General features: G+C 38.4%; 55 protein-coding genes, 1 other RNA gene and 1 other annotated feature (2 of these 57 cut by a window edge). Of the genes, 7 read left to right on the forward strand and 49 right to left on the reverse strand.

Features of this window, described 5'->3' with window-relative positions:
* The 18 genes from greA to hpaB form a co-directional block, all read right to left on the reverse strand.
* On the reverse strand, positions 1-101 hold the 5' end (the start) of the coding sequence (greA, locus tag MKY08_RS14675; RefSeq protein WP_024363102.1) for a transcription elongation factor GreA. It extends 388 nt beyond the left edge of the window; the window shows 101 of its 489 coding nt (coding positions 1-101); its start codon is at positions 99-101; its stop codon lies beyond the left edge, outside the window.
* 185 nt (positions 102-286) lie between these two features.
* Positions 287-925, reverse strand: coding sequence for a uridine kinase (gene udk / locus MKY08_RS14680; RefSeq protein WP_024363103.1), 639 nt, complete (start codon positions 923-925; stop codon positions 287-289).
* Positions 925-2,205: a U32 family peptidase gene (locus MKY08_RS14685; RefSeq protein ID WP_029747273.1), complete on the reverse strand. Its 1,281-nt coding sequence runs from the start codon at positions 2,203-2,205 to the stop codon at positions 925-927. Before MKY08_RS14685 ends, udk begins: the two co-directional genes overlap by 1 nt.
* 14 nt (positions 2,206-2,219) lie before the next feature.
* Positions 2,220-3,152: a peptidase U32 family protein gene (locus MKY08_RS14690; RefSeq protein WP_069513398.1), complete on the reverse strand. Its 933-nt coding sequence runs from the start codon at positions 3,150-3,152 to the stop codon at positions 2,220-2,222.
* A 5-nt stretch (positions 3,153-3,157) separates the two neighbouring features.
* Positions 3,158-3,790 (reverse strand): O-methyltransferase, encoded by a 633-nt coding sequence (locus tag MKY08_RS14695; RefSeq protein WP_069513396.1) that lies wholly within the window; start codon positions 3,788-3,790, stop codon positions 3,158-3,160.
* Positions 3,791-4,062: 272 nt separating this feature from the next.
* Positions 4,063-5,190, reverse strand: coding sequence for an endolytic transglycosylase MltG (mltG, locus tag MKY08_RS14700; protein ID WP_069513394.1), 1,128 nt, complete (start codon positions 5,188-5,190; stop codon positions 4,063-4,065).
* A 129-nt stretch (positions 5,191-5,319) separates the two neighbouring features.
* On the reverse strand, positions 5,320-6,510 hold the full coding sequence (locus tag MKY08_RS14705) for an acyl-CoA dehydrogenase family protein (protein ID WP_069513392.1): 1,191 nt from the start codon (positions 6,508-6,510) through the stop codon (positions 5,320-5,322).
* Complete coding sequence (locus MKY08_RS14710) at positions 6,510-7,853, reverse strand: LLM class flavin-dependent oxidoreductase (RefSeq protein WP_069513390.1); 1,344 nt, start codon at positions 7,851-7,853, stop codon at positions 6,510-6,512. Before MKY08_RS14710 ends, MKY08_RS14705 begins: the two co-directional genes overlap by 1 nt.
* Before the next feature lie 18 nt (positions 7,854-7,871).
* Positions 7,872-8,708, reverse strand: coding sequence for a MetQ/NlpA family ABC transporter substrate-binding protein (locus MKY08_RS14715; RefSeq protein ID WP_069513388.1), 837 nt, complete (start codon positions 8,706-8,708; stop codon positions 7,872-7,874).
* A 14-nt stretch (positions 8,709-8,722) separates the two neighbouring features.
* Positions 8,723-9,376 carry a methionine ABC transporter permease gene (locus MKY08_RS14720; protein WP_069513386.1) on the reverse strand — a complete coding sequence of 218 codons (654 nt, stop codon included), beginning with the start codon at positions 9,374-9,376 and terminating at the stop codon, positions 8,723-8,725.
* The gene (locus MKY08_RS14725; protein WP_069513384.1) at positions 9,318-10,397 is read right to left on the reverse strand and encodes a methionine ABC transporter ATP-binding protein; all 1,080 of its coding nucleotides are present in this window, start codon (positions 10,395-10,397) and stop codon (positions 9,318-9,320) included. Before MKY08_RS14725 ends, MKY08_RS14720 begins: the two co-directional genes overlap by 59 nt.
* 48 nt (positions 10,398-10,445) lie before the next feature.
* Entirely contained in the window at positions 10,446-11,252 is an 807-nt protein-coding gene (locus MKY08_RS14730) for a MetQ/NlpA family ABC transporter substrate-binding protein (protein WP_069513382.1), read from the reverse strand.
* A gap of 435 nt (positions 11,253-11,687) precedes the next feature.
* Positions 11,688-12,215, reverse strand: coding sequence for a DUF1292 domain-containing protein (locus MKY08_RS14735; protein ID WP_069513380.1), 528 nt, complete (start codon positions 12,213-12,215; stop codon positions 11,688-11,690).
* Positions 12,216-12,342: 127 nt separating this feature from the next.
* Complete coding sequence (locus tag MKY08_RS14740) at positions 12,343-12,651, reverse strand: DUF1292 domain-containing protein (protein ID WP_024363115.1); 309 nt, start codon at positions 12,649-12,651, stop codon at positions 12,343-12,345.
* A gap of 17 nt (positions 12,652-12,668) precedes the next feature.
* The gene (ruvX, locus tag MKY08_RS14745; protein WP_024363116.1) at positions 12,669-13,085 is read right to left on the reverse strand and encodes a Holliday junction resolvase RuvX; all 417 of its coding nucleotides are present in this window, start codon (positions 13,083-13,085) and stop codon (positions 12,669-12,671) included.
* A gap of 2 nt (positions 13,086-13,087) precedes the next feature.
* A complete protein-coding gene (locus tag MKY08_RS14750) occupies positions 13,088-13,354 on the reverse strand; it encodes an IreB family regulatory phosphoprotein (protein WP_024363117.1) in 267 nt (88 codons plus the stop codon).
* An 89-nt stretch (positions 13,355-13,443) separates the two neighbouring features.
* Positions 13,444-16,104, reverse strand: a complete 2,661-nt coding sequence (gene alaS, locus MKY08_RS14755) for an alanine--tRNA ligase (RefSeq protein WP_069513378.1) — start codon at positions 16,102-16,104, stop codon at positions 13,444-13,446.
* A 430-nt stretch (positions 16,105-16,534) separates the two neighbouring features.
* Positions 16,535-17,971 (reverse strand): 4-hydroxyphenylacetate 3-monooxygenase, oxygenase component, encoded by a 1,437-nt coding sequence (hpaB, locus tag MKY08_RS14760; protein ID WP_069513376.1) that lies wholly within the window; start codon positions 17,969-17,971, stop codon positions 16,535-16,537.
* A 348-nt stretch (positions 17,972-18,319) separates the two neighbouring features.
* Here hpaB and MKY08_RS14765 point away from each other — a divergent pair, with 348 nt between their 5' ends.
* Positions 18,320-18,508, forward strand: coding sequence for a hypothetical protein (locus MKY08_RS14765; protein ID WP_069513374.1), 189 nt, complete (start codon positions 18,320-18,322; stop codon positions 18,506-18,508).
* 113 nt (positions 18,509-18,621) lie between these two features.
* Here MKY08_RS14765 and MKY08_RS14770 read toward each other — a convergent pair whose 3' ends face one another.
* The gene (locus tag MKY08_RS14770) at positions 18,622-20,331 is read right to left on the reverse strand and encodes a polysaccharide deacetylase family protein (RefSeq protein ID WP_069513372.1); all 1,710 of its coding nucleotides are present in this window, start codon (positions 20,329-20,331) and stop codon (positions 18,622-18,624) included.
* A 28-nt stretch (positions 20,332-20,359) separates the two neighbouring features.
* The gene (locus MKY08_RS14775) at positions 20,360-22,804 is read right to left on the reverse strand and encodes an ATP-dependent RecD-like DNA helicase (RefSeq protein WP_069513370.1); all 2,445 of its coding nucleotides are present in this window, start codon (positions 22,802-22,804) and stop codon (positions 20,360-20,362) included.
* 193 nt (positions 22,805-22,997) lie between these two features.
* On the opposite strand from MKY08_RS14775, the gene hisA reads away from it, so the two are divergent.
* From hisA to MKY08_RS14790, 3 genes are all read left to right on the forward strand, one after another.
* Entirely contained in the window at positions 22,998-23,765 is a 768-nt protein-coding gene (gene hisA, locus MKY08_RS14780; protein WP_069513618.1) for a phosphoribosylformimino-5-aminoimidazole carboxamide ribotide isomerase, read from the forward strand.
* Positions 23,762-24,049 carry a hypothetical protein gene (locus MKY08_RS14785; RefSeq protein ID WP_069513369.1) on the forward strand — a complete coding sequence of 96 codons (288 nt, stop codon included), beginning with the start codon at positions 23,762-23,764 and terminating at the stop codon, positions 24,047-24,049. Before hisA ends, MKY08_RS14785 begins: the two co-directional genes overlap by 4 nt.
* 250 nt (positions 24,050-24,299) lie before the next feature.
* Positions 24,300-25,040, forward strand: coding sequence for a GTP pyrophosphokinase family protein (locus MKY08_RS14790; protein WP_069513367.1), 741 nt, complete (start codon positions 24,300-24,302; stop codon positions 25,038-25,040).
* A gap of 264 nt (positions 25,041-25,304) precedes the next feature.
* Here MKY08_RS14790 and MKY08_RS14795 read toward each other — a convergent pair whose 3' ends face one another.
* From MKY08_RS14795 to MKY08_RS14810, 4 genes are all read right to left on the reverse strand, one after another.
* Positions 25,305-25,964 carry a tetratricopeptide repeat protein gene (locus tag MKY08_RS14795; RefSeq protein WP_024363126.1) on the reverse strand — a complete coding sequence of 220 codons (660 nt, stop codon included), beginning with the start codon at positions 25,962-25,964 and terminating at the stop codon, positions 25,305-25,307.
* 113 nt (positions 25,965-26,077) lie between these two features.
* On the reverse strand, positions 26,078-27,202 hold the full coding sequence (mnmA, locus tag MKY08_RS14800) for a tRNA 2-thiouridine(34) synthase MnmA (protein WP_024363127.1): 1,125 nt from the start codon (positions 27,200-27,202) through the stop codon (positions 26,078-26,080).
* 102 nt (positions 27,203-27,304) lie between these two features.
* Entirely contained in the window at positions 27,305-28,450 is a 1,146-nt protein-coding gene (locus MKY08_RS14805) for a cysteine desulfurase family protein (protein ID WP_069513365.1), read from the reverse strand.
* A gap of 151 nt (positions 28,451-28,601) precedes the next feature.
* The gene (locus tag MKY08_RS14810; protein ID WP_024363129.1) at positions 28,602-29,021 is read right to left on the reverse strand and encodes an Rrf2 family transcriptional regulator; all 420 of its coding nucleotides are present in this window, start codon (positions 29,019-29,021) and stop codon (positions 28,602-28,604) included.
* A 135-nt stretch (positions 29,022-29,156) separates the two neighbouring features.
* Here MKY08_RS14810 and MKY08_RS14815 point away from each other — a divergent pair, with 135 nt between their 5' ends.
* The gene (locus tag MKY08_RS14815; RefSeq protein WP_069513363.1) at positions 29,157-30,437 is read left to right on the forward strand and encodes a replication-associated recombination protein A; all 1,281 of its coding nucleotides are present in this window, start codon (positions 29,157-29,159) and stop codon (positions 30,435-30,437) included.
* A 219-nt stretch (positions 30,438-30,656) separates the two neighbouring features.
* Here the strand turns inward: MKY08_RS14815 and MKY08_RS14820 are convergent, their stop codons facing one another.
* The 17 genes from MKY08_RS14820 to hisS all read right to left on the reverse strand — a co-directional run bounded on the left by MKY08_RS14820 (position 30,657) and on the right by hisS (position 47,367).
* The gene (locus MKY08_RS14820; RefSeq protein ID WP_256093234.1) at positions 30,657-31,214 is read right to left on the reverse strand and encodes a hypothetical protein; all 558 of its coding nucleotides are present in this window, start codon (positions 31,212-31,214) and stop codon (positions 30,657-30,659) included.
* Between the two features lie 178 nt (positions 31,215-31,392).
* Positions 31,393-31,866: a hypothetical protein gene (locus MKY08_RS14825; protein ID WP_256093233.1), complete on the reverse strand. Its 474-nt coding sequence runs from the start codon at positions 31,864-31,866 to the stop codon at positions 31,393-31,395.
* A 208-nt stretch (positions 31,867-32,074) separates the two neighbouring features.
* Entirely contained in the window at positions 32,075-32,836 is a 762-nt protein-coding gene (locus tag MKY08_RS14830; RefSeq protein WP_069513361.1) for a tRNA threonylcarbamoyladenosine dehydratase, read from the reverse strand.
* A gap of 184 nt (positions 32,837-33,020) precedes the next feature.
* On the reverse strand, positions 33,021-34,004 hold the full coding sequence (locus MKY08_RS14835; RefSeq protein WP_069513359.1) for a BadF/BadG/BcrA/BcrD ATPase family protein: 984 nt from the start codon (positions 34,002-34,004) through the stop codon (positions 33,021-33,023).
* A 73-nt stretch (positions 34,005-34,077) separates the two neighbouring features.
* The gene (locus tag MKY08_RS14840) at positions 34,078-35,160 is read right to left on the reverse strand and encodes a MupG family TIM beta-alpha barrel fold protein (RefSeq protein WP_069513357.1); all 1,083 of its coding nucleotides are present in this window, start codon (positions 35,158-35,160) and stop codon (positions 34,078-34,080) included.
* Positions 35,161-35,186: 26 nt separating this feature from the next.
* Positions 35,187-36,515 (reverse strand): PTS sugar transporter subunit IIC, encoded by a 1,329-nt coding sequence (locus MKY08_RS14845; RefSeq protein WP_069513355.1) that lies wholly within the window; start codon positions 36,513-36,515, stop codon positions 35,187-35,189.
* A gap of 46 nt (positions 36,516-36,561) precedes the next feature.
* The gene (locus tag MKY08_RS14850; RefSeq protein WP_069513353.1) at positions 36,562-36,882 is read right to left on the reverse strand and encodes a PTS lactose/cellobiose transporter subunit IIA; all 321 of its coding nucleotides are present in this window, start codon (positions 36,880-36,882) and stop codon (positions 36,562-36,564) included.
* Positions 36,883-36,895: 13 nt separating this feature from the next.
* Positions 36,896-37,207 carry a PTS sugar transporter subunit IIB gene (locus MKY08_RS14855; protein ID WP_038509826.1) on the reverse strand — a complete coding sequence of 104 codons (312 nt, stop codon included), beginning with the start codon at positions 37,205-37,207 and terminating at the stop codon, positions 36,896-36,898.
* Between the two features lie 301 nt (positions 37,208-37,508).
* Positions 37,509-38,684, reverse strand: coding sequence for a GNAT family N-acetyltransferase (locus MKY08_RS14860; RefSeq protein ID WP_069513351.1), 1,176 nt, complete (start codon positions 38,682-38,684; stop codon positions 37,509-37,511).
* 38 nt (positions 38,685-38,722) lie between these two features.
* Complete coding sequence (ptsP, locus tag MKY08_RS14865; RefSeq protein WP_069513349.1) at positions 38,723-40,435, reverse strand: phosphoenolpyruvate--protein phosphotransferase; 1,713 nt, start codon at positions 40,433-40,435, stop codon at positions 38,723-38,725.
* A complete protein-coding gene (locus MKY08_RS14870) occupies positions 40,429-40,698 on the reverse strand; it encodes an HPr family phosphocarrier protein (RefSeq protein WP_024363141.1) in 270 nt (89 codons plus the stop codon). The genes ptsP and MKY08_RS14870 overlap by 7 nt, the downstream gene beginning before the upstream one ends.
* 17 nt (positions 40,699-40,715) lie before the next feature.
* Positions 40,716-41,435, reverse strand: coding sequence for an SIS domain-containing protein (locus MKY08_RS14875; protein ID WP_069513347.1), 720 nt, complete (start codon positions 41,433-41,435; stop codon positions 40,716-40,718).
* Positions 41,436-41,439: 4 nt separating this feature from the next.
* Positions 41,440-42,162: a GntR family transcriptional regulator gene (locus tag MKY08_RS14880; RefSeq protein ID WP_024363143.1), complete on the reverse strand. Its 723-nt coding sequence runs from the start codon at positions 42,160-42,162 to the stop codon at positions 41,440-41,442.
* Positions 42,163-42,188: 26 nt separating this feature from the next.
* Complete coding sequence (nagA, locus tag MKY08_RS14885) at positions 42,189-43,349, reverse strand: N-acetylglucosamine-6-phosphate deacetylase (RefSeq protein ID WP_069513345.1); 1,161 nt, start codon at positions 43,347-43,349, stop codon at positions 42,189-42,191.
* Between the two features lie 626 nt (positions 43,350-43,975).
* A non-coding RNA gene (gene ssrS, locus MKY08_RS14890) (6S RNA) lies at positions 43,976-44,178 on the reverse strand.
* A 128-nt stretch (positions 44,179-44,306) separates the two neighbouring features.
* Positions 44,307-46,076 (reverse strand): aspartate--tRNA ligase, encoded by a 1,770-nt coding sequence (gene aspS, locus MKY08_RS14895; protein ID WP_069513343.1) that lies wholly within the window; start codon positions 46,074-46,076, stop codon positions 44,307-44,309.
* Between the two features lie 28 nt (positions 46,077-46,104).
* Positions 46,105-47,367, reverse strand: a complete 1,263-nt coding sequence (gene hisS / locus MKY08_RS14900) for a histidine--tRNA ligase (protein WP_069513341.1) — start codon at positions 47,365-47,367, stop codon at positions 46,105-46,107.
* Positions 47,368-47,492: 125 nt separating this feature from the next.
* Positions 47,493-47,734: a binding site (T-box leader), on the reverse strand.
* Positions 47,735-47,897: 163 nt separating this feature from the next.
* Between hisS and MKY08_RS14905 the strand changes: the two genes are divergently transcribed.
* Positions 47,898-49,478 (forward strand): N-acetylmuramoyl-L-alanine amidase, encoded by a 1,581-nt coding sequence (locus tag MKY08_RS14905; protein WP_069513339.1) that lies wholly within the window; start codon positions 47,898-47,900, stop codon positions 49,476-49,478.
* A 58-nt stretch (positions 49,479-49,536) separates the two neighbouring features.
* Here MKY08_RS14905 and MKY08_RS14910 read toward each other — a convergent pair whose 3' ends face one another.
* The 6 genes from MKY08_RS14910 to MKY08_RS14935 form a co-directional block, all read right to left on the reverse strand.
* Positions 49,537-49,746, reverse strand: coding sequence for a DUF2642 domain-containing protein (locus tag MKY08_RS14910; RefSeq protein WP_069513338.1), 210 nt, complete (start codon positions 49,744-49,746; stop codon positions 49,537-49,539).
* A gap of 70 nt (positions 49,747-49,816) precedes the next feature.
* Positions 49,817-50,257 (reverse strand): D-aminoacyl-tRNA deacylase, encoded by a 441-nt coding sequence (dtd, locus tag MKY08_RS14915; protein WP_069513336.1) that lies wholly within the window; start codon positions 50,255-50,257, stop codon positions 49,817-49,819.
* A gap of 65 nt (positions 50,258-50,322) precedes the next feature.
* A complete protein-coding gene (locus tag MKY08_RS14920; RefSeq protein WP_024363150.1) occupies positions 50,323-52,518 on the reverse strand; it encodes a bifunctional (p)ppGpp synthetase/guanosine-3',5'-bis(diphosphate) 3'-pyrophosphohydrolase in 2,196 nt (731 codons plus the stop codon).
* A gap of 206 nt (positions 52,519-52,724) precedes the next feature.
* Complete coding sequence (locus tag MKY08_RS14925; RefSeq protein ID WP_069513333.1) at positions 52,725-53,639, reverse strand: pseudouridine-5'-phosphate glycosidase; 915 nt, start codon at positions 53,637-53,639, stop codon at positions 52,725-52,727.
* Between the two features lie 4 nt (positions 53,640-53,643).
* Positions 53,644-54,735 (reverse strand): carbohydrate kinase, encoded by a 1,092-nt coding sequence (locus MKY08_RS14930; protein WP_069513331.1) that lies wholly within the window; start codon positions 54,733-54,735, stop codon positions 53,644-53,646.
* Positions 54,736-54,929: 194 nt separating this feature from the next.
* Positions 54,930-56,198: an MFS transporter gene (locus MKY08_RS14935; RefSeq protein ID WP_069513329.1), complete on the reverse strand. Its 1,269-nt coding sequence runs from the start codon at positions 56,196-56,198 to the stop codon at positions 54,930-54,932.
* A gap of 171 nt (positions 56,199-56,369) precedes the next feature.
* Here MKY08_RS14935 and MKY08_RS14940 point away from each other — a divergent pair, with 171 nt between their 5' ends.
* On the forward strand, positions 56,370-56,822 hold the full coding sequence (locus MKY08_RS14940) for a MarR family winged helix-turn-helix transcriptional regulator (RefSeq protein ID WP_069513327.1): 453 nt from the start codon (positions 56,370-56,372) through the stop codon (positions 56,820-56,822).
* A 203-nt stretch (positions 56,823-57,025) separates the two neighbouring features.
* Here MKY08_RS14940 and MKY08_RS14945 read toward each other — a convergent pair whose 3' ends face one another.
* Positions 57,026-57,376: a DUF3139 domain-containing protein gene (locus MKY08_RS14945; protein ID WP_069513325.1), complete on the reverse strand. Its 351-nt coding sequence runs from the start codon at positions 57,374-57,376 to the stop codon at positions 57,026-57,028.
* A 26-nt stretch (positions 57,377-57,402) separates the two neighbouring features.
* On the reverse strand, positions 57,403-57,671 hold the final stretch of the coding sequence (locus tag MKY08_RS14950; protein WP_025220102.1) for a hypothetical protein. The gene runs 400 nt beyond the window's last position; 269 of the gene's 669 nt are visible here — the last part of the coding sequence; its start codon lies beyond the right edge, outside the window; the stop codon is at positions 57,403-57,405.

The following is a 57,671-nucleotide window of genomic DNA, read 5'->3' on the forward strand; positions in this document are numbered from 1 at the left end:
TCTACAATTTCTTTACGCGTTTCTGTTTCTAATTTCACTAATTCTTCTTCTAATTTTCTTTTACCCTCGGCAGTCATTGGGTACTGTTTTTCATTTGACAAAGTACTTCACTCCTTATTTCTTCAATATAAAAACATAAAACTCGACCAAATGCTTTAAAAATGCATTTAATCGAATTTTATTATTTTTAATCCATTTCAAAATACGCTTTGACCTAATAGTATGCATGCCTTACAAAAATATGCTTCATAAAGCATGTAAATATTGTCAATACCACTCTATCTTATTACAATACGTTGTCAGTTTCAAGAATAGTTTTAATTTTCGTTACCATCAAATCAATCGCTACGCCATTCTCTCCACCTTCAGGAATAATAATATCAGCATAACGTTTAGTCGGTTCTATAAACATATTATGCATCGGTCGTACTGCAGATAGATACTGGTCAATTACAGAATCTGTTGTACGTCCACGCTCTTTAATATCACGTAGAATACGACGAATAATACGTAAATCCGGATCCGTATCAACAAATAATTTGATGTCCATTAAACCACGTAAGTCTGCATCTTCTAATACTAAAATTCCTTCTAGTATAATAACATCTACTGGCTCTACATGGATCACTTCTTTGGCACGTGTATGCTGTACATAGTCATAAACCGGCTTATCGATTGGCTGACGCTTTAATAATTTTTTTATATGCTCAATCAATAAATCATTATCAAACGCTAGTGGATGGTCATAATTCGTTCCTAATCGTTCTTCAAATGTTAAATGACTTTGATCTTTATAGTAGTAATCTTGTTCAATTACTACGACAGAATGCTCACGGAAAACATCATAAATAGCACGGGTCACACTCGTTTTACCTGAGCATGAGCCACCAGCGATTCCGATGACAACTGGACGCTTGATTGCCATTAATTATTCTCCTTTCGCATCATGTTGTGCGGTTGAAGTGGTGTCTCACATTTAAACTTAACAATTTGCAAAGGATGACGTGCCGCATCTAAGCTATTGCCGTCCTCATCCCAAATTTCCCCCATTGTAATGCGGAAATTTTCGATTTCTGGCCCAAAAAATTCTACTTCATCACCTGGTTTAAAATAGTTACGTTGTTGCATCGTTACAATTTTTGTTTCAGGATCATGCTCTAAAATAAGCCCTGCAAATTCATAGGTTGTTTTACGACCATGAACGCCAAACATTTGCTCTTCATGACCTGGTGCATCATGGAAAAACGCCTCAGCAGTGTCACGATTTGCACATTTATCTAACTCTTCTAGCCATTCCCGTTTAATTTTAAAATTGTCAGGGTCTGCACAATACGCATCAATGACTTTACGATAGACAGAAACTACTGTTGCCACATAGTGAATTGATTTCATACGGCCTTCGACTTTTAATGAGTCAATGCCAAGCTCAATCATATGTGGAATCGCTTCAATTAACTTTAAATCTTTCGGACTCATCGCAAAAGGTGCATGATTGTCATCGAAGAGCGCTTTTTCCTCGCCGTCTTCCAGCTCGTATAAATCATAATCCCAACGACAAGATTGGCAGCAGCCACCACGATTGGAGTCACGTGCTGTCATATGATTTGATAACACACAACGACCTGAATAGGCGATACACATTGCGCCATGAACGAATGCTTCAATTTCGATATCGACTTTTTCTTTCATTAGCTTCATTTCTTCGCCGCCAACTTCACGTGCTAAAACAACGCGGTGTAAGCCTTCTTCTTTCCAATACTGCACTGCTTTCCAGTTGGATAAAGATTGTTGTGTAGAAAGATGGATTTCTAGCTTCGGCGCAGCGCTACGACATGTTTCGATAATAAGTGGGTCTGCTACAATAATGCCAGTAACGCCTGCTGATTCAATATCCTTTAAATATTGCTCTAAACCATCCATATTTTCATTATGAGCGAAAATATTCGTTGTCACGTAAATTTTTGCTCCATACTTATTTGCAAACTCTACACCTTCACGCATATCTTCGATAGAAAAATTATCTGCGTTTGAGCGAAGACCGAATTCTCGACCTCCGATAAATACTGCGTCCGCACCATAATGGACAGCTACTTTTAGTTTTTCTAAGCTACCTGCAGGGGCAAGTAGTTCAGGTTTTTTTGTAATGACGCGTTTACCGTTTATCATTTCACGGATTTTGTCATTTTGTTCTAATGCCAATGCCATGTTCTTGCCACCTCCTAGTAAACTGTTTCCTTGAAGATAAAGCCCGTATCGAGTGGTCGAATAGCAGGTTGAATTTCTTCAATTTTAGCCAGTAAATCATCTTTAATATCGTCATATGCATCTTCAGATTCGTCAAAATATGTGTCAATTGCTCGACGATATGCTTCCGTAACTGTCACTACATATTCCGGCGTTTGTAAAACACCTTCAATTTTTAGAGCATCGATGTCTGCTTCAAATAACTCGCCAAGCTCATCAATAATGCACATATCATTTGGACTGAAAATATGTGTCCCATTTGCATCCTCATAAATTGGATATTTGTTGTTACGCTCATCATCATGAAGGAACATACTACGGTTTTCTTGACGATTTTCAATTGTCATTACTTTATCTTGATATAAGAAATAATGACCTAGTAATGGACGCTTCGATTGGAACATACAAGTCATGCCGTGAACTTGTACTTCCACTTCTACTTCTGCTTTTTCTTTAATTTCTATAACTTCATCTAATGAAAGCTCACGCGCTAGCACAGCACGTGTTGCACCACGTTTACCCCAATAATTCGCAGTAAACCAGTTGGTAGCCGTCGTTTCCGGATTCCAGTGCAACGGAATGGTTACACCTTGCTCGCGACGCACTATAATAACCGCAGGGTCGCCGTAAATTAAACGATCTACACCTATGCGTTGCATTTCTTTTAAGTAGTCACCTAATGCATCTAGTTTTTCGTTATGGAAAAGCGCATTCACTGCAACATACACCTTTTTGCCTGCTGCGTGTATTAGCTTCGTTGCTTCTTCTACTTCGCTCACTGAAAATTCACCTGCAAGACGAAGACCAAATTGTTGTTCCCCAATGACAAAAGCATCAGCTCCAGCTGTTAACAGTGCTTTTACATGGTCCACTGATTGCGGTGTAACAAGCAATTCAGGTTTTTTCATAGTCGTCACCTCTTCAAACATAATAATAAGCCATCCCCGACTGGTAAAAATGCACTTGTATAGTCAGGATGGTGCATAATCCAATCGGTAAAGTTTTTTAAATTCCGAATCATTGTGCGCTTGCGACGTGGTACGTCTTTTAAGTCCAAATCGGACAAGCCATGCATATACATATTATCGATATACAAGACGCCTCCCGAGTTGACAAGAGGGGCATATTTTTCGAAAAATCGTTGGTATTGTCCTTTTGCTGCATCAATAAAAACCGCATCAAAAGTTGTGTGAATTGCCTTATCGTCTACCTCTAAAGCATCTCCTTCAATAACGGTAACACGATTGGACACAGTCGATCTTGCAATATAAGCTTTTGCACGAGCGACACGTTCTTCATCACGTTCGATCGTGACAATCTGCACATTTGGCAAAGCTTCTGCCATCCGTATTGCTGAGTAACCAATTGCCGTGCCAATTTCTAAAATTTTTGACGGATTTTGAATACGTAGCAACTGATTCAGTGCGTCTATTCCTGCTAACTGCATAATCGGTACATGATTTTCTTCCGCATATGCTTCCATTTCTAAAAGCAAGTCATTACGTGGTTGAATAAATGATTGTATATATGCATCCGATAATTCCATTGTAAAATTCACCCTCATTTAAAAGGAAACGAGCACTCCCGTTATCCAAACTTCATCATCACTTTGCTACAAAAAGAAAAAGACCAAACGTGATGTCTTGGTACTTTGCCATACAAAAATGAGCAATTGTTAGTCGATATGCACGAAACAATTGCCACCACGTATAATTGATTAAAAATCACAATTTATAATAGCACGAAAATAGAAGGAAAGCTATTTTTCTTTCCTTCTATCTATTTTCATGTGCTATCGTTTTTTCTATTTGCCAGCATCTACTCTGCTTGACGTAAATATTTTTCTACCTTTTGTAAATGCTCATCATATGTTTTTGAGAAGTGGTTGACACCCTCTTTATCCGCAAGGAAATAGAAATAGTCTGTTTTGCTTGGATTTAATGCAGCTTCAATCGAAGTTTTTCCAGCACCAGCAATTGGCCCTGGCGGTAATCCTTTATTTTTGTAAGTATTATAAGCATTTTCCACTTCTAAATCTTCATACAATACGCGATCTTTATGTGAACCAAGGGCATATAAAACAGTTGGGTCTGTTTGTAGTGGCATGCCTTTCTCTATACGATTATAAAATACACTTGCAATCGTTTCACGATCTGTTTGTGCTGTTGCCTCTTCCTCTAATAACGATGCAAACGTCAAAAGTTGATGGACTGACATTTGTTTTTCAACTAGCACTTCACTATAATTTTTCACTACATTATTCATCGCTGCAATCATTTCTTCGACAATTGACTCTAATGAAGGTTTTTCTTCAAAATACGAATATGTTGCAGGGAATAAATACCCTTCTAAATCATAGCGAATATTATCAGCTAAAACCGCATCTGTAATAAGTTCTGGATAGTTAGCCATCATTTTTTGAACAAATGCTTCACTTGTTACTAAATCCATAAACTCTTTTTGAGTATAAGGTGTTTTCTTTTCTACGATTTTACCAATCTGATCAAGTGTTAGACCTTCTGGAATCGTCATCGTAAAGATTGGCTCACGATACACCTTGCCTGTTTTTAAACTCTCAATCAGCTCGTCCAATGTCATCGCTTGGGTTAAATCATAATTTCCTGCTTGGAATTGAGATTCATTTTTAAACTTGGCATAATATTTAAAGACTTTCGCATCTTTAATAATGCCCTTTTTCTCTAACAAAGCCGAAATCGAACTTAAACTGGAGCCAATTGGTACTTCAACAGCAATGGTTTTAGTCGCATCCGGATTCACCGGTTTAAGCGCACTTTTTACGTAGTTGTACCCAATTAAACCGATAATGCCAAATAATAATAAAAACGTAATGGCTATAATAGCTACGATTTTTCTCACGATTTTTACCTCAGATTTTTTTTCTTCCATTTTTGAAAACATTTCTTGTTTTTTAGAACCGTTATCCACGGGTTTCCCCCCTATCACTATCCAATATCATACTAGAAATCAACTTTTTCGACAAACAGAAATGACAATTCAGGAGAAATTGCACACATAAAAAAATCTGCTAACACATTCTTTAGCAGATTTGTACCTTTATAATTGCAATGCTCCTTGCTTTCTCTCTTCCCCTAACAAACTTTGCGCTAATTGAGAAATAACTACATCATCAGCTGGTGGATTGAAGCGGCTACACTGAACATCTCGAAAAAGTCGTTGCAATTTATTAGACTTCGACAAACTTCGGCCCCCAACAACTTGCATCGCTTTCGTCACAATTTCTATGGCATGTTGACAAATAACATATTTCGCAATACTAACATCCTGTGCTAAATCCTGTTTATCTGTCGGGTGCTGTTCTGCTTGTGCGGCAATACTGTACAGCGTACGACGTGCTATTTGATACAACACCTCTATTTCTCCAATCTTTTGTTGCACATGGCTAGCGTGGGCAATAGTATTTTCCAAGCTATAAGAATACGTATTTTTCGCAAACTCGACTACATAATCCCTCGCCGCACCTGCAATTCCTAAATAGACTGCGGGAATTTCTAATGAATAGATACGTCCATCTGCTAAAAATCGATTTATTTCATTCGGACGATGACGATATAATAATGCTTCATCTGGCACAAAAGTATCGTGGAAAATGATATCATGACTACCTGTTGCTCGCATGCCCATTGCATCCCACGTATTCACCACTTCAACCTGCTCATTTTTTGTCATAAGAAACTCGGCAGTTACATTTTCATCTTCTAAATATGCAATAATTGTGAATTGCTTTAAAATGGGTGCTAGTGAAGCAAAGGCTTTCTCGCCGGTAATGATAAAACCACCTGGAACTTTTTTGGCAGTCGTGCCAGGCAAACTTCCCCGTGAAATATTGCCCTTTCCTCGTTCACTATTAATAATATTTAACAGGGAACCTTCCTCCACAGCTTTACGACTTAGTTCTGCAAAAATATGCTGTGGCCACAGCTTCGCCTCTCTTACATTTAAAAACGTTAATAAGTGCCAGCCAACCGCTAAAGCAGTTGACCCATCTCCTTTAGCAAGCTGCTCTTGCACTAATAGCATTTCATAGAGGGAGATTTCCTCGCCACCGTATTTTTTCGGCACAGTTAATCGAAAATAACCTGCCTCCTCCAACAGTTTAAAATGGTCAAAAGGAAACGCACCACTTTCATCATAAATAGCAGCCGTTTCTTCAATTTGCTCAGCAAGTTTACGGGCATATTGAACGAGCTGTTGCTCTCGCTCATTGCGAATAAAAACATCACGCATCAGTGGATCACCTTACTTTTCGTAAATCGGTTTTGAGGTTTCTTTAGCCCTAAATGCTCACGTAATGTTGTCCCCGTATAATCTTCACGATAGATGCCACGCTCTTGTAATATCGGCACAACTTTCTCTACAAAGTTTTCTAAATCACGTGGTAACAACGGAAATTGCAGCATAAATCCATCAGCTGCCCCTTCCTTCAACCATCGTTCCATTTCGTCAGCAATTTGCACCGCTGTTCCAACAAAGGCATCACGTCTAGCAGGTCCAAACAGGCGGGCATACAACTCACCGACCTTTAAATTTTCTTTTTTAATAATTTCTAAATGCTCGTCAAAATGGCTTTGAATACTATTGACCGTAGGAAACTCAACTTCAATAGCTGGCGTATCTAGTGAATACTTTGAAAAATCAACATTGCCCATATAACCTGAAACAAATTTCAAGCTCTCATATGGGTCTACCAGTGATTGCAATTCATTGTATTGACGAATAGCTTCTTCCTCAGTATCACCTACTATTGGCGAAATCCCTTGTAAAACAAGCAGCTCCTCCTCCGTTCGACCGAACGACGCTAGCTGTGCCTTTAAAGTGCGATAATGTGCTTTGGCTTTTTCGATATCATCCCAATGGACAAAAACCACTTCTGCTGTTCGTGCAGCTAATTGTTGCCCTGGCTTAGACGCTCCTGCCTGAACAATAACGGGTTGCCCTTGTATAGAACGCGCAATGTTTAGCGGACCTTTCACAGATAAATATTTTCCTTTAAATGCTGTTTCATGCACTTTCTCTTGTTCATAGAAAATATTATTTTCACGATCATAGACAAAGGCATCATCTTCCCATGAATCCCATAATGATTGCACGACATCAATAAATTCTTCCGCTCGTTCGTAGCGATGGTCATGCTCCCAGTGCTGATCACGACTAAAGTTCAAGGCTGTTTCACCAGTCGCATCTGCCGTTGTCACTAAATTCCATGCAACACGTCCATTACTGATATGATCAATGGACATTAATTGTCTTGCTAATATATACGGCTCACTGTAAGTAGTCGAAGCTGTTGCACCAAGCCCTATTTTAGATGTCGCTGCAGCTAGCGCTGTAATTTGAATCAGTGGGTCAAAACGGTTTAAAATATGTGGATGGGATTCGTGATTAATGGCCAAGCTATCCGCCACAAAGGCAATGTCGAATTTACCTTTTTCGGCAAGTTGTGCTACTTTTTGTAATGCTTTTATATCAATGCTTGCATCGACCTGCGCTAAAGGATGCTTCCATGCCGCAACATGCATGCCCGCCCCGATTAAATATAAAGCTAACTTTAATTGTTTGTTCTCCGCCATATTTCATCATCTCTCCTTTTAATATGAATAAAACGTCTTCCATGTTGCTAGTTCATCCAAGGACATATTGACAGGAATATAGTTCCCCTTTGAAATGTTAGAGACAAAATCTGCTGTTTCTTTACGCTGATATATCTCCACAATTTTTTTCAACTTTGCATTGTCCTTGTCTTCTGGCTTTGCCACAATGACATTAATAAAAGGCTTTGCTGTTTCATTTTCATGAATAATCGCATCCTTTAAAAGTAAGCCTGCTTCAACAGCTACCCCATTATTAATAATCGCAAAATCAGTATCCTCCATAACACGAGGCGTCGTCGCTCCATCCACTGGCACAATCGTTAAATTTTTAGGATTGTCTTGTATACGATCTTCGCCACCATTTCCATCAAAATTATCGGTAACGGTTAACAGATCATATTCTTGCAGCAGTAACAATGCTCGCCCCCAATTGGAAGGATCATTTGGCACTGCAATTTTGGCCCCATCTTTTATATCTTCTATGCGTTTGTATTGGTTCGAATACAAGCCGATTGGCGCCATAATCGTTGTGCCGATTGCTTGTAAATCTGTGCCGTTATTCTCATTAAATAAATTTAAATATGCGACATGTTGGAAAGCATTTATATCGACTTCCCCCTCTGCTAATGCTTGATTGGGATCGTACTGTGCCGAAAATGTCACTAATTCTAAATGTATATTTTCCTTTGCTGCTTGTTCTTTTATATATTCCCACGTTTTGATTTCTGAGCTACGAATGCCAACCTTTACAACATCACTATCCTCAGCTTTTGTACATGCTACAAGTAAAAATAATAATGACAAGAGTCCGATAATATTCTGTATTTTCTTCATTGCTAGCTCTCCTTTTAAGCTACTCTTCGCAGCTTTCTTTCAATGGTATTGCCTATACTTTGAATAATTTGAACAAGAACGACTAATAGTACAACTGTCACGAGAATGGTTACATTATCAAAGCGTTGATAGCCATAAGTTATGGCAACATCCCCAAGACCTCCTCCACCAACTGCTCCTGCCATTGCTGTTGCCCCGATAAGACCAATCGTTGCTGTTGTGACGCTTAAAATTAAAGATGGGAAGGCTTCCGGAAGTAAAAACTTACGAATAATTTGAAATGGAGAAGCTCCCATTGCTTTAGCCGCTTCAATGATGCCTTCATCTACCTCAAGCAGAGAATTTTCAATTAATCTTGAAATATACGGTCCAATATGCAAGACAAGTGGTACGATGGCAGCAGTTGTGCCAATCGCTGTCCCAACAAGTAGACGTGTAAATGGAATGATAGCCACTAATAAAATAATGAAAGGAATAGATCGTAACGTATTGACAACTGGATTGACAATGGAGAAAATAATTTTATTTTCAAGTATGTGCCCTTTGCGCGTAACAACTAAAACGATACCTAATATAAACCCTAAAATAGCGCCAAAAACTAATGAAATACTAACCATGTACAGCGTATCCAACAGTGCGTCGATGATAATCTGTGTGCTCACCTTCATGTGCAACGACCTCCTCCATATGAATATTTTTACTTTGAATATATAAAAACGCCTTTTGAATCTCTGTTGCTGAACCAACTAGCTCTACTATTAAATGACCAAATGGAATGCCTTGTAGCTCCGTAATATTGCCAAATAGTACATTGACATCGACCGCGAATTTCTTGGCTACTTGTGATACAACAGGCTGACCGACATCCACCCCAATAAATTTCATATTGTAAATTCGCTTCGAACCATCGATGACATTCAATTGCTCATAAACAGATTGCGGTATTTCATTTCGAACAACTGATTGCACAAAGTTTTTCGTTGTGTCTTGCTTTGGTGCAGAAAAAATGTGTAGGACATTGTCTTCTTCTATTATTTGCCCGTTCTCCATTACCGCTACACGATTACATATATCTCGAATCACTTCCATTTCATGTGTAATCATCAAAATGGTAATGCCATATTCACTATTGACACGCTTGAGCAACGCTAAAATAGATTTTGTCGTTTGGGGGTCCAGAGCAGATGTCGCTTCATCGCATAATAAAATTGTCGGCTTTGTAATCAATGCTCTTGCAATCCCTACACGTTGCTTTTGACCACCTGATAATTCATCAATAAAGCGATGCGCTTTATCTTGCAAGCCGACAAATGTTAAGACCTCTTGCACTTGAGCTGCTATTTTCGATTTGTTAGCGCCACTTAACATTAAAGGCATTGCGACATTATCAAAAACCGTTTTAGAGTGGAGGAGATTAAAATGTTGGAAAATCATTCCAATATTTTTCTTTTCCTCTCGCAATTGTTTTTTGCTTAGTTTGGTTAAATTTTTACCGTTGACAAGCACTTCACCAGATGTCGGCTCTTCTAATAAATTCACTGTGCGAAGTAAAGTACTTTTCCCAGCGCCGCTAAAGCCAATTACGCCAAATATATCGCCTTTTTGAATAGTTAAATTAATGTGATTTAACGCCTTCACAGTCGCTTGCCCAACATGAAATTCCTTCGTCGTATTTATAAATTTAATCATTCATATTTCCCTCCTATACACTTGAAACCGTATAATCTGTTCAACATGCTAAAATACTGGAACGACAGCTCCTTTATATTGATCTTCAAAAAATTTCCGTGCCTTTTCACTTGTCAGCCATTTCACTACTTTTTGAATGGCAGCATCTTGCTGTTTTTCTTTCGTCGTTGCAATAATATTGACATAAGGTGACTCTGACCCTTCCATAATAAGTGCATCTTCAAGTGGATTATAACCTCCCTCTAATGCGTAATTCGTATTGATAGCAGACGCGTCTACATCATCTAACGAGCGGACTAATAACAATGGATCAACACCTATAAACTGAATGTTCTTTTCATTTTTGGTAATATCCTCAACTGTGAAATCATTGTCCTTTGTATCATCTAATTGGATAAGGTCATTATTTTCAAACAGTAGTAATGCGCGTGAAAAATTGACAATGTCATTTGGCACAGCTACTTTTGCATTTTGTGGTAAATCCTTTATATCGTGAATTGTTTTTGAATAGACTCCGAATGGCTCAATATGAATACCTTTGACACTTACTAAATCTAAATTACTTTCTTTATTCGTCTGTTCTAAAAAAGGAATGTGCTGAAAATAGTTAAAATCCAGTTCACCGTCCGCTGTTTGTTGATTAGTTTGAACAGCATCTTTTAGTATGGAAATATTTAATTTCACACCATCTTTTGCAAGATCCTCCGCTAAATACTCTAATACTTCCGCATGGGGTACACTTGCAGCCCCTACATTTAATGTTACGACGTCGTCTTGTTTTACCTGCTTCGAATCTGTACAACCAGCAACGACAATGATTAACGCGCTAGCAAACCATAACCATAATTTCTTCATATTATATCCTCCTATTTTTATTAATTTACTTGGTTTAATTGTAAATAAATATAGAAAATTTCTTGCACAGTTGAATAGTTCTCTTAAAAATAAACTATTTAAAATTTTCTATTTTTATTACAACAAATCTTATATGTTTACTTGTTATTGGTCAATGCAATTTTTTCTTGTTTTTTCCACACATCGAACTTTATGTAATTTTGGAGAGGAGATTTCCTAGCTTTTCTGTATGTTATACATGTTTTTCTCTCTAATCAACACAATATTCGTCCGACGATAGAATCCTTTTTAGCTTCAGATAGAAATTTTCTATTAGACATCGTTGCAAATGATTTGAATTGTTTGAGTGACTGGCACTCATATAAAAAAACCCCCGTAAAAGTTAGATTGATGTCTAACTTTTACGGGGCAGTTCAATAACTTTGAGTATGTTTTTTATAATTCATTTAAGATATCTTCTACGAATTCCCATTCTGCATCTGTTTCAATTGGTAGTAAATCCTCAATCGTTCCATCTGGTCCAGGTACATATTGAGCGGCGAAAATATCACGCTCCTCCATTGGCTCGTCTGAAACAGCAACATAAAGTACGTATGATTTACCAAATTGTTCAGAAGCAAATGTATGAATAACCTCGCACACCTGATCTGTGCCATCTTCATTGGTCACCGTTATAAGCTGTGGTTCCTCCTGAAATTCATCTAGTAGTGTTAATACAACTTCATTAATCATTTCCCATTCGGCTTCAGTTTCCACAGGTTGCAAATTCGTCATATCCCCGCTGTTATCATCATAATCGAATGTCATCGCTGAAATATCACCAGGAATTTCTTGCCCCTTTTCATCAATCAGTGAGAACAATACATATGATTTTTCCTCAGCATCAAATGTAAATACAACTCGGCATGTTTGCTCTTGACCATTTTCTCCGATAATAATAAATTCTTGTGTTTCCTCGTTCATTTAACTTCCTCCTTACAAATGAGCTGATTTTTTGTTTTTGCCCATCTACGTCCAAGTTGATTGGCGTAAAAAAAGAACAAGGACCGCTTTTGCCATCCTTGTTCTTTACACTTTAAATGGAAAACAATTATTCTTCGTCTTCGTCCTCTAAAGCATTTAAAACGTCTTCTACCATGTCCCACTCTGCTTCTGTTTCAATCGGTGTTAATTCGCCATCTTCACCGTTTTCAGAAGGTACAAATGATGATACGAAGATTTCTACAGAGCCGTCTTCATCTTCTTCTGCTCCTACCATAGAGTAAAATACGTAAGATTTACCGAATTCAGGAGACTCGTGTACGTGAATCACTTCGCAAAGTTGCTCGTTTCCGTTTTCGTCAATCACTGTAATGTGTTGTACGTGTAATTCTTCTTCATGGTTATGCTCGTGCGCCATGTTTGCCACCTCATTAATTAGTTTTTGCTATCTAAATAGCCTTGTAAAATCATCACAGCAGCCATTTTATCAATGACCTGCTTGCGTTTTTTGCGACTTACGTCCGCTTCGATTAGCATGCGCTCGGCAGCCATCGTCGTTAAACGCTCATCCCAAAGTTTAACCGGCAGTGAAAATGTCTCTTCTAATAACTTTTTATAGTTTTCAGAAGCTTCACCACGTGGTCCTACCGTATTATTCATGTTTTTCGGGAATCCTACAACAAATTCAGTTATAGTATATTCCTTCACTAGCTCAGCAATACGGTCGATGCCGAATTCGCCATTTGCTTCATCAATTTTTACGGTTTCAATACCTTGAGCCGTCCAGCCAAGTGCATCACTTATGGCAACACCGACTGTTTTCGACCCAACGTCTAATCCCATAATTCTCATTTCTAGCCCTCGTTATTCTTTTTAATATAAAATTTAACAAGCTCTTCTAGAATTTCGTCACGCTCTAGCTTGCGAATTAAATTACGAGCATCCTGATGGCGAGGAATATACGCCGGATCACCAGAAAGTAAGTAACCGACAATCTGATTGATAGGATTATATCCCTTTTCCTCTAATGAAGAATGTACTTTCAACATTACCTGCTTGACTTCCTGTTCCATTGATTCTTCTGGAAAATTAAATTTCATCGTTTGATCAAATGAACTCATGACCAGCACCTCGCTTTCAGAAATAAGGAGATGTGCAAAGAATAGCTCATCTCCGATTTCTCTTTATTATAACCGATTTGACGTATTAATTAAATGGATTTAACGTAATCATACACAGAAAGTAGCGCTTCATCAAGTTTTGAAGCATCTTTAGCACCTGCCATCGCCATATCTGGACGACCGCCGCCTTTACCGCCACAAGCTTCTGCCACCATTTTCACAATATTTCCTGCATGGTAATTGCCACCAACTAAATCTTTTGTTACACCTGCACATAACATCACTTTATCGCCATCAACAGCACCTAAGACCACAACAGCTTTTGTCATTTTACCTTTTAGGTCATCCATCATTTGACGCAGTTGGTTATTGTCTTTCGCTTCAACTTTCGTTGAAAGTACTGTCACATCACCAAATGTTTGGGCTGCATCTACAATAGCACCTGCTTGTGCATTGGCAATTTTTTGTGATAATCCTTCATTTTCACGTTGTAATTCTTTGTAGTCTGCTTGTAGCGCATGGACTTTTGTCACAATATCTTTCGGATTTGCTTTTAATAATGCTGCTGCATCATTTAATAGCGCCTCTTCTTCTTTGACCGCCTCATATGCCACTTTTCCAGTCACAGCCTCGATACGACGCGTTCCTGCGCCAATACCACCTTCTGATACAATTTTAAAGAAGCCAATTTCAGAAGAACGTTTTACATGGATACCACCACAAAGTTCGATTGAATAATCGCCAATGGAAACGACGCGCACGATATCACCGTATTTTTCGCCGAATAATGCCATTGCTCCCATTGCTCTCGCTTCATCAATCGCCTTTTCTTCAATCACGACTTCAATATCTTCCCACACTTTTTCATTTACAATACGTTCAATTTGTTGTAACTCTTCTTTAGTTACTTGACCGAAGTGAGAGAAGTCAAAGCGTAATCGATCAGGGCCAACATAAGAACCCGCTTGGTTAACATGGTCACCTAATACGTCTTTTAACGCACGTTGCATAATGTGCGTTGCTGTATGGTTTTTAATGATGAGATTACGTTCACTGCGATTAACTACCGCTTTTACTGCATCTTCAACATGCATTTCACCTGATTCAACAAGAACTGTGTGTAATGGTTGTCCATTTGGAGCTTTTTGAACATCCTTAACGATTGCTGTAAAGCCGTCATTGGAAATTACACCGCTATCAGCAATTTGTCCACCCATTTCAGCGTAGAACGGTGTTTTTGCTAAGACTACTAATGCTTCTTGACCTTCTGAAGCGACCTTCGTCACTTGTCCATTGACAATCATTGCTGCAACTTCTGTTTCTACTGATAATGTATCATAGCCAACGAATTCACTTGCAACGGTTAAGTTTGCTAGCACTTCATTTTGTACTTGCATTGAATCTACATCTTGTCGAGCTGCACGCGCACGTTCACGTTGTTCATTCATTGCCACTTCGAATCCTTCATGATCCACTTTCATGCCTACTTCTTCCGCATATTCTTCTGTTAACTCAATTGGGAAGCCGTATGTGTCGTAAAGACGGAATGCATCTGCTCCAGGAATATAATCATGACCCGCTGCTTTTTGTGCTTCTACAACCTCGTTAAAGATAGTAAGACCGCCATCTAATGTTTCATGGAAACGAATTTCCTCGTTTTTAATCACACGTTGGATAAATTCGCATTTCTTCGTAACTTCTGGGTAGAAATCCACCATAATTTCTCCAACTGTTGGTACTAATTCAAACATAAATGGTTTTTCGATACCAATTTGTTTAGCGTAACGTACTGCACGACGTAGTAAACGACGCAATACATAACCACGACCTTCATTTGAAGGCAGTGCGCCATCACCGATAGCAAATGCCACAGTACGAATATGGTCAGCAATAACTTTGAATGGTGTATTAATATCTTCTTCTGAACCGAAGATTTCACTTAACGCTACTTCACCAGGACGCTTGTATTTTCGATTGGCAAATTGTTCGATTTTTTCAATGATTGGCATAAATAAATCCGTATCAAAGTTAGTTGGAACATTTTGTACAACAGATACAATACGTTCTAGTCCCATCCCCGTATCAATATTTTGCTTTGGTAATGGTGTATAAGTACCATCTGGATTGTGGTTAAATTGAGAGAACACTAAGTTCCAAACTTCTAAATAGCGTTCGTTTTCTCCACCAGGATACATTTCTGGATCATTTTCATCTGCCCCATATTCTTCTCCACGATCGTAGAAAATTTCAGAGTTTGGACCAGATGGGCCTTCTCCGATATCCCAGAAGTTCCCTTCTAATCGAATTAAACGTTCTTCTGGAATGCCAATTTCGTTATGCCATACGTCATATGCTTCTTGGTCTTCTGGATGTATTGTAATGGATAAAAGTTCAGGATCAAAGCCCATCCACTTTTTATCTGTTAAAAACTCCCACGCGTAATGAATCGCCTCTTTTTTGAAGTAGTCACCGATAGAAAAGTTACCTAACATTTCAAAGAATGTATGGTGACGTGCTGTCTTCCCTACATTTTCAATATCGTTTGTACGAATCGATTTTTGTGCATTTGTAATACGCGGATTATCTGGAATAATACGACCATCAAAATAAGGTTTTAATGTTGCTACACCTGAGTTAATCCAAAGTAATGAAGGGTCATTAATTGGCACAAGAGGTGCTGATGGTTCATGGTGATGTCCTTTTTCTTTAAAGAATTCTAAATACATACGGCGAATTTCTACTGCTTTCATGTGAAAAGTTCCTCCTCTAATAGTGTAAAATTACGATATGAAGCCGCTTATACGCATAAAAAAGCCCTCATCCCAAAAAAGGGACGAGGACTTTGTATATTGTCTCGCGGTACCACCCTAGTTGTAAGTATTGTGTATACTTACCTCTTTAGCACTTGTAACGTAAGTGAACGGCAGGGATTAGCTGCACTCTGGAGTAGCTTTCGGCACTTGTTAACGTGAGGATTTTTTCAGCCTAGAAATCCCTTTCTTCTACACGCACAAATACGTACTTGTTCCATCATCGTTTTTTCTATTTTCTAACGCACATTATAAAAAAATTATGGTCTTCTGTCAATCATTGCATTTCTATATTGAAATGCAATGATTACAATCCGCTAAAAAATGGATATCATACCTAATAATCAAAGTCAAACATGTCTATTCGCACTTAATCTTTATTTTTCAAGAAATTTTCTACTCTTTGTATAAATGGCTCCCGATTATACGATTGGTACAGTAAGCTCGATAAACGTACTGGGTCTCCAAAGAAATATCGCTCATATAGCGTTTGTCTCGTGCCAAAGCTACTCATCGTTAAATCCCAAGCTAAACGGAATTTTTTGACACGTTCCTCTCCACCATCTCGAAAGGACTGTAAATAATGCTCCAAATCCCCATCATCTGCGCCAAATGCTTTTTCACTCGGAATAGACATTAAGCCACTTGCACCTAATAATTGAATGATTTCTGTAAAGGTTGGATAGACCTTAGGAAAAATTTGAATGGCTACTTGTAATGTTGGATGATGAGGTCTTATATAACCAAAGTCATCTCTTTTAGCTTCTATTTCGGATTTGAGCAATAAAGCTTTCATCGTTTCTAATGTTACAATGATTTCCACTACTTTTTGCTGTACATGTTGATATTCGCCAATATTGATTGTATTAACAATTGATTGGACAACACCTAAAACAAATTCCGTTTTAGCAATTTGTCGGGACAATACTTGATGTAACGTATACGCTTGGAAGCCGCTCACATTCATGAAGTTATTGGCAACCTCATTATTTTCATAATAAAAAACGCGCTCCCACGGTACAACGACATCATCAAAGACAACAATCGCATCCATTTCCTCAAAGCGCGCGCTTAAAGGATGATCAAACGTTGATTCCCCTCCGACAAATGACTGTCTACATAAAAATTTCAATCCTTTCGTATCACTTGGTATGGAAAAACCAAACCCTTTTTCCTTATCGAAGCCATTTGTTGATAAAACAAGCAGTTCGTCTGTAATGCCACCTTGTGTGGCAAGTAATCTTGCTCCTTTAATCACCAGTCCTTGACTCGTTTTCCCTACAATTTTAGCGGCAATGATGACCTCTTCATCTTCGTAATGATATCTTTGACGGTTTACTTGCGGCTCAATAAACGTATGTGTCATCGTCAAATCATTCTCACGTGCATACTCATAGAAATTTAGTAAATGATCTGGAAAACAATTTGGCTTATCTTTTAAAAATTCAGCGGCAGACGCTAATGCCATTAAAGTAGTGTTCATATAATCAGGACTTCTTCCCATTAAGCCATGATTAGATAAAGCCCACTCCCGCGCAGCTTGACGTCTTGTTACTAAATCTTCAACCTTTGTCACTTGTAGAAAAGACATACCTACCCGCTCATTACTCTTTGGTGATACATAGGTCAAGCTATCATGTAACGCCTCATCATGCTGCAAATCAAAAAGCTTTGCTTGACTTTGCATTACGCCTTTAAATGCTGGATGTTCTGAAACCTTTCCCGTAACGACTTCGCCATCTATTGAGATATACGTTTGCAATGCATCAATGCGCTTAATATACTGCTGGCCTGTTATTGCTGGCATACATTCACCCCTAAAAAAGTTACCTATGTTTTAATTCCATGTAGTATATGAACTTTTACGTTTTTTCGTTCCATAACTACTTATCTGTACTATATCAAATACTATTTTATAGATAACTGTACTAGTTTAATAATACACAGAAAAATTGACGATAAAGCTTGAATTATCAGTGATTTTAGATAAAAACGGTTTCAAAAAGCGCTTTTCAAACAAGTTCATTTTTGTGTCACATTCATCAAAATACCTCATTTCATTAGTACAACTTTCTAGATTTCTTTTGACTAACTGGAGTAAGATATAGTCATCAAGAAAAGAAAAACATCATTTGTCCAAAAGGAGAAAATAAAAATGAATACACAAATTATTTCCTATGTAGCTCAAATGGAAGCAGCTTTAATGAACCAAATGGAAGACCATAATGAAGAAAATTTATTGTTCTCTATTGCTTCCGGTATGATTGCAAAAGAACAAGATCAATATGAAAATGTTTGCCAAGCATATGAAGTGGTAAAACATCACTTAATCGGCTTACATTAATCTCACCATTTAAATAAAATCTACTACAAAACAAACCCGCATCTTTCCTGAAGATGCGGGTTTGTTTTATACATATGGCTTTTCGTCTGAAAGCTGTTAGTCAGTCCATTTTTTTATTGAGCAAAAGGTGACACCATTTTTTTGAACTGCGCTAAGCTCGTTTGTTGATCGCTGTAGAGACGTTTAATTTGGTAGATATCATCATGTGGATTGTTGTAGCCGGGCTTTGTTGAAAAAGCCATTGTAAACCCAGCTTCTTTCACTGCATAAATTATATTGGCATTATATTGACCAAATGGATAAGCAAATGCTGTTGCATTCGGTATGAATGTTAAACTGCGCTTTAAATCTTCTACGACCTCATGGTAAGGTATCAACAACATTTTCCCTTTATTGCCAATCATATCGTGTAAATTGTATGTGTGTGATTCATACATGAAGACATCTTTCATATAATCCATATCCTGTTTTGACAGTGCTTGTAAATCATTATAATTAAACAGCTGTTCTGCTGGTGAATATTCATTGCGATACGTAATTAAAAATTGTGTTGCTTGAAATCCATAATTTTTTAATATTGGATAGGCATATTCTCTTGTAGATAATAAGCCATCATCAAATGTCAAAACGATAGAATAAGCAGGCAATGTAATTTCATTGCGCATAAAGCGCAATAAATCTGCCGTACTAACCGTTTCATATTTTTTATCTTTCAAATACTTCATTTCATTAGCAAATTGGGTATCTGTCATCGTTGTACTTACATTTTTAAAGCGTCCTAATTCATTCTCCTTTAAGAAATGATGGTACATCATAACAGGAACGCCACGATCTAATGCTACCTTAGAACTGTGAATATAACCTTCACGGCCACCTATCGTCGTAACATACCAATTTTGTTCTTTTCGTAAAATTGGGTAACGTCGATTTACATCCAATTTTGCAAAGGGTTGTAATTTGTTCGCAGTTCGATCATAAATTTCATTATTCCCTGATACTGGGATGAAATATTGATTTTTTACTGCATTATCATTCCCACTATTTTTAAAAGATGGCGTATTGACAAATTTTATTTTTGATTTTTCCACATAAAGGAATGTATTGCCCCACCGTACTTGAACATACATTTCATCTATAACATTGGCAATTTCCAACTGTTGCCCTTTTAACAGTGTCGCAATCGACATAGGTTGTTCTCGACGAAGGTCATAGAGAACAGCATTTTCCAACGCTTCAAGATAACCATTTGGTTTACTTGGCGGGGTTGTAGGTGGTGATGGTGGTGTCGGCGTAGGTTTTTCAACCGGCTTTGTTGATGGATTAGTGTTGTCCTGACCCTTTTCTTCATTAACAAAATTACTATGTACAAAACCAAGTCGTCCGTTCACAGCAATTCCGTACCAACTGCCCATTTTACTATATATAGGAAAACGAACACCTTCCGATATTGTTGCAAACTGCACTAATTTGTTACCTGTATTATCATAAACAGGCGTTGCCTTCGTTGCTACAATGTAATCTTTTACTTTGACAATAGAAGGTACAGTATTTTGATATGTCTTGGATGGAACAACAGTTGTGTATCGTTTATCAACATAACCGTAGTTACCTCCCCAACGAATTTGCCACCAGTTAGGTCCATAATCTTTTGTCACTTCAAAAGTTTGTCCTGCTGATAATGTTCCTACCTGTTCAAGTGAGCCTGAACGATTATCAAAGACAGTTGCTTCCTCATTCACTTGAATAACTAAATTACTGGCATGTACCTTGTGCACGAATGGTAATAGCAGCATGAATAGGAGCATATATACAATGCGTTTCAATTTCTTCACCTCATAAAACTAATTTTTCTTATGATTCATCCATAAAATCATATGGAGATATGCCATCCATTCCAATCATTGGGTGGATGGATGGTAAGGTTTCGACCGTTAGCTGTAGAACAGTCGTAGCATCCTCTTGTTGAGTGTTCTCTTCTATTTGTTGCGCTAGCGTCTCCTCCACTAGTATAACCTCATTAGACGCTTCCATTGGGTTCAGTCGTGCGCGCAGAGACGTGAAGCGTTGCAAATCGTCTGTTCGTTGTAAACCGCTAGCTAGCACATCTGGCTCACCACATAAAATTAAGAAATTTTTCGCACGTGTAATACCAGTATATAATAAATTACGACGTAGCATTTTCGAGTAGCCACGCACTACAGGCATAATCACCGTTTGAAATTCTGAGCCTTGTGATTTATGAATGGAGCAACAATAGGCCAATGTTAATTGATTAAGATCACTGCGCTGATATGTTACTTCAATCCCATCAAAAGACACGACAAGTAAATCCTGCTTCTCCACCGTTTCCTTTGCTTTGATAATGCTAATGACTTCACCCATATCCCCGTTGAAAACATTGCTTTCTGGCTGGTTTACAAGCTGTAATACTTTATCCTTTATGCGATACGTTACATCACCAAAGACAAGTTCCTTTCTTGTACCAGTATCATTCGGATTGACAAGCGCTTGAATCAATTTATTTAAGTTATCGATTCCAGCTGGTCCTTTATACATCGGTGCTAAAACTTGGATATTTCGGATTTCTTGCCCTTTTGCTACTGCACTTTTCACAACTTGTGTTACAACATTCGCCACTTGCTCTGAAGAAGCTTTAATAAAGGAACGATCAGATGTTTTCATCGTTAGATCATTCGGAATTGTACCACGTTTAATCTGATGGGCGAGTTCAATAATGGTTGAACCTTCCGCCTGACGATAAACATCTGTCAGTTCAACAGTCGGTATTTGTTGCGAAGCAAGTAAATCTTTGAGCACTTGTCCTGGACCTACTGGCGGTAGCTGATCTTGATCGCCAACAAAAACAACTTGCACATCCTCATGTAATGATTTTAATAATTGATGGGCAAGCCATGTATCTACCATGGACATTTCATCGACAATGATTAGTTTTCCAGTAACCTCTCGCTCCGTTTCTTCCTCTTTCTCCTGACCTGTAAAACCTAATAAGCGGTGGATGGTCATCGCAGGTAGTTCCGTAGACTCCGCTAGACGTTTAGCTGCACGACCTGTTGGTGCACATAAAATAATAGGGAACGGCTCTTCTTTTTGCGCATATTCCTTTGGATTTAGTGAAAGCCCGTGAAGTTTCGCGTATACTTCAACAATGCCCCTAACAACCGTCGTTTTTCCTGTACCAGGACCACCTGTTAAAATCATGACAGCTGAATTAAGTGCTTGTTCAATTGCAAAAGCTTGTGTTTCTGCATATGTGACACTTAACAATGCTTCTGTTTCGCCGATTGCCTTGCGAATTTCATCTTTACTAAAATGCTTCGCTTGACTATTGCGTTCCGTTAGCGCAATTATTTTTGAGGCAATACCAATCTCCGAAAAATATAGAGATGGCAAATATAGTCTCGTTTCTTCACCATAGATTTTATTTTCCTCACGCAATTCGATACATGCCTTGGAAATTGCTTCGTATGGTATTTCTTGGCGTTGACTTTGCTCCAGCATATCTTTCACTTGTGGTAATACATGTTCCGCATCTAAAAATACATGACCATCCGATAACGCTGCTGTATTTAGAATATGTAAAATAGCCGCCTTAATACGGTCAGGATGATTGCCTGTAATACCTAATTTTGCACCAAGCTCATCTGCCCGAAAGAAACCGACACCGTCCACATCTTCAATGAGTCGATAAGGGTTTTCAGTTAAAAAATCAATCGTCTCTGTACGATATGTTTGATATATTTTCATACCGAGCTGCGGGCCAAATCCCCATTCATTTAACTGAATCATCACCCGTTCCAATCCAAGATTTTGCTCAATGGTACGATGAATAACTTCCTTTTTTTCAGCAGATAGTCGTGGTACACCATCAAGGACATTCGGGTCTTCTAAAATAAGACGGATTGTATTGGGTCCAAGTTTCTCTACAATTGTTTCAGCCGTTTTTTTTCCAATACCAACAAATAAATCACTCGATAAGTAATGAACGATACCTTGCTCAGTTGCGGGCACTTCTTTTGTAAAGGTTTCAACTTGAAATTGTACACCATATTTTGGATGCTGTCTCATCGTTCCAGTAAAACGATATTGTTCGTCCATTTGCAATTGTGGGAAATAACCAACGACAATAATTTCCTTATCATCATATTGCAAATTTGTTTCTTGAATTTTCACGCGCACGATAGAATACATATTTTGAACATTATGGAAAATAGAGACAATCGGACGTCCGAGAATAAATAGCTTATTCAGTTCAAATAAATCTAGATTTTCTGTCATTATCGATTCGTCTCCTTGCTTGTATATTTCAATCCTATTATTTTACCACAGCGCATCAAGAAAAATCGTTTTATCTAGAAAATCCTCAAATTTTTTAACATTATTTTGACAAATGATGAATTACGGCTATTTTAACACTAAGCATGCTATGATATACAGTAAGAATTTGTTGTTTGGAAGGATTGTGAAGCTAGTGGAATTTAGACCTTGCATCGATTTACACGATGGCAAAGTAAAACAAATTGTTGGCAGCACGCTAGGATATGCAGATCAAGAAGTTATCGAAAACTTCATTTCAGAATATGAGCCTAGTTATTATGCCATCATGTTTGCAAGAGATCAATTAGTAGGCGGGCATGTTATTATGCTTGGTAGTGGCAATGAACAAGCCGCACTAGCAGCCTTAACAGCTTACCCAGGAGGTTTACAAGTCGGAGGTGGCATTACGACTGAAAACGCTAAAAAGTACATAGATGCAGGTGCTTCGCATGTTATCGTGACATCTTTTATCTTTCATGATGGCCAACTCGATGTCAATCGCTTAGAGCAACTCGTTAAGCTAATCGGTAAAAAACATCTTGTAATCGATTTAAGTTGCCGTATGCGTGATGGAAAGTGGTTTGTAGTCACAGATAAATGGACAAAATTTAGTGATTTTGAAGTCAACCCACAAAACATTTCCTACATTGAAGAATTTTGTGATGAACTATTGATTCATGCAGTGGATGTTGAAGGAAAAAAAGGTGGGATGCAGGAAAGCTTAGTGCGAGATTTAGCAGCTTGGACATCTATTCCAACAACCTATGCAGGTGGCGTTCGTTCTTTAGAGGACTTAGAAAAATTCAAAGCCATTTCAAATGGAAAGCTACATGTCACGATCGGTAGCTCACTTTCTATTTTCGGTGGAGATTTACCTTATACGGAAGTTGTGAACTATTGTAAAAAAGGCGGGATACTGTGAAACTTATTTATAAAGATTTTGTTTTTCCATTTAAAGAAACCAATTTAGAACGGATTATTGATGGAAAATATTTCAAAGTTAACACGTTAGATGATTCCTTATCATTACAGATTCAACTTGATAATGAACAAATGCTACTTGAGTTTTCAAAATCCTTAAAAGCAACTTGTAGTTTCCTACGCGATCAAGAAAATGAGCCATATATTGGCACTTATATCGACTTGCAAATTTTTGTTGAAGAATTCAATAAACGTTACAATTTAAATGCAAAAATTATTGTATAATAGCCCAAACTATAGACAACATACTGGAGCGTTAGTATGTTGTCTTTTTTTGAAGTCATGCACCTTTGAGTAAAAACAAGGCATATTAATAAAAATCGCATCTTTAGTAGCGTGTCAATTTCTAATTTCCCCTCCTTTTTGTTAAGCTTAGAAAGAGAAATACATATGTTGGTAGCCAATTAACTGATTAAAGTCCAAGCATCTCGCACTAAAGATACTCATTTTGTTTCAGAAGAAAGGATTTTTTAAGATGACACATGAACTTGAAGCCACAACTATTAAAACACTCCAAACAGAACTTACTCGCTTCTTTTTAGCATATAAATTTGCATTAAATGAAGTGGAAACAAAAATCAATATTCTACAAGAAGAATTTAAGCTTATGCACGATTATAATCCAATTGAACATGTCTCCACTCGAGTGAAATCCCCAAAAAGCATCTTATTAAAGATGAAGAAAAAGGAGCTGACACCTGCTATTGTTAGTATTCGTGAACATATTCGGGATATAGCAGGCGTCCGTATTACGTGCTCCTTTGTAGAAGATATTTATAAAGTAAGTGCGATGTTGCAAGCACAAAATGATATTGAAGTAGTGGACGTAAAAGACTATATCGCGAATCCAAAAGAGAATGGCTACCAAAGCCTACATCTTATTATTAAAATTCCAATTTTTATGTCCGATCGAATGGAAAAAGTCTATACAGAAATTCAAATACGAACGATTGCAATGGATTTTTGGGCAAGTCTCGAACATAAAATTTACTATAAATACAATAAGGAAGTGCCTGCACATATTCGTAAGGAACTAAAAGATGCAGCGCTCCAAGCTGCTGAATTAGATCGTAAAATGGAACGGCTCAATAAAGAAATCAATATTTTAAAGGCTAACGATACCGAATCGTCCCTTATAGACACAACACCCATTGCGCATTTAGCTCAATACTTATCCCAACTGACATTTGACAGTGCAGTTAAAGACAGTAAATAATAACTCAAGCAAAGAGAAAAAGTGATAGATTGACTGCCATCAATCTATCACTTTTTTATTATCGTTGATATCCGCTACGGTGTCGCTTTCCGCTCAGCACAGTAAGCCCCAACCCTCGCTATAGCACGCGGAATGCCCACGTCTTACATTGTGTGCTGTTCAGAGCAGGAGTCTGCCTTTGCTACCATCAACTAGCGTTCTATAGAAAGAATGGCTGACAACTTTGTCCTTGTTTCATACTCTTCAAGCTTTGTCTCGCCCGCTTTAATTAAATCGTTGTGCAATCATATCGTAAATATAACGCGCTTGATCGTATTCAGGTTGAATGGTAAATGCCTGCTTTAAATGATACATCGCATCTTCTGTTTGTTCAGTGGATACAGCATACAGCACACCTAAGTTATAATGAGCATCCGCATTATTCCAATCCTGTTCGATTAAATAATCTAACTCCTTCTTACCTTCCTCGAACATTTCTAATGCACAGAGCACGATTGCATATGCTAGGCGAATTTGTGTATCCTCTGGTGCAATTTCTGCCGCGCGTTGTAAGTATGGCAAAGCAAGCTTAGGATTTTCCATTCGTTCAAAGCATTTGCCCATCATATAATAAACATCCGCACCTGCAATTTTATGCTTCACAGCTTGCTCATAAAGTTTTAACGCTTCGGCATAGCGTTCCGCATTATAATATAAATTAGCTAAACCATAATAGGCTGTAGCTGCCGTTTCATCTACAGTAATTGCTTTTTGAAAAAAACGCTCTGCTCGTTCTGTATCTTCTAAGACCGCCAATAAATTCCCAAAATTCACATAGCCTATTGCATTTTCAGGCTCTGCTTCAATTGCTTTGGTAAAAAGCTGTGCAGCATCCTCATAACGTTTCTCTTGAAACGCTAGTATTCCTTGCTCGTTAAAATCCAAATCATTTCACCTCTATGTAGCGAAAAGACTGCACATCTGATCGCTCTTTCGTGTACACCAAGGTTATTTGCTCGATACACTTTAAAGTTTAGAGTCGCAGTCTTTTTCGCAAGTTATCCAACGTATGTTAGTTTTTCATTGTTTTTAAAAACTTCATCAATTGTACCGCCACCTAAGCAAACTTCACCGTCATATAAAACAACAGCCTGTCCAGGTGTTATAGCACGTACAGGTTCTGCAAACACAATATGTGTACGACCATCTTCTAAAATTTCTACCTCTACAGGAGTATCTGTTTGACGATAGCGGAATTTCGCAGTACAAGAAAATTTCCCGGGCAATTTTTTTGTCGAAGTATAGCCCATTTTCACTGCTGTTAGCGATGTTGAGTATAAAGCATCATGATGGAATCCTTGACCGACAAGCAACACATTACGTTCTAAATCTTTCCCAAGGACAAACCATGGCTCACCGTCTCCACCTATGCCAAGACCATGACGTTGACCTAATGTATAATACATTAACCCATCATGTTGCCCCATTACTACCCCATCCATCGTTTCCATTTTGCCAGGTTGAGCAGGTAAATATTGACTTAAAAACTCTTTAAAATTACGCTCTCCGATAAAGCAAATACCTGTTGAATCCTTTTTCTTAGCTGTAGCAAGCCCTGCTTCTTCTGCAATTTTACGCACTTCTTTTTTCTCGATATCCCCAATTGGGAACATGACATGCGCTAATTGCTCCTGCGATAGTTGGTTAAGGAAATACGTTTGGTCCTTATTATCATCAACACCACGAAGCATACGTACTTCGCCATCACCACTGCGGTCAATGCGTGCATAGTGACCTGTTGCTAGATAATCTGCACCAAGATTCATCGCATGCTCTAGGAATGCTTTAAATTTAATTTCCTTATTGCACATTACATCCGGGTTTGGTGTGCGTCCCGCTTTATATTCTTCTAAAAAGTATGTGAAAACCTTATCCCAATATTGCTTTTCAAAATTGACAGCATAATAAGGAATACCGATTTGATTACATACTTTAATCACATCTTCGTAATCTTCTGTCGCGGTACAAACTCCATTTTCGTCTGTATCATCCCAATTTTTCATAAAAATACCAATTACTTCATACCCTTGTTGCTTTAATAAATAGGCAGCAACGGAAGAGTCTACCCCACCTGACATGCCGACGACGACACGGATTTGTGATGGGTCACGTGTTTCGATCATTGTGGTCACCTTTTCTTTTATTCAATTCATTTAAACCTTACTTTGTGGCTTTATTTATAGTAAAAGCATCTTTAAAGGTTTAAAGTTATCTTTTGCAGCAAATTATTTTGCCAATCTTTTCACAATCGTAGCTGTTTTTTCTGCTGCTTGACGTACATTTTCTTCAGTGAGTCCTTGGCCAAAGCTAAAGCGAATAGAGTTTCGCAACTCATCTGCCCCTTTTCCATACATCGCTACTAACACATGTGAAGGATCAATTGTACCTGCTGTGCAGGCAGAGCCACTGGATGCGTAAATACCAGCCATATCTAGGTTCACTAAAAATGACTCTACCTCCATATTAGCAAAACTAATATTTAAAACGTGCGGCAGAACATTTTGTAGATCACCATTGACATGAAATGCTAACTTTTCATGTGAAAAAACATCCAACATAATTTGTTTAAAGCGATTGTACAGTGCTCGCTTACCTTCGCGCAACTCACTTGCATTTTGAGCAGCTGTAGCAAAGCCAATAGCAGCAGGAATATTTTCCGTCCCTGCACGACGTTTTTTCTCTTGTGAACCGCCAAATGCATAGCTTGCAAGTGGTGTACCTGTCTTTTGATAAAGGAAACCAATTCCTTTTGGTCCATTAATTTTGTGCGCAGAGACACTTAATAAATCAACCTGCAAAGCAGCTACATCAATGTTTTCTAAGCCGTAAGCCTGTACGGCATCCGTATGGAATGTCGCTTTATGTTCCCGTAACAACTCACCAATTTCAGCAATTGGTTGAATTGTACCTACCTCATTATTCCCGTACATAATAGTTACTAAAATTGTATCTTCACGTAGCGCTTGTCGTACCGCTTCTACAGTTATACGCCCGTTGATATCTACTGGTAAATAGGTCACTTCAAAGCCATCTTTCTCCAACTTTTCACAAGTATGTAACACCGCATGATGCTCAATCTGAGTTGTAATAATATGCTTACCTTCATGAGCACGAGCATTAGCCGTGCCAATAATTGCCGTATTATCCGCTTCCGTACCACCACTTGTTAAAATAATTTCTCCGGGCTTTGCTCCAATGGATTGTGCCAATATATCACGTGCCTGATCTAAATATTTTCGCGCCTCACGCCCAGCGCCGTGAATACTCGATGCATTGCCATATACATCACGCATCGCTATAGTCATGGCGTCTATTACCTTGTCATTCATCGGAGATGTAGCCGCATGATCAAGATAGATATTTGCATTCATGTTGAAAACTCCTTTATCCAAAAACACTAAAGTACTGTCTTTTCCCAAGTGGCGAAAACGCTGCATGTTAAAGAGTCCAACTTTGCACAACATGCAGAGTGGCGAAAACATGGCAGCATATAAACCGTTGGAGTGCTTTAGTCTAATAATATTAAATATAGAACATATAGCCGTCTACGACATTTTCCTCTGTATACTGTGCTAAATCTTCAATTGTCGTTGTATCTAACACATTTTTTACAGCATCACGAATTCGTAGCCATAGCTCTCGTTGAGGTGCTTCCTCATTTTCAATACCTTCTACAGGCTGGATTGGCCCTTCTAATACACTGATAACGTTTGCTGCTGAAATCTCACTAGGTGGATTCGCCAGCATATAACCGCCGTACGCTCCACGTACACTTTTTACCAATCCTGAATTACGTAATGGAGACACAAGTTGCTCTAGGTACGCTTCAGAAAGCTCTTTTTCAGCAGCAATCTTACGAAGCGGAATTGGACCTTCTCCATAATGTTTTGCCAATTCAATCATAATCGTGAGACCGTAACGGCCCTTTGTAGAAATTTTCATTTTATCACCCTCAATTAGTCTAGTCAAAATACTACCAACAGTATATCATAATCTCCTCTTGAAGAACTCGGAAATACTCTTAGAAGGTTATGATATACTATAATTTAGAACAAACGTACGAAAGGGGATAATGTTTTGCATAACGAACCACTCGCTTATCGGATGCGTCCTTTAACGCTTGATGAAATCGTTGGTCAACAAGATTTTGTCGGTCCTGATACGGCTTTATATAAAATGATTGAAAATGGACATGTTCCTTCTATGCTACTGTACGGTGAGCCAGGTATAGGTAAGACATCGATAGCCAATGCCATCGCAGGTAGCTCAAAACTCCCTTTTTTTGCACTAAATGCAACACGCGCTGGCAAAAAGGACGTTGAAGATATTGTACAAGAAGCGAGAATTTCAGGAAAAGTCTTATTGTTTTTAGATGAGATTCACCGCTTCAATAAATTACAGCAGGATACCTTATTACCACATGTAGAAAATGGCTCTATCGTTTTAATTGGGGCTACAACAGAAAACCCCTATCATGATGTTAACCCAGCCATTCGTTCGCGTTGCGGTGAAATTCATCAGTTAAAAAAATTAACTACAGCTAATTTAGTAGAACTTATTCAAAAAGCACTTGCTGATGACAAACGTGGACTAGGGAAATATCATTTTGTACTGACAGCAACTCAAATCGAGCAAATCGCCACTGCAGCTCACGGAGATGCACGCAAGGCATTAACTTTGCTAGAGTCGCTTTATTATGCAAGTGATGAAGTGAATGGACAAACGATTGCTTCTGACCATATTTTAGAACATTTGATTGGTCGAATTGGTGTCTACGGAGATAAGAATGGTTCACACTTCTATAACTTGCTCTCGGCATTACAAAAATCCGTCCGTGGTAGTGATACGAATGCAGCATTGTATTATTTAGCACATTTACTTGAAACAGGTGATTTAGTTGCCGTAAATCGCCGACTCCTTGTTATGGCGTATGAAGATATTGGTCTTGCTAACCCACAGGTTGGTGCACATATGCTTGCAGCTGTTCAGGCGGCAGAGCGTCTAGGGCTACCCGAAGCACGGATCCCACTTGCTAGTGCTGTTATTGAAATGTGCCTTGCATCAAAATCAAATTCAGCGATTTCCGCAATAGATGCTGCAATTGCAAGCATCCATGCAGGTAAAACAGGAGAGATTCCGCTGCATTTACGCGATACACATTATGAAGGTGCCAAAGACTTAGGGCATGTGGGCTACCAATATCCGCATAACAACCCTATTGGGACATTCGGCGGCTGGGTAGACCAGCAATATTTACCAGATGAACTTGTAGGGACAGAGTTTTATAAGCCCGTTATTGCAGGAGAGGAAAAACGGATGGCAAGTATATACAATAAACTTAAATCATTCCATAATTAGTGCCAGGCACTCAAACAATTATGAAAATTTGCGGAAGCCATACCTGCAAGACTCAAAGCAGTCATCGGCCACTCAAAAAAGAAAAACTGTAGACAACAGGACATTCTTTGTTTGTCTACAGTTTGCCTGTCAGGCTTCTTCCTAAACATCTCGACAATATTAAAAACCATTGTCGTTTTAAAGCTCGACAATGGTAGATACTTATTTCTTATATATTTTTTAAGCTATTTCTTTCTCCACAAACAATTTAAAGCGTTGTAAACACTGTTTAGCTTCACCTTGTTGAGCAAGCACTTCATCTCTTAAAGCAGATACTTTCTCATGATCTTCTACGACATCCCCATACAATGCAAAAATCGCCGTTAAAAACTCTTCATTCTCTTCCTGTTCAATGCTCGGTAAAGAATAGGCCGCGATCGTTAATAAACTTTCTACTTTTTCTGGCGTTTTTTGTAGCTCATTGGACGCATAAAAAATGGATGCAGCTAAGAAATAACATAACTTTGCGCTGCAATCTATAAACAAATGCCAATATGTATTGGCTTTCGGAAGTTCTCCTGCTCTTGCTCCTAAGTATTCCTTATAAAACGTAGTAACCTGTGTATATAAAGGCGTTAAAGATCGCATAGCCTTTGTGTAATTATTAGACGTATCCAAATAGTCAAATACAATACTATTCATTTTTTCTTGAAGCTTTACAATATCTAAGTGATCACGAATTACTTGTATTTCCATTTTCCACTCTCCCATGTTCTCATTTGTTTTGGCAAACGCCATTTCTACTCCCCTTAAGCAGATTTGAACATTCCAAACAAAGCGACCTTTTGTATATATATATTGGAATTATTCAAATTATAGCAATAAACCAAAAGAAGAAGTGAGCTCATGAAAAAAATAAGGCAATTTCGTGAATTGTTAGCATTTTGTGTACGTAAGATTAATTATTTTGGTAAAATTAAACTCTTTGTAAATAGTAGTCAAACAAAAATTGTTCTTTTTCTCGATCAATTATTTCGATAATGCAACCATTGGCATATTTTTTAATTCTTTGTTTCGGACTATAAAAATACACATTATTTGTAATTAACCATTGGCTTAACGTCAGCTCCGTTGCTGGTTGCTGTTCTGTTAAAATCCTTTTGTGGCGAAGTATATCCGCCATTTTGTAAAAACCATCTGATAATTCATAAGCAGATACATCAAAATTAAAAACAGGTGTCACAACCTGTCCAACATCATAAATATGTATCGTCTTGTTCGCCTCATCAATCGCTAATTCCACTGTGCTAATTTCATCGAATAGATTTAAGCCTCTATATTCCATTTGATAAATTTGCTCCATTATTAATGAATGCCCCCTCTTTTTTAACAGCCCTATTGTATCATAGAAAAAGCGAGCGTCAGCTGCATAAATAACATAAGGAAGCATTTTACGTCATTTCTCCTACGGATAGTCATGCCGTAAAAGAAAAGAATCTGCAAGCCATTTAGGAAAAAGCTAGCCAAACTCGTATTCACAGCCACGCTGTGCCCATGTAAGCTCACTGTTCCTAATGGAAAACTTTACAGATTCCTCTTCTAATTGGCATTTTCTAAATGACCAAATTTATATAAACGACATGTTTCTAAAACACAGTTTATCCTTGCACGCGGGTAATTTTCACGTCTTCAACAATTTTATTGACTACCCAACTTGCCGCGATTAAACCTGCAACAGAGGGTACAAACGCGTTCGAAGATGGTGGCATTTTTGCCTTGCGGATAGCTGCATCTGGTTTTCCCACATGCTCTACAACATCTGGACGTACGACAATCGGGCTTTCATCTGAGAATACAACGGTTACGCCTTTATGAATACCATCTTTTCGTAATTTTGTGCGAATCACTTTTGCTAATGGGTCTGTATGTGTTTTGGAAATATCAGCAATTTTAAAGCGTGTAGGGTCCATTTTATTGGCGGCACCCATACTTGAAATAATAGGAATGTTACGCTTTAAGCATTCTTTCATAATGTGAATTTTATAAATTACCGTATCGCTCGCGTCGATAACATAATCAATTCCTTGTGCAAAAAAATGCTCATACGTTTCTTCCGTGTAAAACATATGCATATCAATCACTTCACATTCTGGATTAATATCTGCAATTCGCTCTTTCATCACACCAGATTTAGATTTTCCTACTGTTGAAAGATACGCTACTAATTGACGGTTAACATTTGTAATATCTACATTATCCTTATCAACTAAAATAATACGGCCAATACCACTTCTAGCACATGCCTCGGCAGCAAATGAGCCGACGCCACCTACACCTAAAATGGCTACGGTTGTATTTTTTAATTTTTCGAGTCCTTCAGTACCTATCGCGAGCTCGTTACGAGAAAATTGATGTAACATCCTTACACTCTCCATCTATCGAATTTTTATTAGTAAACCTAGTTATATACTAAGATAAAATCAAACCTATATTACATTTTATCATGATATTGTTCAAGTGGAAATTGTCAAAAGTATTATGCTGTCGTATAGCTAAAAATAAAAATTCGCATAGACATCTAAAGAGCATAGTAATTTCGCCGATTTAGTCAACACCCCATGTGGCATAGTTAGCCTGAAATGCTTCAATAAATGACCTATCCAATGGAACGTGCGCCATTTTAAACGCTCCTACTACAGCTCCTCCAATCGGCTCTAAAACAGGTAAAATAAAGTGCAGTGGCATCTGCTCATCTAACGCTAATTGTTCAAGCTGTGGCACAAGCATCGCGTTATTTGCAAATACACCTCCCGCTAAAACTACTGGCACATTGTCTTGCTTCCAGGACATATTAACATAGCAAGTTTTGATCGCCTTATAATACTTCACACAAGCCCCTCGCATAATGTGATTGGCTACAGTATCTCCTTTTTCTGCCGCTTGAAAAACATATTTACCAAGTGGAGCAATCACAGTTCTTGGATGTGCAACTCCATAAATACGTTCTATTAATTGTGGAACATGGTCTACAGTAAAATGTTGTAACACGACATCCGTCAAGGCTGTTGGTCTAGCTCGCTGGTCGTAGCTTTGAAAAACTGCCTTTAGCGTTTCAACTCCTAAATCATAACCGCTACCCTCATCATCAAAAAGGTATCCCCAGCCACCGACACGATTGCACGTGCCCTGATAGTTAAACCCCATTGTAATTGCACCTGTCCCAGCAATTTGCACAATGCCCTCTTGTCCTAACGTTCCAGCATAGAGCGCAATTAAGGCATCATTTTCAATGATAACTGTCGTTGCCTTATGAACATATTGCCGAATAATCCGTTCTACTACACCTTCTGCTTGCTGTTCCTTCACCCCAGCCATACCAACAAAGCAGCTATGTAATGCAGAAAATAGTTGTGGCACTTGTTGCTGCAATTGCTGCAATAGTCCATGCAGCGTCGACTCAAAATGTTGCCCATCCATCGCAGTAGGATTACTACGTGACGTCACTACTTTGCCATATAGATTGCCATGCGCATCACAAATCACGCCACAGGTTTTTGTACCGCCTCCATCTATTGCTAGTACGTACATTTCATTTACTCCTTTCGATATGAAAAAGGATTAAGCACAGTCTACTGTCGGCTTAATCCCCCTCCTGTTTCAATTATTTTGTAAAGCCGAACGACGCCCAAGGTTGAATTTGAGATAGTAAGAAGCGTTCTTCTTCCACAACATTTGCCACTACATTACTAGAGCCTGCATTGGGCATTGCTTTTAACACTACTTGTAGCTCACCTTTATAGCGCACATCCAAATTATTATCAATTGTTACATCACCTAACTGTAATGGGTGTGTATCATGAGCTGGAAAATCACCATTTTTATATTTCACGCGCGATTGGGTACTTCGAATAACATAGTCCGATACATCGCCCCGATTAAAATGAGGCTCTTTAAATAACACCGCTTGTTCTAAAATAGTTGTTTCGGAAGATGGGACAATCTTTAGCTCTAGCTTATTGCGATTTAATTGGCCTAATGCGCTAAGTTCTTCCTTTGAAGCATACATATTGCCAATAATACAATCATCAATTAAGCCTGTATGCCATAAATCTTTCGCCTGCACAGTTATTGATAGATCGCGATGCTCTTCTAATGTCGGTAAACCATGCTCTGTTTTTTCCCAAGGACCATACACTGCATGTTGAGAAGAAATCATCGCCGCTGTTCGTATATGGTTTGCTTTAAAATTTTTCGATGTTGCTAAAAAATGCTGTCGTGATAGTCCCGTATAGCGTCTTGGATAAAAGTTATGACAGCCTATAAGATGATTACGGTTTGGTTGATAGGATAAAATATTATCCACATATTTCGTGCCATTACTAATATTAAGCTCAATGTTTAACTCACTATTATCCCATGACATCAATGCTTCCTCATGACCTGAAAATCCCATATCTAGGCGCAATGCCGCTAGATGATAGTGTTCTTTAAAATAAGCAATATTTTTATACGTTAAGCCTAGATCTTCAAAAACTGCTGGTGCAATATCCGCTGAAATAGCAAAGCCTAGCTGTTTGGCAAAATAATTAATTTGCTGTAATTTACGCTTCACTTTGTCATCGTTTAAAGACAAAAGACATGTAAATATACGGTCAAAACCATTATCATGCGCTAGCTGCACATACTGTTGCATTTCTTCTAGCGTGCTATGCTGTGGGTATAGTGAAATTCCTAACCTTCTCAAATGACAATACCTCCAATATTAAGCTATTACACTTCAACTTTCGGAATCTCTGTTGCTTTTTCAGGCTGTAGTGCTTGTGTCTCTTCCTTTAGTTCATGCTTTTGTTCTTGTTTAGCAATGCGGTTAGCCATCGCTATAAATGGTAGGTAAATACAAACTGACACGATTATAAGCACAAGACTTAAAACAGCTCCAGTCCACGATTGCGTTACTAAAAATCCGTTAATAATCGGCGGTGTTGTCCAAGGTGCTACAACCGTTGCCGCTGGAACCCAACCCCATTTTGTTACAAAAAATGCAATGGTTACGTTAACCATTGGCGTTAAAATAAACGGGATAAACAAAATAGGATTCAATACAATTGGAAGACCAAATAGTAATGGCTCATTAATATTGAATAGGCCTGGTGCTGCTGATAATTTGCCAACGGTATTATATTGCTTATTCTTTCTTGCAAAAATAAAGATGGCGATAATCAGTGCAATGGTTGTACCCGATCCGCCCATATTGACAAACGCATCAAAGAATGGCTTATTAACGATATAAGGTGCAACATTTCCAGCCGAAATGGCATTGACATTTTCCTGAATCGCAGCTGAATTAATCGTTTGCATAAATGGCTCGATAATATTAGCACCATGGACACCTAACGTCCATAAGAATGCTGGGATAAAGGCTAAAATTAACGCCGCTACCCATGTATTTGTTAAGCCCATAAATGGCTCCTGAATCGTTGAATAAAACGAACCCACAATATCTGGAATACCAAAACCTGCCGTAATAATGGTACGCACAAATGCGAAAATCCCAATCGTTATAATGGCTGGCAGCAATGCTGCAAATGATTTCGATACAGCTGGTGGTACTCCATCAGGCATTTTAATTAGCAGCTTACGATTGCCTGCTAATCTACAAAATAGTTCGGTAGATAACAAGGCCACGATGATGGCGATAAATATTCCGCCCGTACCTGTTGTTAATCCTGTTAAACCACCTTCACCAAACGTTCCAAATGTTAAATAACTAGATAGACTAATTACGCCAGCTGAAAGACCATCCTTGTTATACCCCTTCGCCAAGTTGTAAGCAATTGTAAAGGCAAGTAACAGCGACAAAATATTAAATGTAGCATTCCAAATGTTACCACCAAATTGTGTCCATGTTTCATGCTTCCAAATAGAATCAAGTGCATTCTGATAAAAATCAATTGGTAAATTATTAATTAGTACAGCCAACGAACCTACAATTGTCAATGGCATAATCGTAATAAAACCGTCACGAATGGCAACTAAATGACGCTGGCTCCCAACTCTAGCAGCTACCGGCACAAATTTTTCTTCTAAAAATCGGAACATTCCACACACTCCCTTTGCTTTTTATTGTGACATCAAATACTTGATGCTACTCCCCTTTGAGTTGTTCATACAGTTCAATCATTTCTTGTGCTAAATCTCGAAATGTTATAGCATTCATTAAGTGATCTTGCGCATGAATTAATAGCATCGATACTTCAACTTTCTCTCCCCTTGCTTCCTGTGTTAACAATGCTGTTTGTGCATGATGAGCCTCGACTAACGCCTCATTCGCCAGCTTTATTTTGTCCTTTGCTTCATTGATTTGCCCCTTTTTTGCTAACTGAAGCGCTTCCATACATTCACTTTTCGTATTTCCACTATGGACGATTAACCCCATAACGGACTGCATCATCGCTGTTTCTTCCATCGGGCTTGCCTCCTCATCCAATTAGTTTCAATGCCTGTTTCAATACATTGTCACCATTCATCATGCCGTAATCAGCCATATTAATAACATCAATTGGAAAATTTAATTCCTTGAATTTTGCTTCAAAAGTCGATTTTAAGTAGCGAACTTGCGGACCAAGTAACAATACATCCGCCTTTTTATTTGTTAACACTTTATCTACCTCACTTTCAGCTATGGCAAAAATATCTGCCTCAATATTTTGTTCCTGCGCTGCCTTCTGCATTTTTGAAACTAATAAACTTGTACTCATTCCCGCTACACACACTAACATAATATTTTTCATTGTCAGCACTCTCCTTTAATGTCTTTTTCGTTCTTATTATCATCTTGACGACTTTCATGAAATCGCTTTCTTATACTGAGAATAGCATCTATTGGTATATACCACAATATAGATTTTTCTCCATTTTATACCTATACCGCATACTGAAATAATTGGGCTATTGCCTCATTACTTGCAAATAAATGCATTTACGCAACTGGTATAGTCCAGAAAAAACTTCAAAAATTTTTGCGTTTACATTAAAACGCCTCTCGTATTACGTTTAGTTATGTTTCCTTTTCTCATCTACGACACGATGAAGTTAAAAGTATTCGTAAAATGTAGGCTTCTTCGACGGAATCGCCTGCTGCCAATGTTGTATTTCTTCCTCTGCTAGTTCTTTTTGGCTAAAAACAACTGCATCTTTAACACGAAGATAGCCGACCATCATCGCTGAAAATAAGGTGATTGGTAATGTTAGCATATGCTGTTCAGACACTGAATTTGCCTCCATAATCGAAACATGACCATCTTTATTTATCATATACATTTGTTCATTCCAAGGACAAAATGTATCCTCAAGACGCACGTATAACGTGTGCTGTAAGTTATTCCAAGGGTAACGTTTCATAAAAGCGAAAGCATCCACTATTCGAACCATGACATCTTGTGTTACTTTTTTTTCAACTTGTGGGTCTTGAAAATTAAAGCCAAAATAGCAATCATTTGCTGTGACTCCCTCAATCGTGTGTACACTTGCTGCATGGGATGAGACAAAACGCCATAGTGCTTGTTCAGCCAGATGATGTCGCGCAATAAAATCATGGATGGTAAAAATACCTTCTTGAATCGTATAGCGAATATAGCCAGCTATGCTACTTGCAAAAAAACACGCGGCAAAGTGACTATCAGGTGACCTTCTTGCAATCCGTTTCCACCAAGCAGCGTCTCGTAGCATGCTACCATTCGTCAAGTGTGCCTGTGCATTATGAAACTGCTGAATTGCTTCAAATAGCGCTATATCTGGCCATTCAAAGCTCATACGTTTCACATCATCGTATTGTTTACCGAAATAAGGAAACTTCGACTGTGGAATTGTATAATGAAGCTTTTCAAAAAATAGTTCCCAGCCAAAGTAACGATAAAAAGAGATAGAAAATGGAGCCAGTACTGAAATGGTTTGCCCTTTTTGTCGCATTTCCTTTAGCGAAGCTATCATCAACTTCTTCATAATCCCTTGCTGACGATACTCTGGATAGGTTGCCACAAATCCAATTCCACCCATTTCATAATTTTCACCATGTATCATCATATTCAGTGGCAGTATTAAGAGCTGACCAACGACCTTATCCCCATCATAAGCGCCCAGTGTTATACTATGTTCAATCCAATAATGGAAATCGTCACGACGTGCACCAGTATATTTATTTGGAAAGCAATAATCCCTTAGTCGATGAATTTGTAGGTAATCATTTGATGGAACGTATTTAATATCCATGACGCCCTCCTTTTTACTAAATATTCAGAATTGAATAATTACATTATTAAATATTGTTTTATATATGCTTCAACATCAGAAGCCGTTGCTAACATTAAAATAGCCTCAATATGTTGGCCTAACTGTTCTTTTGAAAGCTTTGCAATCTGTGCCCTTGCTTTGAGAATAGAAGCGGCATTCATGGAAAATTCATCTAAACCGAGAGCCAGTAAAATTGGTATCGCCACTTCATCCGCTGCCATTTCACCGCACATTCCTACCCATTTCCCCTGTTGATGTGCCGCATCAATAACTTGTTTAATCAGTCTTAGTACAGCCGGATGATAGGGTTGGTATAAATAAGAAACATTTTCATTCATACGATCTGTAGCTAACATATATTGTATTAAATCATTTGTCCCGATTGAGAAAAAATCCACTTCTTGTGCAAATAAATCAGCAATCATCGCGGTCGCAGGAATCTCCACCATTATGCCAACTTCTATTGCATCAGCTATTGCAACCCCTTGTGCCTGCAATTGAGCTTTTTCTTCTACTAACATTTGCTTCGCTATGCGCCATTCCTCTAACGTTGCAATCATCGGAAACATAATTTTCAAATTGCCATAGGCACTCGCTCGTAGTAAAGCACGCAGTTGTGTACGAAACATGGTTTGTTGATTTAGGCAAATTCGAATCGCTCGGTAGCCTAAAAACGGATTGATTTCAGATGGTAGCTTTAAGTAAGGCAGGTGCTTATCACCCCCAATATCTAATGTACGAACAATCGTAGGCTTCCCTTGCATTTTTTCAAGAACCGTACGATAGGCCTGAAACTGTTCTTCTTCATTCGGGAGTTCTTGCCGCTCCATATATAAAAACTCCGTTCGAAAAAGACCGATACCGTCCCCCGCAGCAAGTAATACCTTCTCTACGTCTTCAGGCTTGCCAATATTACCAGCAATCTCTACACTGTGCCCATCAGCACTTTTGCTCAACAATGTAACATATTGAGAGAGCTCACTTCGTTGTTGCTGTTGCACTTGTTGCTGTTGCATATAAAAAGCGGCCACTTCTGGTGTTACATTCATAAGAATGTTGCCCTTTGTGCCATCCATAATAAGGGGCGTGCCGTGTTTAATTTCCTTTGTAGCCGTTTTTGTTCCCACTATGGCTGGAATATCTAGCGTGCGTGCGAGAATAGCAGAATGCGATGTTCTCCCACCAATATCTGTAATAAAACCTTTGACATATTTGGTATCTAATTGTGCTGTCATCGATGGAGTTAAATCTTCAGCAACGATTATGACATCTGATGCCAAACGACGAATATCAGGTAATTCCACATGCAATAAATGCGCTAATAATCGCTTCGATACATCACGAATATCCGCCGCTCGCTCCTGCATATAAACATTATCCATTCCTTCAAACATGGAGATAAACATTTTTGAAACTTCATGTAGTGCATACTCCGCGTTGCTGCCTAATTTCATTTTTTCTTCAATAGCGGCTAACATTTCAGGGTCTTCTAATAAGAGTAAATGGGCAACAAATATCGCTGCCTTTTCTTCACCAAATTTTTCCTGCGCGCTTGTTACGATTTCTTGTAATTCCACTTTCGATTGCGCTAGCGCTTTTTTAAAACGTTCAATTTCTGCCTGAACATCAGTAATCGTCTGTTTTTTAAATGATAAATCTGGTTCCACTAAACAATAAGCATCAGCAAAGGCAATGCCTTCAGAAACGGCAATACCTTTTATCTCTAACATTCTTCACCAATTCCTTTCGTTACGATCACCTCTGTCACAGTTTGCATTAGCTGATCTGCATCTGTCCCCTGTGCCGAAATCGTTACAATACTTCCTGTTACGATTCCTTGTGCCATAACGCCCATAATTGATTTTAAATTGACAGACTTGTCATTGTAAGTTAACTGAACATCACAAGCAAATGGTGTTACAGCAGTTACTAATAATGCTGTTGGTCGAGCATGTAAGCCTTCTGGTGTTGTAATCTTAAATGTTTTTTTCATCGATACCCCTCCAAATTTCATTCAAAATTAATCCGAGTTTGATAGTTCGCTATCATAACATCATTATGATGCAAATTTGACTCTACATTGTTACTCTCAAAAACAGGTACTATCCCCTGACAATCCGCCATTATTTCAATAACTTGACTAAATAACGCATGAAGAATAGCAGAACCAATAACCGTTGACGCTGGTGCATATTGCATCTGCTGTTGATGTAATAAGCCATCTCCTACAGGAATATGTGTATCAATAACAACATCGACCACATCCTCTAATCGCTTACCACTATGATGACGAGTTGGTTGTTGGCGATACGCAAGTGATTGCATAGACATGACGAGGACACCCGATTGTTTGGCTAACAATGCGGCATCGATTGGGGCATAATTTCGCCCAGATGTTGAAATAACAATACATACATCGTACGCATGAAAATGAAAATGATCTTTATGGCGCGCTATGATTGTTGGGTCTTTTTCATTTTTCGAAGATGTCAAAGCACCTGCATATAAAGTTAATGGCTCTATTGTTATAGGACGTACAGGCACAAGCCCTCCAGCACGATAAAAAGCATCTTGTGCTAATAGATGTGAATGCCCACACCCAAACAATTGCACAATCCCTCCACGTTGGAGACGCAAAACAATCTGTTGTGCCGCTTCGGCTATCAGTGCATTTTCCTGCTCTAGCACAATATCTAATAGTTTTTGAAGTTCATGAAAATAAGCTCGCATCGCATCACCTTTTAATTTCGCTTATAAATTTGTATCGATCTGCACGATAAGTACTTCGTACAAGTTCGAATGGCACACCGTCAGCTAAATAACTTGTTCGTTTAATAATTAACACTGGTGCTGTACTATTAATTTGCAAATATTTACTGTCCTCCTTCGCCACAATAGCTGCCTCCATTTGTTGAATAGCATTGCCAATTTTCTGATGAAATTTTGCTTCTATCAGTGCATACAATGAGCCCATAATTTTTTTCTCATCTAATTCAGGATAAACTTTCACTGGAATATACGTTCTTTCTATTGCCATCGGTTTAGAATCGGCATTTCGTATTCGTGCGACAAAAAATACTTCCTCCCCAGGTTCTAACAACAAGTCACCGGCTATGTCTAGAGGTGGCACAATTTTTTCAAAGCGCAAAACTTTACTGCTCGGTTCCATTCCTCTCGCACGCATATCTTCTGTAAAGCTTGTTAATCCCATTAATGGTTGTTCCAATTTCGGATTGGCTACATACGTACCTCTTCCTTTTTCACGATAGAGCAATCCACTGTTTACTAAATTGGTAATGGATTGACGGACAGTCATCCTACTCACATCAAATTGCACTGATAGCTCTCGTTCTGATGGAATATTTTCTCCTATTTTGTATTCCTCTAAATAAATTCTTTGCTTTAATATTTCCTCTATTTGTATATAGATTGGTATATGAGAATTTTTATCTAACAAGCTTGGCACCTTCCTAACGCGTTTTACTATGATTTCTCAAATACAACTTTCCCTCGACAAATAGTTTTTTCTACATTTAGCTGTTGATCTAACAAAATCACATCCGCATCAAAGCCTGCTGCGATACGACCTTTCGAACGTAGCTGTAATTGCTGTGCAGCATTTGCAGAAGACATGGCAACAAGTTCTGACAGTGAACAGTTTGTGACCGCTTTCATATTTTTCACTGCTTGTTCCATCGTTAAAATACTACCAGCTAATGCGCCATTGGGTAAATGCGCTCCGCTTGCTGTAACATGGACCGTTTGACCACCTAAATCATAATTGCCATATTGCAATCCTTTCGCACGCATTGCATCCGTAATTAAGATAATTCCCGCTGCCCCCTTTAGTCGGTAAGCAAGTTGTATGGACATAGGATGACAATGGACAAAATCCGCGATGATTTCAACTTTCACTGCATTTTCAAGAAGTACACCACCGACTACTCCTGGATTGCGATGATGGAATGGTCTCATTTGATTGTATAAATGCGTTGCCTGTCTCACACCAACTGCCACTGCTCTATCGACCTCTTCAAACGTTGCATCTGAATGGCCAATCGAAACAATTACGCCTTGTTTATGTAGCGCTTTGATAAACGCTATACCCCCCTCCAGCTCTGGAGCGACAGTGATTTGTTTAATACGGTTGTGACTCAATTGTTGCCAATAAGCAAATTGCTCGATTGATGGTAAAATCATATAGTCCACTGGTTGGGCACCTGCTCGCTTTGGTGACACATAGGGTCCTTCAACGTGCACACCTAACAATGTGGCTTCATCTCCATCATTTTCAAATTGTGCTATCGTCTTTAATGCTTGCTCAATGGTATCTGTTGCCTGTGTCATGGTCGTAGCAAGAAAGCCTGTGACACCTTCTTGTACTAAGGATCGGGACATTTGATGTAATGCTTGCTCGGTGGCATCCATCACATCACTTCCTGCAGAACCATGAATATGCATATCAATATAACCAGGGAATAGCAGCCAGTCTTTTCCCTTACCATCAATATATTGCTCTGCCTGATCGAATAATTCATTGCCTACTTTCATAATCCGACCATTCGCGATGAAAACATCACCTTTGAACGGCAAATCGGTATCGTTGACGATCGTGACATTGGAAATTAATAATCTGTTGCTCAATTCAACACCTCCACTGCCTTTGCTTTTAACAACTTGGCTGTGCAAGAAAAAGACATCTATTTGCATTATGGTCTAGTTGTCTATACCAATTATAGTGTGTTCATTTGAAAATAAAAAGTAATTTTTACAATTTTTCTTATTTTTCTTTCAATTTAACAAAAAAGTCCTGACTTAAAATAAGCTAATCCCAATAGAAAAAGGGGCTGGGACAAAAGAGAAAAAGTGTTAGATTGACTGCCATCAATCTAACACTTTTTTGCTGCGCCGTTGTTGTCCGCTTCGGCGGCGCTTTCCGCTCAGCACAGTAAGCCGCAACCCTCGCTAACGCGCGGAATGCCAGCGTCTTACGGTGTGTGCGTTCTGAGCAGGAGTCACCGCCTTCGCTACCAACAACTAGTGAACACTTCTATTTTTTTGCAAATAGCCAAGTTCCCATAATAGCAAAAATTTACGAACACCTTTCCTCTGTTCCTTAAATTTTTTTAGTTATGTCCCAGCCTCATTTTTCTGTAAGCGTTGCTATCCGCTTCCATTAACGAATGCTCTTCTAAATTTTATATCTTTAAAAGAAAGACTAGCAAAATTTACGACTTTGCCCTATCTACATTCTAGCACTCTATGTATGGACGAATCCCGATAGTGCCGTAATGCCAATGAAACATTCGTTTTGAACCCGCAATTTGCAGGTGGGTGCCCTCTTCATAGCTTTAAACGTCCCTCTCCGTATGGGGCTTGTTTGCCACTACAAAATTAGATGGCTCCCGACGATATAGTGTTCGGTCAAAACTGTTAAATAGAGTTAGCAGTTAGACAAACACATCAGGATTCGTATTACAGTTATCATAACACCATATTTCAGATAATTCAAACGATTTCTAGCGATAATTTCGAAATAAACAAAAAATACCTAGATTCCCAACATTTATTGTTAGAGAATCTAGGTATTCTGTATTGTTTTTATCTTTTAAAAGATTTAATCGCGAGACTTAATTCGCTTAATTGATCAGGAGATACTTCGCTTGGCGCATCCGTTAATAAGCAACTTGCGCTTGCTGTTTTCGGGAATGCAATTGTATCACGTAAATTCGTACGTCCTGCAAGTAGCATAACGAAACGGTCAAGACCAAATGCAAGACCAGCATGAGGAGGAACACCGTATTCAAATGCTTCTAATAAGAAGCCGAATTGCGCTTTTGCTTCCTCTTCTGTGAAACCGAGTAGTTTAAACATTTTTTCTTGTAAATCACGCTCATAAATACGTAGTGAACCACCGCCAAGCTCATAACCGTTTAACACGATATCGTAAGCTTGTGCACGCACTGCAGCAGGATTTGTATCCATTAACTCGATATCTTCGTCAAATGGACGTGTGAATGGATGATGCGCTGCATAATAGCGACCATCTTCTTCAGAGTACTCGAACAACGGCCAGTCCGTAATCCATAAGAAGGCAAATTGAGATTCATCGATTAAGCCTAAATCTTGACCTAATTTTGTACGAAGAGCACCTAGAGATGCCGCCACTATAGGAGCTTTGTCAGCTACGAATACTAAAATATCACCAATTTCAGCACCCATGCGCTCCATTAAAGCCGCTGCTAACGCTTCATCGAAGAATTTTGCGATAGGTCCATTTAAACCTTCTTCTGTTACTTTCAACCAAGCAAGACCTTTTGCCCCGTAAATACCAACGAATTTTGTAAGTTCGTCCATATCTTTACGTGAATATTTATCAGCCGCACCTTTGATGTTAATACTTTTCACTTGCTTGCCTTGCGCTACTGTATCAGCAAACACCTTGAAATCACAGCCATCAAAAATATCATTTAATGCTACTAGCTCTAAACCGAAGCGAACATCTGGTTTATCTGAGCCATAACGATCCATCGCTTCTTGGTATTTCATACGTTGGAACGGTGCTGGAATGTCAATACCTTTTACATCCTTCATAACGGCTTGAATTAAACGTTCATTCATTTCCAAAATTTCTTCTTGTGTTAAGAAGCTTGTTTCAATGTCCACTTGAGTAAATTCAGGTTGACGGTCAGCACGTAAATCTTCGTCACGGAAACAACGAGCGATTTGGAAATACTTCTCAAAACCTGCTACCATTAATAATTGTTTAAATAGTTGCGGAGATTGCGGTAAGGCATAAAACTCTCCCTCATGTACACGTGATGGTACTAGGTAGTCACGGGCACCTTCTGGCGTTGATTTTGTTAAAATTGGCGTTTCTACTTCTAAGAAACCTTCATTTTGTAAAAAGTTACGAATTGTACGTGTTACGTCTGAACGCATTTTGAACGTATCAAACATCACTGGACGACGTAAATCTAGATAACGATATTTTAATCGTAAGTCTTCTGAAACGTCTGTGCGATCTTCAATTTGGAAAGGCGGCGTCTTTGCTGTATTAATAACAATTAGGCTTGTCGCTTCAACCTCGATTTTTCCGTTTGGCACATTCGGGTTGATTTGATCTTCTGCACGAAGAATAACTTTCCCTTCAACTTCGATTACGTATTCGCTACGCACTTTATCAGCTAAAGCATGTGCTTCTGCTACATCAGGGCTAAATACAACTTGTGTAATACCTGTACGGTCACGTAGGTCGATAAAAATTAGACCACCTAAATCGCGACGGCGTTGCACCCAACCTTTCAATACAACGTGTTCGCCTTGTAACGTTTCAGAAAGTTCGTTACTAGCATGAGTTCTTTTTGCCATTTTGTATTTCCTCCAACATCTATATCATTTATTTAAGTAAGTAGTTCACTAATTCTGAGAAAGCGACTTTTTGTTGCTCCCCAGATGCCATATGTTTGACTGTCGCTGCTTGTTCTTCCATTTCTGTTTCACCTAAGACGATTGTATATTGAGCACCTAATCGGTCTGCAGATTTCATTTGGGCTTTCATTTTACGATCTAGGTAATCCATGTCGGTTGCAATGCCTTTTGCACGGAATGAACTTGTTAGCTCTACTGCCTTTAGCTTTGCTTCAGCACCCATGGCAATCATGTAAACATCTAACGATGATTCTGTATCTAACTCCACTGCTTCGGCTTCAAGCGCTAATAATAAACGCTCAATACTTAACGCAAAGCCTATACCTGGTACATTAGGACCACCAATTTCCTCTACTAATCCATTGTAACGACCGCCACCACAAAGTGTTGTGATAGCACCAAAGCCATCAGCAGTAGACATAATTTCAAATGTAGTATGGTTATAGTAGTCAAGACCGCGTACTAAGTTTGGATCTACTTCATACGTAATACCAAGCGTATCTAAATATGATTTAACTTGAGCGAAATATGCCGCTGAATCGTCTGTTAAAAAATCAGTTAATGCAGGTGCAGAAGCCATTAATGGATGCTCACGGTCTACTTTACAATCTAAAATACGTAACGGATTTTTTTGCAAACGATTTTGGCAATCTGCACAAAACTCGTGAATATGTGGCTCGAAATGGTTAATCAACGCTGTCCGATGGGCATCACGTGTTTCTTTATCCCCAAGAGAGTTGATTACTAATTTTAAATCCTTTAAGCCTGTTGATTCATAAATGTCCATAGCTAGTGCAATGACTTCAGCATCAATAGCAGGATCCGCTGAGCCAATTGCTTCAACGCCGAATTGCACAAATTGACGGTAACGACCAGCCTGTTGGCGTTCATAACGGAACATTGGTCCAATATAAGATAGCTTGACAGGCTGATCAGGTGCCCCAAACATTTTATGTTCTACATAGGCACGTACAACGCCGGCTGTATTTTCAGGGCGCAATGTTAATGAACGACCCCCGCGGTCTTCAAATGTATACATCTCCTTTTGGACGACATCCGTTGTTTCACCAACACCGCGTGCAAATAAATCTGTTTGTTCAAAAATCGGCGTACGAATTTCGTTATATCGATAGACACGACATATATCACGAATAATCGATTCAACCTTTTGCCATTTTTCTGATTGACCTGGCAATATGTCTTGTGTTCCTCGTGGCACTTTAAAAGTCATGAAAATACCTCCTTTTCAATTGCTTATGAGCTAGCCTTCGTATGTAAAATACGAACATACTGTAGATAGACCGACCTTGTTCAAAAGAAATCCAACAAAAAAAGCCCTCGTCACCTTGCATAATTGCAAGGGACGAGAGCTGTATATGCTTCCGCGGTTCCACCCTAGTTGACGCATAACGTATACTGCGTCCTCCTCATAATCGGGTAACGGCCGATTCCGTTTTTTCCTACTAAGTATCCTTTTCAGAAAAAAGCCTCTCAAGTGTTATTCGCCTTATACATTTTTGTAGGAAAGATTGCAGCCTAAGTCTTTCCCTCTCTTTTCCAATAGAGGTATATGCTACTTGCTTGGTCATAAGCGGTTAATCATTTTTTGATTACCCTTTATGTTAGTCACAACATAAGGTAATGTCAACTATTTTCTTTTTTTTCATCTTACAGTTGTTAAAAAAACGATTTCCGTTACCTTTTTCCCTCGAATTTTAGCATAAAAGCATGGTAAAATAGCACAAGGAAAGGAGGGGTTCGATGACGACAAAACTTATACATAAAACTATTATCTTTGTCTTATTATTAGCATTTATGATACCACATATCAGCGACAAAGAACTAGCACTTGCCGATACAAGTGATTTAAAAGTTACTGGAACCATACTTCATTTACGCGAAGGACCTGGGCTGTCTTACCCCATTATTACCACATTAGAAGAAGGCGATTCGTTAACATCTATCGGTCGCGAGGGAGACTGGATTCAAGTAAAAACAGGCGATTACGAAGGATGGGTAGCTTCATGGCTAACAGCATCCATAAATGAGCAACAAACAATAGATAAAACTGTTATTTCCCAAGTTGATCGTCTAAATATCCGTACGGAACCAGATATTGCGTCTCCTGTTCTTGGACAACTGTCAACAGGTAATCAAGCCACATTAATAACAGAAAATGGTGAATGGGCAAAGATCAATTGGAATGGGCTAATTGGTTGGGTATCTTCAGACTATGTGACGATTAATGAAAAAGCGGAAAAAACAACTACTGAACCAGTAGTTGAAGTATCTACAACAACCGAATCGAAAGGGACTACTTTTACGATTTTAGTCGATACGTTAAATGTCCGAAAAAAAGCCGATTTAACATCCAAAATTCTAGGGACTGTTTCCAAAGGACAATCTTATAAGGTGCTTGCTCAAGAGCACAATTGGGTGCAAATTCAATATAGTAACAAAAAAGCTGGTTGGGTATATAGTTTCTATGGGACATTTTCAAATGCGGTGAAAACGACTTCGAAAACAGCAACATCATCTTCATCATCAACACTTGAATCTGTCACAATTATTTATAATGGCACCAACTTACGCACAGATGCGACAACCACTGCGGAAGTTGTGCAACGTGTAGATGCAGGTGAAACTTTTCCCATTGTAGGGGCTAAAGATGATTTTTACGAAATTCAATTAGAAGATAAAACCGCTTTCGTTGCCAATTGGGTTGTGACTACTTCTCAAAATAATGCAGCAACAAAAACAACTACCAAAACAAAGTCTGAGCCACGAAAAAAGGGCACTTTAAACGGACTAACAATTGTCGTAGATCCAGGGCACGGTGGAAATGACCATGGAACGACTGGACAACGCGGGACGGATGAAAAGGACATTACATTGAAAACGGCATCTCTGCTTGCTTCCAAGTTAAGTGCAGCAGGTGCAAATGTTGTCATGACACGTGAATCAGATGAATATGTAGCACTTCGTAAACGGGTGTCCATTGCCCACCAGCATGATGCGGACGCTTTTATCAGTATTCACTATGATGCAACTGACAATAGCTCAATTTCTGGCTTTACCTCCTATTATTTAAACAACAATCAAAAAGGGCTTGCTGAAGCCATACACAATGGATTAGCTAGTAAAGTTAATTTGAAAGATCGTGGTACACAACAAGGGAATTATTTAGTACTACGTGAAAATCGACAAAAAGCAGTGCTGATCGAGCTCGGTTTTTTAAGTAACGCCAATGAAGAAAGAGTTATTACAACAGCTAAATTCAGAGAACAAGCCTCACTTGGCATCTATCAAGGCATTTTAGATTATTTTGATGCACACGAATAAAAAAGAACCTTCATTTTCTATATGCTTAAGAAAATGAAGGTTTTTATATGTGATTTATTTATGTTATCGCCAATGTGACCCATACAATTTCCTCCATGCGAATAAAGAAAGGTGTACGATTAATTTCGATAACAATATGGTCTGGTAATATGGAGGTCAAATGACCTTGTTGAATATTCTTCTTCGTTTGAACAACGATCATTTGGCCAATCATCATTTTCAGTGTTTCATATAAATAAGGATTCGACACTCTTCCCATTTGCGTCATCGAAATTGCACTTCCTTCCCGCATTTAGCCATTCTTTTTAGTATATGAAGGAATGATAGGAAATGTACCTCTATTTTGACTCCAGTAGAATTGTGACAGGTCCATCATTTGTCAATGCAACATCCATCATCGCACCGAAAATCCCTGTTTCAACCTGTAGGCCATACCCTCGTAATGCATCATTGAATGCCTCCCACAAAGGAGCAGCCATTTCTGGTCTTGCCGCACTTGTAAAGCTTGGACGATTACCTTTTTTCGTATCTCCATACAATGTAAATTGGGAAACCGATAGGATTGCGCCTCCATGCTCTAAAATAGAATGATTCATTTTCCCTTCACTATCTTCCCACAAGCGTAGATTAGCTATTTTTTTTGCTAGATAGGCCACGTCTTCTGTTGTATCTTCATGTGTAATGCCTACAAGAAGCACATAGCCACTATCAATAGCACCTGTTACTTCTCCTTGTACGGTAACAGATGCAGCCTTACTCCGCTGTAAAACTACTTTCATAATGTTAAACCCCTCAATCTATCAAAATCTACACTATTCTTTTCTCTTGTTATTTGCTGTAGCTATTAGTTAATTACACGTTGCACTGAATATATATCAGGTGTTTGTTTTATACGTTCAACAACCTTATGCAGATGGGAAATATTCGAAATTGAAATCGTTAGGTGAATAGTGGCAATTTTATCACGGTCAGCACGGCCACTCACAGCTAAAATGTTCGTTTTCGTCTCGCTTACGATTTGCATAATTTCATTTAAAATACCAGGTCTATCAAAGGCAGATACCTCGATATCGACAGGATACTCTTTTTTCTCAGGTGTAAGCCCGTTCTCCCATTCAACTTCGATAATACGTTCCTGCTCATCCTCAATTTGAATATTTGGACAATCTGCACGGTGTACGGAAACACCTCGTCCTTTCGTAATAAAACCGACAATGTCATCACCTGGCACTGGTGTACAGCAACGAGACAATCGAATGAGCATATTGTCAATTCCTTTTACAATAACGCCAGACTCTGTGCGTTTTTGTGGAATAGGATTTTTCATTTTTTGCTCAATTTTTTCAAGTGCTTCTTCTTGTTCACGCTCTTTACGACGTTTTTCGGCTAAACGATTAACAACTTGTTGCGCTGTAATACCATTTACACCAACTGCGGCATATAAATCTTCTTCATTCGTGTAATTAAATTTATCGCAGACACGTTTTAAGTTTTCCGCTGACATTGTTTCTTTCATGTCGAAATCTTGCGCGCGAATTTCTTTTTCAATCATCTCTTTCCCTTTGATGATATTTTCTTCACGAAGATGACGCTTGAAAAACTGCTTGATTTTATTTTTTGCTTGGGATGATTGCGCAATTTTTAGCCAGTCACGACTTGGACCGAAAGATTGCTTTGATGTTAATATTTCAATAATATCACCCGTTTTTAATGGTGTATCGAGCGGCACCATCTTGCCATTAATTTTTGCACCGATTGTACGATTACCGACTTCTGAATGCACACGGTATGCAAAATCGATAGGTACAGAACCAGCTGGCAATTCTATTACATCCCCTTCCGGTGTAAACACGTACACCATATCAGAGAATAAATCGAATTTTAAAGATTCCATGAACTCTTCGGCATTTGAAGACTCGTTTTGGAATTCTAATATTTCTCTAAACCAAGTTAATTTTTGATCGACATTTTGTTTTTCAATATCAATCTTTTTACCTTCTTTATAAGCCCAGTGAGCAGCGATCCCGTATTCAGCAATTTTATGCATTTCTTTTGTACGGATTTGTACTTCTAGAGGATCTCCGTATGGACCAATGACCGTTGTATGCAACGATTGATACAAGTTTTGCTTTGGCATTGCAATATAATCTTTAAAACGCCCAGGCATCGGCTTCCATAATGTATGCACAATACCTAACACTGCATAGCAATCTTTTATGCTATCAACTAAAACGCGAATGGCTAACAAATCATAAATTTCGTTAAATTGCTTTTTTTGGAGCACCATTTTACGATAGATGCTGTATATATGTTTCGGACGACCATAAATATCCGCATCAATTTCGACTTCAGAAAGCTGGGATTTCATTTCTCCCATAACATTGTCTAAATAAGCCTCACGTTCATCGCGCTTCTTCTTCATGAGACTGACAATACGGTAATATTGCTGTGGATTTAAATAACGTAGTGCAGTATCCTCCAGCTCCCATTTTACTGTCGAAATTCCTAGACGATGTGCAAGGGGAGCAAAAATTTCAAGCGTTTCTTTCGAAATACGGCGTTGTTTTTCAGCAGGTAAATGCTTTAAGGTACGCATATTGTGCAAACGATCCGCAAGCTTAATTAAGATAACGCGAATATCCTGTGCCATAGCGACAAACATTTTACGGTGATTTTCCGCCTGCTGTGCTTCTTTCGATAAATATTTTATTTTCCCCAGCTTCGTCACACCATCAACGAGCATTGCTACTTCCTCGCCAAATTCACGGACTAGGTCATCACGTGTAAATTCCGTATCTTCGACAACATCGTGTAAAAAGCCTGCTGCCACAGTTTCTGGATCCATTTGTAATTCAGCTAAAATACCGGCAACTTGCACTGGGTGAATAATATACGGTTCACCAGAGCTACGGAATTGCTCAATATGCGCATCTCTTGCCAATTCATATGCTTTTTTCACGAATGCGACATTTTCCTCATTCATGTAGGATTTGACTAACTCAAAAACGTCCTCAGGAGTCAAAATTTGCTCTTTCGCCATAACATGTCCACCTTGCTCGTCAAATTTTTCAGATTAGATATAAACTTAATTGTATAAAAAATAGAGGTCGATTGTAAAGGGACTGTGTCATATAGTTTAGATAATATCGTGAACAAGTTTCATAAATGGAAAAAATATTCATTATTATAAATAAAAAGACCCTTTGCTAGGCTGATTTGCTTCGCAAAGAGTCTTTCATTTACTTGTTAGTTTGCTTTGTTGTAAGCCACTGCAATTTTCGCACCAACTACTGCATTGTTTTTCACTAATGCGATATTAGCATCAAGGCTCTTACCTTCTGTTAACTCTTTTACTTTACCAAGTAAGAATGGTGTTACGTTTTTACCTTGGATACCATTTTCTTCAGCTTCTTGTAAAGCCTTTTCAATAATGCTTGTGATGAATTCATGCTCTAGTGCATCGACTTCAGGGATAGGGTTTGCAATAACTGCGCCGCCTTGTAAGCCTAAATCCCACTTAGCACGCAACATTGCTGCAACTTCTTCTGGTGTATCTAGTTTAAAGTTGACATCAAATCCACTTTGGCGAGTGTAGAATGCTGGAAGCTCAGACGTGCCATATCCAACTACTGGTACACCTTTTGTTTCAAGATATTCTAATGTTAAACCGATATCTAATATAGATTTCGCACCTGCACAAATAACAGCTACATTTGTTTGTGCTAATTCTTCTAAGTCTGCTGAAATATCCATTGTTGTTTCAGCACCACGGTGTACACCACCGATACCACCTGTAACGAAAATATCAATGCCTGCAAGCTCAGCGCAAATCATTGTTGCAGCAACTGTTGTCGCACCTAATTTTTTCGTAGCCAATAAATAGCCTAAGTCGCGACGAGAAGTTTTTGCAACACCTTGTGCATTCCCAAACATTTCAAGTTCTTCGTCAGATAAACCGATTTTAATTTTCCCATCAATAAGCGCGATTGTTGCAGGCACCGCACCGTTATCACGAATAATTTGCTCTACTTCACGTGCTGTTTGTACGTTTTGAGGATATGGCATACCATGTGAAATGATTGTTGACTCTAATGCAACAATGGGTAGCCCTTTTGCTTGTCCAGCTTTTACTTCTTCTGATAATACGATGAATTCTTTCATGATGTTATTCCTCCATTTCACTTTTCAACAATTCTTCTGATAGTTCAGGTCTTACTGTATATGGGGATGCCAATGTATTTTTAGCATTCGTTAAGCCTGCGTCTATGCAAACTTCAAACGATTGCCCCCTTAACCAACTATGAATGACAGCACTTACAAAAGCGTCACCCGCGCCCGTTACATCTTCAATTTTCTTTATTGCTTTCGCAGTAAAATGACGTGGTGGACTAGTGGTAGAGGCAGCATAGACCCCTTTGCTACCAGCCGTAATAATGACATGCTCTGCTCCTAATTGTAGAAGCTTTTGAATCGCTTGGTCATAGTTTGCCTCGTTATTGATTGTATGACCAACAATCGTTTCTGCTTCGTCCGTATTACATATAAACCACGTAACACCTTGCAATGTATCCGGTAGTCGATTCATTTTGGGAGAAGATACCGGAACGATAACAAATGGAATAGCGCGCGCAATCGCGACTTGTTGGATATACACCACTGTTTCTTTCGGGCAATTTAAATCCATAATAAAGCAGCCAGCATTCATAAGCATTGCCTCGTATTTCTTTAACAAACTCGGCAACAATAAATCATAAACTTCCATGTTCGCCACAGCTAATGCAAGCTCACCTTGCTCGTCCATAATCGCAGTATAAGAACCAGTTGAAGCATCTGGTAACTGCTCGACATAGCGCAAATTCATAAATGACTCTGATGCTTCTTGGATTACTTGCCAATCCGCATCTTTACCTGCTGTCGTTAATAACGTCACCTGATGATTAAGTCGGCCTAAATTTTCTGCAATATTGCGCCCAACCCCACCTACACTGAATGAGGAACTAGCAGGATTCGAAGTACCTAATTGGACAGTTCCTTTTACATGAAATTTGCGATCGAGATTCGCGCCACCGATACAAATAATTTCATTTTCCTCAGGTAAAATATAAGCACGACCGACAATTTTCCCTTGCTTCGTTAAGCTCGACACTAAGTTCGCAAGTACTGGACGGGACAGATTCATCTTATCTGCCATCTCTTGCTGAGACATAAACGGATTTTTGCGAATTAAAGCCAGTACCGCTTGTTCTCTTTCATTCATAGCATCACCTTTTATTATATTTGTTTGTATTATAAACTTTTGTTTGAGCGAAGTCAAAACATTTCATTCGATTTGTTTAACACTCCCCACTTCTATATTTTCCCTTCAAATGAAATGCAAATATTTTCAATAAAAAATAGCACACTAGATGAATTTTCTAGCGTACTATTGTTTGTTCCATATTGTTTATACTATTATGCTGAATCACTATTATGCATGACATTCGGTACTTGCTTTTTCACAATGATGACAAACAAGCTAGCTAAAACGCAAAAAACGCCAGCCAAGAAAAATGCCCAAGTATAAGAATTAAAAAGTTTATAGATAAGACCTCCCCCATATGCTGCTACTGCTGCACCTGCCTGATGGGAGGCGAATATCCAGCCATAAATAATCCCGCTTTTTTGAGTACCAAAAATTTGCCTTGAAATACTAACAGTTGGCGGTACAGTTGCAATCCAATCTAGTCCATAAAACACAGTAAACATGATGAGCAATGGTAAAGAACCTTGTACTAATGCATACGGTAGTAAAACTAAGGAAGCACCCCTTAAAAGATAATACCAAAATAATAACCAACGATTATCGAAACGATCCGATAACCAACCTGATAGTGTAGTTCCTACTAGGTTAAAAATCCCCATGAAGGATAGAAAAGATGCTGCTGTTACTAATGGAATACCGAAACTAATACAATACGATACAAAATGTGTACCTATTAAGCCACTAGTCGATAATCCACAAATAAAAAAGCTACCAGCCAAAAGCCAAAATGCTTTCACTTTCACAGCCGCAAATAAACCATTAAAGGCAATGACGATTGGATTTTTCTTATTTTCTACTACTTCTTCCAATCGTTCTTCGTCAAGACCGTATGCAAGAAGCCCCACATCCATCGGTTTATTTTTCATAAACAATAAAATAATTATTAACATGATCGAACTTAACACAATGATTAATGTAATTGCCCAACGCCATGAGTAATTTTCGATCATCATCGCTAAAACTGGAAGCAGTACTAACTGGCCTGTTGCAGTACTAGCTGTTAGTATTCCTAATGCAAGCCCTCTTCTTTTCTCAAACCAATGATTCGCTACAAATGGACTTAATACGGTTAAAAAGAGACTAGCTCCTAAACCAATAATAAAGCCCCAAATAATTATTAATTGCCATGCTTGCTGCATCAACAATGTGAGCGAGATGCCTATAACTAATATTACCATCGCAGCTACCATCATTTTTTTTAATCCAATAACTTCAAGTAGTGCTGCCATAAATGGACCTGAAATGCCATATAAAAAAAGACTTATGGCAAATGCCATTGCGATGATTGAGCGATCCCAGCCAAACTCCTGTTCAAACGGACCAATAAAAACACCGGATGAAGATAAAGTGATACCCGCTACAATAATGGAGAAAAAAGTAATCGTTAAAACAAACCAGCTGTAATGAATACGTTTCATAAGGCCACCTACATTCTCGGATAATGGAACACTTTAAGGATATTTTCATATAAAATAAAAATACATGTATATACATACATAATAATAACTTGTTATTTTTGATGTCAAGAAATTTTTTCCATTTAAGTGATATAATATAAACAATTAAAAAACATAAAAGGAGAGCTTATGATGGAGAAAGTACACACAGACATTGACTATACGCAAATTTGCGTATGTGCAAATCTTAGAAAGAAGACTAGAATTGTTACGCAGCTATACGATAAAATTCTTGAACCTACTAATTTAAAAGTTACGCAATACGCTATGTTAGCCAATATAGCAAAGCATAAAGCCGTTTCAGTTAGTCAACTAGGCATTATTCTTTCACTTGATCAGACGACGATCACCCGCAATGTCAATCTTTTAAAAAAAAGTGGCTATGTTGCTATTACCCAAGATTCACAAGATGGCCGAACAAAAATTATTTCTTTAACGGCTACAGGCATGCAAAAATTAACAGAAGCAGCTCCTATTTGGATGGACATTCAGGAGAAAATCATCCATGATATCGGACCCGAAAAATATAAAGACTTTTATGAAACGCTAAAAAAAATACAACAAGTAGTGAAATCCTACGAGTAATTATCAGAATTGTTTGAGTACCTGGCACTTGGATGGTATTTTTGAGGTAAATGCACAAAAATTCCTACAATTCGTCGTTAAATCACAAAGAGCCCATGGTATTTCTACTAGAAATATCACGGGCTCATGTTAATAATATTACTTAGTGCTATTTAGTGCTATTTAGTCGTATACAAAACTTTAAAACCTTTATATACCATGAATTAGGAACGATTGTTTTTATAAGGGTCATAATTTTTCAAATCTTCTATTGGGACTTTTATTCCGCGAATATCATAATACTCAAACTGTCCTTTAATATCATGTGCAAAATAAAGATATACTATATTAGGTTCATTTTGAAAAGTTACTTTTACATAATAATTAGGTATCCCGGTAGTCCATTTACTTTCAATCATAAAAATATCAGATTCATCGTAACCTTTTTCCTCAATTAGATACTCCATTACTTTATTAAGTGCAATGTGCTTTTTTACTTGAATGTACACAAAAGGTGTTAAACATAATAGAAGTACAATAGACAGGATAATTAAAAATTTTTTAATAATAACCACTCTCCCTAATATAGTGAAAGCTTGTTTTATTTAGTGTTGAACGAACCTACATTAGTAAAAATACTAGCATTTTTAATGTGACCAGGTGTTACGAAGGCTGTACTAGAACCTGTTAGACTTAAATTAGTAATATCTCCAGAATTGCTATAGAAAAATGCTTGCCAAATAAACTTAGAACAGTAATTAGGAGAAAGTGTGTTCAAAGGCTGTAAATTAATAATATCATAAACTTTAGCATAAGAATAAGCATACGCTGCCCAATCCGCAGCCCCTTGTCCTCCTGAACGAGGTCGGT

It is taken from the genome of Lysinibacillus sp. FSL M8-0337 (assembly GCF_038593855.1).
GTDB lineage: Bacteria > Bacillota > Bacilli > Bacillales_A > Planococcaceae > Lysinibacillus > Lysinibacillus sphaericus_D.

Coding starts and splice junctions, on each gene's coding strand:
- udk (WP_024363103.1), bottom strand. CDS start 925: ATGGCAATCAAGCGTCCAGTTGTCATCGGAATCGCTGGTGGCTCATGC.
- MKY08_RS14685 (WP_029747273.1), bottom strand. CDS start 2,205: ATGGCATTGGCATTAGAACAAAATGACAAAATCCGTGAAATGATAAAC.
- MKY08_RS14690 (WP_069513398.1), bottom strand. CDS start 3,152: ATGAAAAAACCTGAATTGCTTGTTACACCGCAATCAGTGGACCATGTA.
- MKY08_RS14695 (WP_069513396.1), bottom strand. CDS start 3,790: ATGGAATTATCGGATGCATATATACAATCATTTATTCAACCACGTAAT.
- MKY08_RS14705 (WP_069513392.1), bottom strand. CDS start 6,510: ATGCGTGATGTTTTTATTCGCAATGAGCGAGAGCAACAGCTCGTTCAA.
- MKY08_RS14710 (WP_069513390.1), bottom strand. CDS start 7,853: ATGGCGGAGAACAAACAATTAAAGTTAGCTTTATATTTAATCGGGGCG.
- MKY08_RS14715 (WP_069513388.1), bottom strand. CDS start 8,708: ATGAAGAAAATACAGAATATTATCGGACTCTTGTCATTATTATTTTTA.
- MKY08_RS14720 (WP_069513386.1), bottom strand. CDS start 9,376: ATGAAGGTGAGCACACAGATTATCATCGACGCACTGTTGGATACGCTG.
- MKY08_RS14725 (WP_069513384.1), bottom strand. CDS start 10,397: ATGATTAAATTTATAAATACGACGAAGGAATTTCATGTTGGGCAAGCG.
- MKY08_RS14730 (WP_069513382.1), bottom strand. CDS start 11,252: ATGAAGAAATTATGGTTATGGTTTGCTAGCGCGTTAATCATTGTCGTT.
- MKY08_RS14735 (WP_069513380.1), bottom strand. CDS start 12,215: ATGAACGAGGAAACACAAGAATTTATTATTATCGGAGAAAATGGTCAA.
- MKY08_RS14740 (WP_024363115.1), bottom strand. CDS start 12,651: ATGGCGCACGAGCATAACCATGAAGAAGAATTACACGTACAACACATT.
- ruvX (WP_024363116.1), bottom strand. CDS start 13,085: ATGAGAATTATGGGATTAGACGTTGGGTCGAAAACAGTCGGTGTTGCC.
- MKY08_RS14750 (WP_024363117.1), bottom strand. CDS start 13,354: ATGAGTTCATTTGATCAAACGATGAAATTTAATTTTCCAGAAGAATCA.
- alaS (WP_069513378.1), bottom strand. CDS start 16,104: ATGAAAGCAGTAGAAATTCGCCGTATGTATTTAGAATTCTTTAAAGAA.
- hpaB (WP_069513376.1), bottom strand. CDS start 17,971: ATGCCAGCAATAACAGGCCAGCAGTATATTAAGCGCATTGATGCATTG.
- MKY08_RS14765 (WP_069513374.1), top strand. CDS start 18,320: ATGAATACACAAATTATTTCCTATGTAGCTCAAATGGAAGCAGCTTTA.
- MKY08_RS14775 (WP_069513370.1), bottom strand. CDS start 22,804: ATGACAGAAAATCTAGATTTATTTGAACTGAATAAGCTATTTATTCTC.
- MKY08_RS14790 (WP_069513367.1), top strand. CDS start 24,300: ATGACACATGAACTTGAAGCCACAACTATTAAAACACTCCAAACAGAA.
- mnmA (WP_024363127.1), bottom strand. CDS start 27,202: ATGATCGAAACACGTGACCCATCACAAATCCGTGTCGTCGTCGGCATG.
- MKY08_RS14805 (WP_069513365.1), bottom strand. CDS start 28,450: ATGAATGCAAATATCTATCTTGATCATGCGGCTACATCTCCGATGAAT.
- MKY08_RS14810 (WP_024363129.1), bottom strand. CDS start 29,021: ATGAAAATTTCTACAAAGGGCCGTTACGGTCTCACGATTATGATTGAA.
- MKY08_RS14820 (WP_256093234.1), bottom strand. CDS start 31,214: ATGGCGTTTGCCAAAACAAATGAGAACATGGGAGAGTGGAAAATGGAA.
- MKY08_RS14825 (WP_256093233.1), bottom strand. CDS start 31,866: ATGCTTCCTTATGTTATTTATGCAGCTGACGCTCGCTTTTTCTATGAT.
- MKY08_RS14830 (WP_069513361.1), bottom strand. CDS start 32,836: ATGTTACATCAATTTTCTCGTAACGAGCTCGCGATAGGTACTGAAGGA.
- MKY08_RS14835 (WP_069513359.1), bottom strand. CDS start 34,004: ATGTACGTACTAGCAATAGATGGAGGCGGTACAAAAACCTGTGGCGTG.
- MKY08_RS14845 (WP_069513355.1), bottom strand. CDS start 36,515: ATGTTCCGATTTTTAGAAGAAAAATTTGTGCCGGTAGCTGCTAGAGTT.
- MKY08_RS14850 (WP_069513353.1), bottom strand. CDS start 36,882: ATGGAAGAAACAGCGATGATGCAGTCCGTTATGGGGTTAATCGTCCAT.
- MKY08_RS14855 (WP_038509826.1), bottom strand. CDS start 37,207: ATGAAAAATATTATGTTAGTGTGTGTAGCGGGAATGAGTACAAGTTTA.
- MKY08_RS14860 (WP_069513351.1), bottom strand. CDS start 38,684: ATGGATATTAAATACGTTCCATCAAATGATTACCTACAAATTCATCGA.
- ptsP (WP_069513349.1), bottom strand. CDS start 40,435: ATGTTAGAGATAAAAGGTATTGCCGTTTCTGAAGGCATTGCCTTTGCT.
- MKY08_RS14870 (WP_024363141.1), bottom strand. CDS start 40,698: ATGAAAAAAACATTTAAGATTACAACACCAGAAGGCTTACATGCTCGA.
- MKY08_RS14875 (WP_069513347.1), bottom strand. CDS start 41,435: ATGCGAGCTTATTTTCATGAACTTCAAAAACTATTAGATATTGTGCTA.
- aspS (WP_069513343.1), bottom strand. CDS start 46,076: ATGGCAAAAAGAACTCATGCTAGTAACGAACTTTCTGAAACGTTACAA.
- hisS (WP_069513341.1), bottom strand. CDS start 47,367: ATGACTTTTAAAGTGCCACGAGGAACACAAGACATATTGCCAGGTCAA.
- MKY08_RS14905 (WP_069513339.1), top strand. CDS start 47,898: ATGACGACAAAACTTATACATAAAACTATTATCTTTGTCTTATTATTA.
- MKY08_RS14910 (WP_069513338.1), bottom strand. CDS start 49,746: ATGACGCAAATGGGAAGAGTGTCGAATCCTTATTTATATGAAACACTG.
- dtd (WP_069513336.1), bottom strand. CDS start 50,257: ATGAAAGTAGTTTTACAGCGGAGTAAGGCTGCATCTGTTACCGTACAA.
- MKY08_RS14920 (WP_024363150.1), bottom strand. CDS start 52,518: ATGGCGAAAGAGCAAATTTTGACTCCTGAGGACGTTTTTGAGTTAGTC.
- MKY08_RS14925 (WP_069513333.1), bottom strand. CDS start 53,639: ATGAAAGAATTCATCGTATTATCAGAAGAAGTAAAAGCTGGACAAGCA.
- MKY08_RS14930 (WP_069513331.1), bottom strand. CDS start 54,735: ATGAATGAAAGAGAACAAGCGGTACTGGCTTTAATTCGCAAAAATCCG.
- MKY08_RS14935 (WP_069513329.1), bottom strand. CDS start 56,198: ATGAAACGTATTCATTACAGCTGGTTTGTTTTAACGATTACTTTTTTC.
- MKY08_RS14940 (WP_069513327.1), top strand. CDS start 56,370: ATGGAGAAAGTACACACAGACATTGACTATACGCAAATTTGCGTATGT.